The sequence below is a fragment of the Pseudoalteromonas byunsanensis genome (assembly GCF_001854475.1).
Taxonomy (GTDB): domain Bacteria; phylum Pseudomonadota; class Gammaproteobacteria; order Enterobacterales; family Alteromonadaceae; genus Pseudoalteromonas; species Pseudoalteromonas byunsanensis.
This window is the reverse complement of record NZ_MNAN01000030.1, coordinates 115,343-173,013: the sequence shown is the minus strand read 5'-3', so window position 1 is coordinate 173,013 and position 57,671 is coordinate 115,343. Positions and strand designations below refer to the sequence as shown.

Here is a 57,671-nt window from a genome sequence, read left to right as displayed (position 1 = left end):
ATGGGCTTGCGGTGACGCCCGCTTGTCCTGCGCGAGCAAATCGTTCAAAGGCAACATGTGATTGCTGATGTTGTAGGGCAAAATGGGCAAAATAAAGTTGGTTGTCCCACCATGTTGACTCAAATGGCAAAGGTAGCTGTGTTCTAAATAAAGTCCATTGCACACCAAAGGTTTCGCCTGTTTCTGCGCTTAGGTTTGCTGTGACATACCACCACTCGATGCCTTGCTTCAAGTGTGGGCCATGATCTTGTGGAAAAATCACGCCTCGATTTTTGTCTACCGGCTCACCACTGGCGGTTTGCAGAGCTTGGCTATGCTGAGCTTGTGGCGCTGGTTCGCAGCCCAATAGCAATAAAATTGAAAGCAGTAAAAAGGCATACTTTGTCATTGGTTAACTTCCTTTTGCGTGCAAGTCGGTGGTGAGTTTTTTTACAGGCAGATAGGCGCAAAGCACCGCTGCAAGCAGTAACAACAAACATGTGTTCAACAGGGCTGGCAAGTCTAAGTAAAAGTGAATTGTCCAACCAAATGCGATAGGCATGACAAACTTTAATAAAGCAAATCCCAAGGCGAAGCCCAGTGGAATCGCAAACAAACAGGTAAATCCAACCAACAAGGTAGTTTGCACAAGCTTTAGTTTTTGTAACTGAGAGGCATCCACTCCGAGGCTATTTAAAACGGCTAATTGTTTTGCGTGTTGGGCGCTCAAGCTTAGCAGACTGATACAAAGGCTAACTAATGCGATGGCGAGAATAAATCCATTTAAAACCTTTGTAACCTTAAAAGTATCGTTAAACAGCCCATTAGCAATGGCTTTGAATCGTTTGTTCTCGGTGATATAGGCACTATCAATCTGGTATTGGTTTAACAGATGCTCGATGAGTTGCTCCGTTGTTATATGCTCATTCATGATGAGTGACAAGCCATATACCTGCCAATGTAACGGGCTTGCTTTGATGCTTTGCTCTTGGGTGATAAGAGCCAAAGAGGTATTGCCATAATCGTAGGTAAACGCAGCAATTCGACATTCAAAGGTATGTTGATTTTGTTTAAATACAACCGTATCACCTAGTTGGAAATGATATTTTATGGTGGCTTGTTCGTTAGCAATACAACCATTGTTGGCAAAGTGGGAGGCATTGACAGCCTCACCTGAGGTTAGGTTGATGTGGGCAAATGCTTGGTGTCCTTGCCCATAACTGGCAAGCTTTGCAGGCACTTTATTGATGTAGCCATTGCTTGCCATATAAATGCCAACACGTTTTATATGGGAGTCTGCGCTCAGACGTGCTCGAAGCTGTGGTTCATACTTGTCGACATGAACATACACATCCGCACTTAGTTGTTTTTCTAGATGTGCATTGAGCGTGTTGCTAAAGCTTTTAACCATGATCTGCATGCCAATCGCGCTGCCAAGTGCCACTAAAATTGCTACGATAGCAATCGTTAACTCCTTTAGCTGGAATTTGCTATCAGCATATAGCCACTGCCATAAAGGGGCGGAGAATGGGTTTTTCACACGAAGCAAACTTTGTAAGCATCTAGGGGTGATAAGCACAAACAGCAATAGAATAAAAAAGCACAGAAGTAGGGCATCAAATTCTGATTGGGCGTTAAAGTACAAGTAACCAAGTGCAGCAATAACAACCCCTAAGGCAGAATAAAACAGGGTGTTCCCTTTGTTTTGTACAGCGCTTTTTTGTGTTAGTAGCATCAGAGTAAGGGTGGCGATATTAACCACAAATCCCAGCACTAAGGTTTGCCATTGCCATTCTATTGTCAGTGCTTGTTCTAGTTTATAAAGCCCCATGAGGGTGCGGTTTACATCAAGCACTAGGGCATTGGCGATAATAAACCCCGTGATGCTGCCTAGTAGAGCGGTCAAAAAGCTCATTAAGGTAAACTCTATCACGATGGCTGAGCGAATGGCCTTTGGTGAGCACCCCAAAATATTAAACTGACTCAGTAGTTTTCTTCGCCCAGCAATAGAGAGCTTGATGGCATTAAAACTTAAAAAAGCGGCGACAATGTAACCAAGCAAGGCAAGTGCTGCGAGGTTAAAAAAGAACGCCTCAGAGAGGGCGTCAAAGTCTTGCTCTTGTGCGGCAACAAGCCTTGCCTCATTCGACAAAATGGCCTCGACTTGTGGGATTTGCTCAGCGGTTAAACCGACAAATTCAATAAAGCTGAGTTGGCCCTTGGCTTCAAGCAACATATCTGCATAAGCGAGGTCGGTGATAGACCACATGCCAATGCCATCAATCACGCTAAAACGGGGTGTATACGGACTATTTGCAAGCTGGAGTGTGTTGCGATCGGAAGCAAGTTTGAGTTTTGCTGCGTTTTTACTGTCTATCAAAATGGAATCAAACGTAAATCTTGTACTGTCATGGCTGCCTGGTTGTTGTGCGCTGGTGGGCGCGGGCTTTGTCATCCAAATAAGGCTATCTACGCCTTGTAGATAAAGTGTTTTACCCGAAGCCAACTTTAGCTTTGCGCGTAAAACCGGTTGTGCGTTGGTAAAGCCATGTTTGCGTAACTTTAACCATAATTTCCCATCAACGTAGTTTTGGCCAATGGGCGGCTTTACAATATGACTGACGGCAGTATCAATGAGTGCTGAAGATTTCTGATGGCGGTCTTTCGCTTCTTGGTTGAGTCCTGCAATGGCGCTAAGTAAGGCGCTTCCCAAACTTAGGCCAACAATAAATAACAGTAGTAACCATGGGTGGTGTTTTAAATATGCAATGTGCGTATTTAAAATGAGCTTAATTTCAGTCATTGAACTGCCCATTAGCAAGCACTTTAACGCTATCAAAATATTGGGTTAACTGCTGAGAGTGCGTCACCATCACCAAATTGATTTGTCTGGCCTTACATAAGGTTGTCAGCATTTCGACAACTTGATGAGAGCGAGCCTGATCGAGGTTGCCGGTTGGTTCATCGGCTAAGATCAACTTAGGTTGGTTAAGTAACGCCCTTGCAATACCAACACGTTGTTGTTCACCACCAGAGAGCTGGCTAGGGAGTTTATTGAGCTTGTCGCTCAACCCTAATTGCTCAACTAAAGAGTCTAGCGCATCGGGGGACTGATTTGGAAAGTTGAGCTTGTGTTGAAATAAGATATTTTGCTTAACAGTAAGGCAGTCAAGTAGCTGATAGTGTTGAAAAATAAGGCCTATTTTACGTCGAAAATGCGCAAGTTGTTGAGCGTCATAGGAAGAAATAAGTGCGTCATCTATTTTAATTTGACCACTATCAGGGCTGAGTAATCCAGCCAACAAGTGTAGTAGCGTGGTTTTTCCTGAGCCACTGTCGCCAAGCAAAGCAACTTGCTCTTGTGCTGCTATGTTAAAACTAAAGCCATCAAATAGGGTTTGAACTTGGTCGCCATCTTGACGGCTAAAGCATAAGTCGGTCACGCTAATCACTGTAATTCCTTGTTGCCCAGTGGTTTTAGCTAGATTACAGAAATAGCGCTGTGAAAAAAAGACAAACATGTAACAAGGAATGTTCAGTAACTGTGCTCATTAATCCCAAAAATTGGCACGCAACACCTCTATGCGAATATGGGTTTAATAAGTGAGTTGGGCAGATGCAAGCGAGCTTGTACTTAAGAAATAATAAATAAGAACTCTGATTCATGAACTTACATTTTTTTAAGTGATAGCTTACGACGAGTCACTTTTTTGATCCTGCTCACTGATTTCACATTTATGAAAATAATCTGACTTTTTACCCTTGAGGTTTTCGCAAATGGCCTCAATACTGTAATTGAGGTAAACAAGAAAAGGATAAATGTATGAAGATAAATCTATCGGGCCACCATGTGGATGTTACAGATGCAGTAAGAGCTCACGTTCAAGAAAAGTTTGCCAAAACAGCTAATCATTTTCCGTCGTTATTATCGTTAGATATCATTATAAGTAATGAGAACAAAAAGTTTTACACGGAAATATCGACTACGTATTCTGGCGTGCGTATTGCCGTTAAGGGGGAAGGGGACGTAATGTATCCAGCAATTGCGAACGCCGCTAAAAAATTAGATGCCTCACTAAAACATAGAAAAGGGCAACTTAAAGCGAATTTGCACAATAAACCGGTGAGTACAACGCCGGAAATCGCACACGAAATTATTCAAGAAATGGATTTACGTTAAGGTAATAGTGCCTAACGTGATATCAGCAAAGGGGGCCTTAACAGGCCCTTTTTTTATGTTAGACTGAGCAACAATCTTGCCCCTTATAAAGTAGTTTAAATGACCGATTATCAAGCTGTTTTAGATACCACGCTTTCGCATATTCAACCCTTGTTACTCTCAGGTAAAGTGGCAGATTACATACCGGCTTTGGCAGAGCAAAAGCTCGGTCAATTCGCGATGGCATTACATACGATTGACGGAAAAACCTATACGGTGGGGGATTGTCAGGCGCGCTTTACGGTGCAATCGGTATCGAAAGTCATGACTCTAACCATGGCGCTGCAGCGTTATGAGGATGAACTTTGGCAACGAGTCGGCAAAGAACCTTCGGGTACAGCCTTTAACTCTTTAACACAGCTTGAATTTGAAAATGGCATTCCTCGTAACCCATTTATAAATGCAGGGGCGATTGTAACCTGTGATGCGCTGTTCTCTCGTTTAGGCGCCCCTATTTACACCATGCTCGAACAGTACCGCCGTCAGTCTGGTAACGACAAGGTGGTGATCAACAAAAAGGTGGCACAGTCTGAGTTTGAACATCGTTTTCGAAATGCAGCTATGGCGTATTTAATGAAATCATTTGGTAACTTTACCAATGAGGTTGAAGAGGTACTGTGGTGTTACTTCAATTACTGTGCAATAGAAATAAACTGTGCTGAGCTGGCGCGCACTTTTTCATATCTATCCAATCAAGGGTATTGCGCGCAAAGCCAACAACAATTACTCAGTGCAAAACAAACCAAGCAGTTAAATTCATTATTGTTCACTAGTGGGCTCTACGATGCCGCAGGAGATTTTGCTTATCGCGTCGGAATGCCTGGCAAGTCAGGGGTATCAGGTACGATTATCGCCGTCGTGCCAGGAAAGTTTACGGTGGCAGTTTGGTCACCTGGGCTGGATAAGTTTGGTAACTCCGTTGCGGGTATCGCGGCGTTGGAATGCCTATCAGAACAACTCAATACTGCAATTTTTTAAACAAAAAGCTAAGCTGAAAATAGTAAACTCACTTTAAAGACTTAGTTTTTTAATCATACCCGTGCCTTACCAGACTTCTCACTAATCTGGGCATCTTTGCGTCTTATTATGAAGCATTACATCTTAGCATGACATTTCAAAGACCATGTTATTCCTGTGCGTGTAAGCTGCTGTAATTCCCCATTATTCATATTGTTGGCACAATGGCGTTTAGTTTGCTTTTAAAGTTTGAATTAAACAGCTATCAGAATCAAAAAGTTAATATCCGTACATTAAAGTATTTATCGTGAATTTTGACTAGAAGAACTTTGTTTATGGATTATTTGCTACGGGCTGTAAGAGTGAGAATAAGTAATTAAAGCAACCTGCTATTGAGGTCAAAAAATTTAGTACTTCTTCAACGATTGACTAGACTGAATTATTAAGTAGCAATGAATATCGACTGAATCTTGCAGTGGAACGTTTTAGTCAAGGACCCTTGGAGCTAGGTAGCATTAATGGAAAAACCACAATTTGGAAAGGCGTCAGCGCTTGGATACGCAGAACCTCACATTGATGAGTTGCTAAAGCATTCAATTCGCACCCAACTTGAATCCTTATTAAAGTCAAAAGTTACTACAGAACAACGAGTTAAACTCTTACAAAAAAGTTTTGTAGAGGCGATGACTTTGGCATTGAGTGACACAAAAGTAGCACATCAACAGTTAGTCAAAGCATTTGAAAGCATGTACGACCAAGCCGTGCAGTCGATGGCGTTGGCAGACTTGAGTCAGGAAGTCCTTACCCGTCAATATATATCAGCAACTGGCTTGGTTATGTCTGTGCACAATTGTAAGCACACCATCAAAGATGTATATCGCATTAAGGGATATGCGCGCGGTATTGACCAAGCCATTCGTGGCAAATTAAAAAATAACTCGACAATCACCATTTTATACCCTGCTTGTGGCCCTTTTGCGCCGCTGCTGTTACCACTGTTGAGTTACTACAAAAATTCGCAAACCTTTGACTCAGAGCAGATCAAGGTGATTTTAGTTGATGTACAACCGGGCGCAGTGATGACCCTAAAACAGTTGATAACAGACTTACAGCTGGATGATTACATATTACAAATAGCAGAAGCGGACGCGACCCAGTTCACACCTGATGTTGCAATAGACCTACTCGTACTCGAAGCGATGCAGCATGGCTTTACCAAAGAAGGGCAACTGAGTATTGCTAAGCACTTAGTTCAATTTCTCAATATTGATGGCTGGATGATCCCACAGAGCGTGTCTATCAGAGGCATGATGGTGATTGGTGAAACAGAGTTTAATCAGCAATGGAAGCAGGCTGAATATAGTCACTCATTGAATGTCAGCGGTGAGGCGCAGCAAGATCGTGTAGAACTTGGCGAAATTCTCACTATTAACAAGTCAACCTTATTAGAAATGCAGGAGCTGGAGCTACAAGATGGCATTAAAGTGATACCAGCCAGTCAAATTACGCTTCCCAATGATGTTGATGATATGAACGAGCGGATCTTAGCGATTTACGCGCATATTGATACGTTTGCACAAGAGGGCGTTGGCCAGTATGACTCTGGCATCACACACCCCAAGCCAGATACAAGCTTTTATGTTGACGGTAAACCAAGGGATATTGAGCACAATCACTTTGTGGCAAACAGTGGCGATACCGTACAGTTTTACTACCAATTAACAGGTTTGCCGGGTTTTGTACCGGTCAAGGTGTAAGGAGACGCTTGTGCAAAAATATGCAGTATTTACGGGAAGTTGTCAGAGTTTACCTGCCATTCAATATTTGCTGCAGAGCAACAAGCTTGGTTGTGTTGTATTGGTAGATGCTGAGCCAAACCCAGATCTTGCGCAGTTACAATATTGGCTACAGCAAAATAACATTCAAGTTGTTGCTTATAACCAAGCGGATGACTCAAGAGTACTGGCTCGACTTGACGAGTTAGCGATAAACCGCGCTCTAGTTTATATGTTCCGGCACAAACTACGGGATAAGCTCATTCAGTATTTTGGGGGTTATCTGGTAAATCTCCACCCCAGCCCTTTACCTGAATATCGAGGCCCATTCCCTTTGTATTGGCAGCTTCGTAACGGCGAGGAAGTCACCAAGTTAACCATACATCGGGTGACAGAATCTATTGATGACGGTGATATTGCTGTTGATGTCGATATTGAGATCCACCCGTTCGATACCATGAACTCTTTACAGCAAAAAGTCGCTCAGGTCGTGCCTTATCTTATCGATACCTTTTGCCAACTTGATGAACAACAAAAACTGTCTTGGCACAAGCAAGCAGAGCACGCACATAACAGTGCGCCCGCGCTCACTGAGCAACAACTCATGGTTAATTGGTATCAACAAACCGCAAAGCAAGTCGTGAACATGGCTCGTGCGGGCAATGTTGATTCAGGCTGTGCCATTTTTGCGGTAGGTCGGGATATGTTTCAGTTATTACAAGCCAGCATAGTCGAGTGTCATCTAGCAGGTTTGCAACCGGGTACTGTTATTGAGGTAGATAGGCACCAAGGGTTGCTGATCAAAACCAAAGACGCAGCGGTACGTTTTGATGTGATAGGCACTCAGCATGGGCTATTTGATGGCTATCGATTTGCGGTTTTATTTGGCTTAGAAGCAGGTATGTCATTGTCGGATATTTAGCGTGACGACAAGTGACGATAGTTGTCAATTTTATTTGGGAAAGCAATGTTGGAGAAAAGCGATAAGTAGATGTATGTGGGTGTTATCGTTTTTTGTTATGACAATGCTTTGAATCGTACTTCAAAAGCGAGTTAACGAATGAAGATAAACATAGAGATAACCAATCAATACGGATATGACATTGCTGTCTATCCCTATAACAACGGGGCACTTCCAAGCAATAGTAATGCTGAGGTGATCACCAAGTTAGAGGGCAAAGGCGCTTTTAGCGTAGAGCGTGCGGAGTCTGCAATTGTTGACATTCCTGGTATGGGTAGCTTGTTAGTGCAGTTTATGGGTGAACAAAAACTGTCTGAGTATCACGATAAGTTTTGTGAACACCCTGATGAGTTTGATCAATGCGAGCAGATGGTGCTGATCCGTTATAAAACGTCAGAGCTGTATTGGCGTTTTCCTAGCGCATCTAACGATCCTCAGGTGACCTTGAGTGTTAATGACGTAGGCACTGTATGCATGGGTAAAACATCGGCTGGTAGCGTTCGTCAAGTTGCCCTACCAGAGTTGTTTATTCCACCGGTGTTTTCTGCTCACCCGATGGGGTATGAGCCAGAAGAGGCGGAGCAATCAGAATAGGTAGTTAAGTATTAACGCTTAAATTTTATTTGGTTATTAGTAAGTAACATAGTTGGTGTGGCACTCGAGAGCAGTAGTGAAGTCCGCTTGTCACCATCGAGTAATTTGTAAAAATAAGGACTAATTATGTCAACAGATTCTTATATCGGCACCATGAGACCGTTTGGTGGTAATTTTGCAATTCGTAGCTGGGCAAGTTGTCAGGGCCAGTTGATGGCAATATCTGAGAACACCGCGTTGTACTCTTTGATTGGCGATTTATATGGTGGAGACGGCAGAACCTCGTTTGGTTTACCTGATATGCGCGGCCGCAGTCCGCTTGGTATAGGCAAAATGCCTGGAGGTGCTCAGTACTCGCTTGCCCAGCGAGGAGGTACAGAGTACAGAACCTTGGATTTGTCACATATGCCACAGCATAACCATAGTGCAACATTTACGTCCAGTGGTGGGGCTGTATCAGGTCAGCTTGAGGTTGCAACAGACGGACCCAACCAAACAGAGCCAGATGAACAGTCTTACTTAGCAGCCAACACCAACACAGATAGTCGAATGTACTACAAGCAGCAGGGGTTCTCTCCAGCACCTACTTTAACTCAGATTGCTGGGTTAACGATAGATGGTGGCGGCGCATCTGGGAGTGTAGCTATAGGAATGACAGGCAGCTCGGACGCGTTTAGCATTATCGGTCCATTTCAGGTAGTTAACTGGCAAATGGTGTTGGAAGGTGTATATCCGTCTCGTTCTTAAATGAAGCACAGCGGGTTTTGTAAAGAGTAGCTAACAGGACCCGTTGGTACTTACAAGTATTCGTTTCTTTGCAGTTTTGGAAAGCTGTGAGTCAAGCTCTACTTGGATAGGGCTTCAAATGTATTAGCGTTTTTCCATCAGTAATGAACTTTAAATACGTATATCAAGAGCCAGCTGGAGTTTTAGGATTATGCAATTAAGTAAAATATTCAATTCATTGGGCTTACTAGCGCTTTCAATAGCTCCTATAACTCTATGGGCGGCCACGATTGATTACACCAGTGTAAGTACAGGTGGTGCTGTAAATGACTATACATCGACCGTTGGATTATCAACGAGTACAGATTTTACGATAGACTGGGGAACGGGCTTACAAGGCAGTAATGTATATACAGACCAACGAGTAACTGCTGGAACTGGAGCAATGCTGCCAGTTGATACTTCGGGAAGCGTTTTCAGTAATTCTACTGGTGGCTTTCAGTTATCCGCCACCAATAACTTCTCTATAAACTCTATGCAGCTGGGCAGAAGAGCCGATGGCAACACTGGCAGTAACGTCTTTACAATCACGGGATATAGAAGCGGAAGTGCAGTTGTTACTGATGAACTGACATGGAGTGTTTTTACTTCAAGTGGGGTTGAAACATTTACCAGAGGTTCAGGTACATGGGCGGATGACGCAGACTGGCAAGATATAGACACCTTGGTGGTAACCTGGGCAACAACCCCCAATGGTTCTGGCGTCGATGGCACGACTGACTTTCAGGAGATTGCGGTTTTAAACGCTGTGGTGACTAACCCTGTAGCATCCGACTCGACCGCGCCCACAATCAGTGAAGTAACGGCGGTGACTACGCCAACTAACGACAATACGCCTAGTTATACTTTTACGACCAATGAGGCAGGCGATTTATCGATGGGAGGCAGTTGCGGCACATCAAGCTCAACCACTATCAGTTCTACTGGAAACCAAACTATTACTCTAACCCAACCCGATAACACGTCAGGTTTGATAGATGACACATACGACGACTGTACCATTACAGTGACCGACTCCGCGGGGAACGCCAGTAGTGCACGGACAATATCTAGCTTTACGGTAGATACTGCGGCACCAACAGTAGCTGAAGTAACCGCCGTTACAACACCAACTAATGATTCAACCCCGAACTATACCTTTAGCACCACAGAAACAGGGGCTTTGTCTGTTGGTGGAAGCTGTGGTACATCTAGCTCAACGACAATTAGCAGCACGGGCAATCAAACCATTACTCTGACGGATACAGACAACTCCTCTGTGCTGGCAAGCGGCACATACAGTGATTGTACAATCACCGTTACCGACTCTGCAGGCAATGCTAATTCGGCTTTGAGTATTTCTAGTTTTACGGTAGATACTACCGCGCCAACGGTTGCAGAAGTGACTGAGGTAACTACGCCAACAAATGATAGTACGCCCAATTATGCGTTTAGTACCACAGAAACAGGGACACTGTCTGTTGGTGGAAGCTGTGGCACATCCTCCTCAACGACAATTAGCAGCACGGGCAATCATGTTATTACTCTCACTCAAACGGATAACACCTCTGCGCTGGCAAATGGTACATACAGTAATTGCACCATTACCATTACCGACTCGGCAGGCAATGCCAGCAGTACACTGAGTATTACGAGTTTTACGGTAGATACTACCGCACCAACCGTTGCAGAAGTGACAGCAGTAAGCACACCAACTAATGATTCAACCCCAAACTATACCTTTAGCACCACAGAAACAGGTACTTTGTCTGTTGGTGGCAGTTGTGGTACATCCAGCTCAACGACAATTAGTAGCACCGGTAATCAAACCATCACGTTCACGGATACTGACAACACATCTGTGTTAGCAAGTGGTACATATAGTGACTGTACGATCACCGTTACTGACTCGGCAGGTAATGCTAATACGGCTTTGAGCGTCACGAATTTTACAGTAGATACTACAGCACCGACAGTTGCAGAAGTAACGGCGGTGAGCACCCCCACGAATGATACAACACCCAGTTATACGTTTAGTACCACAGAAACAGGGACTTTGTCTGTGGGTGGCAGTTGTGGCACATCGACCTCAACGACAATTAGTAGCACGGGTAATCAAACCATCACACTGACGGATACAGATAATTCCTCAGCGCTGGCAAATGGCACATACAGTGATTGTACAATCACCGTTACCGACTCTGTAGGTAATGCCAATACGGCTTTGAGCATCACGAGTTTTACAGTAGATACTACCGCGCCAACGGTTGCAGAAGTGACTGAGGTGACCACGCCAACAAATGATAGTACGCCCAATTATACATTTAGCACCACAGAAACAGGGACATTGTCTGTCGGTGGAAGCTGTGGCACATCGACCTCAACGACAATTAGCAGCACGGGTAATCAAACCATCACACTGACGGATACAGATAATACCTCTGTGCTGGCAAGCGGCACATACAGTGATTGTACGATCACCGTTACCGACTCAGCAGGTAATGCCAATACGGCTTTAAGTATTACGAGTTTTACTGTAGATACCACAGCCCCCACGGTTGCAGAAGTGACAGCGGTGAGCACCCCCACTAATGATACAACACCCAGTTATACGTTTAGCACCACAGAAACAGGGACTCTGTCTGTCGGTGGAAGCTGCGGTACATCGACCTCAACGACAATTAGTAGCACGGGTAATCAAACCATCACACTAACGGATACGGACAACACCTCCGCGCTGGCAAATGGCACATACAGTGACTGTACGATCACCGTTACCGACTCGGCAGGTAATGCAAATACTGCACTGACAATCACTGCTTTCACTATTGATTCGACAGTGCCTACGTTTGACAGTACAAACTCGACACCAAATGATAACGCAACGAATATAACTGCTAGTAACGATATTGTTATCGATTTTAGTGAGAATATTGCCTTGGGCTCGGGCAGCATAACCATTCGCAATGTAAGCGATAGCAGCGACTTTGAAGTTTTTGATGTTGCCACTGAAAGTGATGGAACAACTACCACACCAAGTGCTGGTCGTATTGGTATCACCAATGACAAGATTTATATCAACCCTAGCAGTGACTTAAGCGGAAATCGAAATTACGCGATTCGAGTTGATGCCACAGCGGTGGATGATACCGCTGGCAACAGTTTTGCGGGTATTAGTGACGATACCACTTTCAACTTCTCCACAGCGAATACCGCGCCTGTTGTGGATCTTGACTCCAGCTCTGGCAGTGATGACAGCAGCGCTTCTTTTTCTGAAGCGGGTGGTGCGGTGAATATCGCAGCGAATGCGGCTGTAACAGAAGCAGATAGTGATACGATTACAACCATAACCGTCACGCTTACCAACGACCAAAATGGTGCTTCTGAGGGGCTTAATGTAACAGCCTCAGCACAAGATGCGTTAACGGGTATCTCAGGTTCCTCTGATATTACTTTACAAGACACCATTACCATCTCAGGAGCAACGGCAACAGCCTCAGAAGTTCAAACATTCTTACAGGCAGTTACTTATAACAATACCTCAAGTTCGCCTAACGAAACGGCTAGAACCGTGACTGTGGTGATCAATGATGGTACTGACAACAGTACTTCTCGCACAGCAACTGTATCGGTAAGCAATGTGACAGCGGCAAGCAGTACCGCAGCCAGTTTTAACACCACCAATGGAACAAACTTATCTCCAGCCATTACCTTTACCAGTGATGATGAAACGCTGACGATTGACGATACCACGCATATCTCAGGCTCGACCGCAGACGGTGGTACGGGCACCGATACACTGGTTGTTCCGACTGGTTCGAATTTGGCAAACTTTACCTCACTGACTAACTTTGAAACCTTAACACCAAGCAATGATGCGTCGTTAACACTGACAGAAACACAACATGACGCGTTTACAACCATTAATGGTTCAGGCACCAATCAGTTCACGATTTCAAGTGCTGATGGCGATCAGACACTGACAGGTGATAGCGACATTGAAACCTATGTGTTAGGTGGTGCTATGACCTTTACCATGGCAACGGCAGCACAAAATGTGACGGGCAGTAGTAGTGCTGATACCGTTAATGTGGTTGGTTTTACAGCCACAGGCGTGCTTTCAGGTGGCACAGGCACAGATATATTACAGGCAGATACTGGCGCGAATATCAGTGGCGCAACGCTAAGCAGTTTTGAGTCACTTACCTTGAGTGACAATGCCTCAGTGACAATGACCGAAGCTCAACATGATGGTTTTAGTACAGTTACCGCAGCGGGTGCTGAAACCATTACTATCAGTGATGCGAGCGATGGTTTAACCGGCGACAGTGCCATTGAGACTTATGTGCTGTCAGCGGCTAATACCTTCACCCTTGGTAGTGCTGCGCAAAACCTAACAGGCAGCAGTGGCGATGACACAGTTAATGTCGGCACATTAACGGCAACGGGGACCTTGGCAGGTGGTAGTGGTACAGATACTCTGTCAGTGTCTGATGGCGGTAGTATTGCAGGAGCAACGGTCAGTAGCTTTGAAAACCTATCGGTGAGCAGTAATGGCACGGCTACCGTTACTGTGTCTCAGTTATCTTCATTTACAGGCACGGTTACGGGCAGTGGCTCTGAGTCACTATCGGTATCGGGAGATGGCGATGTAACCACGGTTTCAGCTATAGAGAGCTATACCTTGGCGGATGACTCAACCAATAGCCGTACGGTCACGGTCAGTAGTGCGGGCCATTCGGTGACGGGGACATCAACAAGCGATGCCATTACCTTTGACCTTGGCTCTTTGACTTACACAGGCACAATCACAGGTGAAAACACCGTTGCCGATACGCTATCGTTAAGCACAGGCGCAGATATTACCGGCGCAACTATCTCGGCGGTGAGCAACCTTACATTAGCCTCTGGTGCATCTGTTGCCATGACGACAAGTCAACATGAAAGCTTCACGGGTACGATAACCGCAGAAGGGTCTGAAACCATTACCATCAGCGGCGATGGTGACTTTAGCACGCTGACTGGCATTGAAACTTACAGCGTTGGCGATGATAGCACCAACACCAGAACGGTTACGGTTTCAAGTGGTACAACTAGTGTTAGCGCAACGTCAACGACCGATGCCATCACCTTTGCTATTGGCGGTAGCGCATATACTGGTACGCTCACGGGAGATGCTACGGTTGCTGATCAGGTTCAGGTAACAGATGGGGCTGATGTGAGCGGCGGGGTGTTTACCAACATTGGTACGCTTGCTGTGGCCAGTGGCGCAACTGTCTCACTAGATGCTGCTAATCTGGGCGATTTTGCCACAGCAATCTCAGGCAGTGGCGGTAGTGAAACGTTAAAGCTAATGGATGGTGGTACATTTGATTTCTCAACCACCACAGTATCGGCAATTGAAGGTATTGCCATCGGCACCAACAACACCGCATCCATCACTTTGAGTGATAACTTTAGTGCGGATGGGCAAACGGTGTCAGTCAGCAATACCAGTGGTAGTGCCATTACCGCAGATTTAACCATTAATGCATCTGCATTTGTGAACGATGTACTTCAGATCTCTGCCACTGATTTAGACGGTGCTGACACCATTACAGGGGGCATTGGTGCTGATACCATTCGACCCGGAGCTGGTACTGACTCGATGACGGGTAATGATGGTAATGATAACTTTGTTGGTGAAGCCAGTGACCTCAATGGTGATACCATTGCCGATCTTGCTGCGGGCGATACCATCACAATTACAAATATCACAGGACTGACAACGAACAATGTCCGTTTCAATGGTACCGGTACGTTTGAAGTGGATACCGATGCAACCACGTTTGCAAGTCCTGAGGTTTTCATCACACTGACTAATGCACCGGGCAATGACTTGGTGTACACCGTGGCTGATTCAGGCAGTGATACACTGATAACATTTGTAGCCGCAAATGAAGCGCCTGTGTTTAGTAGCCTGAATGGCGGCAGCACCTTTACTGAAAACGGCTCCGTAGTGGCAATAGACTCCGATGTGACCGTTGCAGATACCGAGCTTGATGCGCTAAATAGCAACAATGGTAACTATGATGGTGCCACCTTGACGATTACGCGCACTGGTGGTGCAAATTCACAAGACGTATTTAGCAATACTGGATTGCTCGGTACTTTAGTGCAAGGCAATACCTTTACTTACAACAGCACAACGATTGGTACGGTTACCACTAACTCATCAGGCACCTTGGTCTTGAGTTTCAACAGCAGTGCAACGTCTGAGCTGGTGGATAGTACATTACAGTCAATCGGCTATAGCAATAGTTCAGAAGACCCAAGTTCACCGGTAACGTTGAGCTATACCTTTAGTGATGGCGCCGCAAGCAGTTCAGGAGTGAACCAAGCTTCTGTAACGATCAGTGCAGTGAATGATGCTCCAACAGATATTGCACTAACAGCAACCAGTATTAATCAGTCTAATACGGGGGCTTCAGCTAGTGTGGCGACGGCTAGCACCACGGATGTGGAAAGCGCTGATAGCCATACCTACAGCTTGGTTAGTTCAGGTGTCAGTGATGGCGGAACTTGTAGTGCAAGTACCGGCAATGGCAGTTTTCAATTTACGGGTAGCGCGCTTCAAACCCAAGCGTCTACTTCACCGGGTGATTATGTTATCTGTGTGCAAACCAGTGATGGTTCAGCCAGCTTCCAAGAGTCATTCACAATTACGGTTGTTGATGATGTTGTGCCTAATGCACCATCAACACCAGATTTGGATGCAGGTTCAGATACGGGTGCCTCAAGTACGGACAATATTACCAGCGACACCACACCAACCTTTAGCGGAACGGCAGAAAGCGGTTCAACGGTTACCTTATACAGCGATCAAGTGGGTGGCGGCGCGACCTCAATCGGCAGTGGCACGGCAACGGGCGGTAACTGGCAAATTACCACCAGTACACTGGCTTCAGGTGTTGCTCACTCAATTACCGCTAAAGCAACAGATTCGGCTAACAATGTGAGCAGTAGCTCGAGTTCGTTGAGTGTTACGATAGATTCAACAGCTCCTTCTAGCCCGAGTACACCAGACTTGGCGGATGCCAGTGACAGTGGTACATCAAACACGGATAATTTAACCAATGATACTACGGCAACGTTTACAGGTACTGGCACAACAGGCGATACCATTACATTGATTTCTGATGTTGATGGCTCGGTCGGCAGTGTGGTAGTTAGTGGTGGTAGCTGGAGCATTACCAGCTCAGCGCTATCTTCTGGTGCGCATGCTATTTCAGCGCGTGCGACCGATACCGCAGGTAACAATACTGAAAGCGCAAGCTTGAGTGTGACCATAGACACCACAGCACCAACGGGAGTCACAGCGAGCATAGACCAAAGTAAAATTGATGCCGATAACGAAGCGGCAATGAGCTTTACATTATCTGGCCTAGAGGGCTCAGGTAGCTTCACTTATCAGGTTTCCGATGGTATTAACACGGTGAATAGCGCAACGGCCAATACTATCACCAGTGCATCTGAGCAAGTTACTTCAATTGATGTAACCAACCTTGATGAAGGCACTCTTACACTTTCGGTGACAGTGACTGATACAGCAGGTAATGAAAGCTCAGCGTTTACCGATACCGTAACCAAACAGTACAACGATGTGCCAGTGCTGTCTGGCACGCCTGCAACCAGTGTGAATGAAGACAGTGCTTACAACTTTACCCCCATATTAACGGACTCAGATTCTGGTGATACGCATACCTTTAGTATTACCAATCAACCTTCGTGGGCAAGTTTTGATACTAGCACTGGTGCGTTGACTGGTACGCCAGATGACAGCCATGTGGGCACGACATCTAATATCCAAATATCAGTCAGTGACGGCTCAGATTCGGCAAGTCTTAGCGCCTTTAGTATTGAAGTCGTTAACACCAATGATGCGCCAACAGCGCAAGATACCAGCTATACCATTGATGAGGGGGGGACAGCATCCGCCGATAGCACTAATGGTTTATTGAGTTTGGCAGATGACGATGACTTGGACTCTAGTGACAGTTTAACCATAGTGAAAGACAGCGACCCTCAATATGGCACGCTCACGCTCAGCGGTGATGGCAGCTTTAGTTATGTACATGACGGTAGTGAGAATCATACGGATAGTTTCACTTACCATGTTGAAGACAGCAGCAATACTAGTTCGCCTGTTTATACTGTGACCATCAATATGAATGCTGTGGAAGATGCGCCAACAGCGGTTAATGATACTCTGACGACGCTTGAAGACACTGCTAATTCACTCAATGTGCTGTCAAACGACAGCGACCCTGAAGGTAATATGGTTGCATCATCCGTGGTTGTGAAAACAGCACCGAGTCAGGGGCAAGTATCTGTGAGTAATGGCACGATTACCTATACTCCGGATGCCAATAGCAATGGTTCAGATTCATTTACTTACACAGTGAAAGACAATGAGCAGACAGAGTCGAATGAGGCAACAGTATCTATTACCATCACGGCCGTAAATGACTTGCCAGTGGCTGCGGACTTTACGCCTAACATTGACGAGGATACTGCCACATCTGCGCTTGCAATCAGAGCTAGTGCCAGCGATGTAGAAGATACCAACCCAACTGGTAATATCACGCTAGAAACACAACCAAGTAAAGGTAGTGCAAGTATTGACCAAACCGCAGGGACACTCACATACACTCCAAATGCCAATGAAACGGGTGGCGATAGCTTCACTTATTCAATACTCGACAGTGAAGGTGGGCAATCAAATATTGCGACCATTTCTGTCAACATTGGTGCTGTGAACGACCGCCCAGTTGCGGGAGATGACTCCACAACCACCAATGAAGATACGGCAACCACGTTGGCTATTTTGAGCAATGATTCGGATGTGGAAGATAGTGGTTTTGTCGGCGCAGATATCGAGCTGCAAGATCAAGGTAACGGCGCTGGAGTATACACGCTTGCTAGTGTATCGGTCGGTGCTGATGGTGTATTAACGATTTCACCAAATCAGGATCTAAATGGTGTGCTTGCCTTTACCTATACGGTTGAAGACAGTGATGGCCTGCGTTCAGACCCAGCGACAGTTACGGTAAACATTACCGCAGTCAACGATGCGCCGGTAGCGGTCGATAACACCGCGCAATTAGTTGAAGACGGCAGTATCGAAATTAACGTATTGGGTAATGATACCGATGTTGATAGTCAGCTTGACGCATCAAGTGTGACGGTTGTGACTCAAGCGCAAGGGGGGAGTGCGCAAGTACAGGCTTCGGGTAGTATTCTTTATACGCCAAATGCAAACTTCTTCGGAAGTGACAGCTTTACGTACACCGTCCAAGACACCGAGGGATTAGCTTCCAATCAAGCCACGGTGACTATCACGGTAGACTCTGTGAATGATGTACCTGTTATCTCGGGTACACCAAGCACCACAGTTAATGAAGATGAAGCATATCGCTTTATTCCAACCGCCAGTGATGCAGACGCTGATACCTTAACCTTTAGCGTGGCTAACTTACCTGTTTGGGCAAACTTTAACGACACTACGGGTGAAATCTCAGGCACACCAGTGGAGGGCCAACAAGGTACTTACTCAGATATTTTGGTGTCGGTCAGTGATGGTCAAAGCTCGGTTTCGTTGGCAGTATTTAGTATTGTCGTGAGTGCGGTAAATGATGCTCCAGAGATCTCAGGAACACCCAGCACATTGGTCAATCAGGATGAACAATATAGTTTCACACCTCAAGCGACAGATGTTGACTCTGAGACCTTAACTTTCAGTATTGAAAATGCGCCAAGTTGGGCAAGTTTTGACACTGCAACGGGGGTATTGACAGGCACACCGGATATTGACGATGTAGGTACCTACTCAGGTATTATCATCGCGGTCAGTGATGGTGAGTTCCAAGCCAGTCTCGACTCATTTGATATCACGGTCGTAGCCGTAAACGCGGCACCTATTGCCAACAACATGCAGCGCAATGTCAATGAAGATGGCACAACTAGTTTTGTGGCAGATGTAAGTGATGCTGACGGTGATACACTAACCATTGAGTTGCAAGATTTACCACAAAATGGTGTCGCATTAGTACAAGGAACCGTCTTAACTTATACACCACTGCCAAACTTCAATGGTGCCGATAGCTTTAGTTACATTGCTTCAGACGGCGAGTTGCAATCTGATGTTGCTACCGTAAGCATTAACGTTGTGCCAGTAAACGACGCACCGATAGCCCTTGATGATGCGTTTACTTTCACGGCTGTGCCAAGCAATCAATATAGCCTAACAGTGTTAGACAATGACTCTGACCCAGATGGTGGACCGCTTAGTATCATTGGGGCAAAAGCGTCGTTAGGAAGTGTCAGCATTAGCGGCAATACTCTGACTTATCAGGCCGTGCCTAACGCGCAAGGTCCGATAGTGGTTGATTACGTCATTGAAGATGAGGGCAAAGCCAGAGCATCTGCGAAAGCCATGGTGAGTATTACCAACGCAGGTGGTGGACAAGCACCGACCATCATCGCGCCAAATGATGTCACAGTGAATGCTACTGGTTTATATACCAAAGTCGACTTAGGCACAGCGGTGGCGACCGACTCTCAAGGTAATTCACTTCCAGTATCCTTGTTAAATGGATTCCCACTGTTTTCACCGGGTCCAAACATTGCTTACTGGCAAGCGACTGACGGGCAGGGTCTACAAGCAACGGTAAGCCAAAATGTTAATGTGATCCCTCTGGTATCACTACAGAAAAACAATCGAATTGCTGAGGGTAACAAACACCGTGTTGCGGTCTATCTAAACGGTCGTTCACCCAGCTATCCGGTAACAATCCCGTATACAGTATCCGGCACCGCAGACAGTGCAGATCATGACCTACAGGATGGTGAAGTAGTGATTAACTCTGGTTTCCTAACTCACATTGAGTTTGAAGTATTTGCTGATGGTGACGCTGAAGGCAATGAAACCATAGTGATCACCTTAGATAGCAGCTTGAACCTAGGTACGCGCGTTTCATCGACAGTAACAATTTCGGAAGCGAATATTGCGCCATCGCTTAAGACAAAAGTGACACAGTCAGGTGAAGAGCGAGAGCTCGTTACTGCAACTGATAACCAAGTGACTATTTCAGCTATTGCCGCAGACACCAACCCTAGCGATCAGGTTAGTATCTCTTGGCAAACAAGTGCACCTGTGGTGAACGTTTCACCTAGCCCAGAACAGTTCATATTCAATCCAATAAATGTGGTACCGGGTATCTATAAAGTAGAAGTTATCGCAAAAGATAACGGTACACCGAGCTTATCAACACGAAAAGATGTGTACATTGAAGTGATTGAGTCACTTGGGCAGCTTGGTGCTACAGACTCAGATGGAGATTTAATTCCTGATTCACAAGAAGGGTATACCGACTCAGATGGTGATGGTATTCCTGATTATCAGGATGCTATCTCTGAGTGTAATGTGATGCAAGAGCGTGCGCTTGAAGCCACACAGTTCTTAGTTGAAGGTGACCCAGGAGTGTGTCTACGCAAAGGGGCAACGGTATCTCAGAATCAGACCGGTGGTGTGGAGTTGTTCGATAGTGAGCTACCAGAGGATCCGAATGCGATAAATATTGGCGGCGTGTTTGATTATATTGCTACGGGGCTACCGCAAGATGGTGATACCTATAGCATAGTGTTACCACAACGAGTGCCTGTGCCACAGGGTTCAGTGTATAGAAAACTAAAAGACGGCCAATGGCATGACTTTGTTATTGATGACAAAAATCAGGTGCTAACAGCGCAGGGTGAGCCGGGCTTCTGCCCACCTCCAGGTGATGGCCAATGGACTGCGGGCTTAACTGTAGGTAGTTGGTGTGTGCAGCTAAATATTGTTGATGGTGGACCAAACGATGATGATGGCTTAGCTAATGGTGTGATTGTTGACCCAGGTGGTATCGCGGTACCAGTCACGACCAATACCTTCCCTGTGGCCAATGCTGATTCGGTAACAATTGTTTCAGGACAAGCCATTGTTATTGATGTGCTCAATAACGATAGCGATGCAGATGGAGATACACTATCTGTAACGGGCGCTACAGTTGATTTTGGAATCGTGATAGTGCAAGACAATCAACTGCACTATACACCGCCTGCGACGTTTATTGGTGAAGCGATGATCCAATATAGTGTTACAGATGGTCAAGGAGGCACATCTTACAGTACAGCAACGGTTTCCATTAAGACGAATCAGGCTCCTGTGGCGGTAGACGACACTGCGGTATCTAACGGCTCGGCATTGGTGATTGATGTACTTGCTAATGACAGTGACCCAGAAGGTACTGCTCTGTACTTAGTATCAGCAACAGCTGAGCATGGCAGCGTTACAGTTAATGTAGATAATACATTGGCTTATACGCCACAAGCAGGGTTTAATGGGACAGACACCATCACTTATGTGGTTCGCGATGAATATGGTGCGACATCACAAGGTACGGTGAGTGTGACCGTGACCGTCAATTCGCAACAAAATACAACCATTACTAACAGTTCATCAGGCTCATTTGGAGGGCTACTTGTGTTACTAACATCAGCCATGTTTATCCGTCGTAGAAAGTCGTTGTTACCAGTATTTGCATTGGTGAGCATCGCTTGTTTATTCAATACACCAGTTCAAGCTTCTGATTGGAAGGTAACTGGTTCATTAGGTCAAGCAACTGCTGATGCTCAATTTACGCAACCTGAAATAGCAATGGTAAAGATTGATGACAAGGGAACCAGCTGGTCCTTTGGGGCATTTTACAATGTTGCGCCAAATTGGTATGCCGGCATTAGATATATCAACCTAGGTGAGGCCAGTGTCAGTTTTTCAGGCAGTGTGAGTGACCCAAGTCAGACGCATAGCATGTTGGCGGATGTTGCGCCAGTGTTACCTGAGGGAGTGTCTGTCCAAGTAGACTACTCGAAGAGCTTGGCAAATCAGTTTGAAGGTAAAATCTTTTTTGGAGCACTTAATTGGCAGTATGAAATTGAAAGTGTGCGTGATGGCAGTACTTCGCAAAAGTATGAAGACAGTGGTACGAGTGCGTATTTAGGTGCAGGTGTTCACTATGCAATTTCAACCAAAATCACCTTGGGGCTAGATTATAGCTATTACTTTGTTTCAAAGAATGACATAGACGAAATAGCCTTGAGCGTACAATACCGTTTCTAGCTAGTCGTTAGTCAAAAAAGCCCCTAAAAATAGGGGCTTTTTACTTTAGTATTTAACTAGATGTCGTTAAAACAATGTGGTCACTTATCCCAATAAGATTGTTCTAGTGAATCCTCACGCTCTGGTAATCCACGAGAGAGGCGAGGTGAATGTTGAACCAACACTTCATAGCTTGCGCGATTGGCATATTTGCTGATTTGCGCCAAAGAAGAATAGGTTATTGCCTGTTGTTCATGCTTTGCTGAGTTTGGCACATTTAATTTGTGATACTCGTTTGCAGATAAGTCATGTAATACCGCGGCCAACGCACAGTCACCCGCGCCATTAGTGTTCTTAATAGTGTCGGGACCACCCATATATGGCGCAGTATGGCTGTATGCCCTGATTGGGTTTTTACAGTCAGCCTTGCGCATTCCACGAGAAAACTCGTAGCGATTAAATTCAGCAATAGCACCTGGCAGCAGCGGGTACTCAGTTTCGCGCTTGAACCTATCATCTACATAGCCGGCCATAAATAATCCTCTAGGGCCCGCTGTACAAATCACCAGATCTACCCAATCAAGCGCTTTGTCAGCGGCAAGTAATGGGTCGTTAAAGCCTGTAATTGCCTCGCCTTCTTCTTCATTCATAGCGAGAATATCGACGTGCTTCTCAACGAACTCGGCCCACCACTGAGGGTCTTGCTCAATTAGAAATTTGGTGCCCAAAGTCAACACCACTGGTACACCTGCCTGGTTAGCATAATGTACCGCTTGTAACGTGGCTTGTGTCATGGTTTCGTTAGCGGTGGTACGCATCAAGTAGGCGCTGATCACAAGTGCCGATGCATTCTCAATTAAAGATTGAGAAATTGACTCAGGACGTAAATGGTTCATCAGTCCAGCACTTATCGCGAAGGTGCGCTCCCCACTGTCATCTATTAGCGTAAAGCAGCGACCGATTGGGCCATCCACAGGTTGCAGGTGATTCAAATCAACTCGGCTTGAGGTATTACACAAAAACTTGTAAGCATAGCTGCCCACTTTTATGTTTTCACTCATAACGCCCAGCAGTACCGAACGGTCATCCGCTAAGACTGAGTAATTGTGCATTGTGTTGCCGATGGTACCGCCAGCAAATTCGTAATCAATCATGTTATCGCGCTTTAGGCGCTCGTAAAGCGCATTGGTAATATCGCTTTCGATTACTTGCGACATACCGCGTTGCAGACCAAATTCATCTAAGAAGGCTTGATCAACTTTTGCTTCGATATCAACAACGATTTGGTCTATACCGCAAATATAACTATGCTTTAAACCGCTATCACTACCTAACTGGTTGATTAGTGGGTCTTTATCTTCCACTGGAAAATAATGTTTATGCCTACGGCGTCCCGGAAATTTCATGTTTTACCCGTGTGTGTTGAGCTCAGGAAATAAAAAAAGCGGCGAATTATAGCTTAAGTGTAGCCTCAAGGGCCATGTGATTTTGCGATTTTCTAGGATGATTGCACTAATATGACGAAAAATAATCAGTTTATAAGTGAATTTACCTAAAATAGTTATTAACTAGAGCAGGGTAGTCGTTGGCTCCATTGAACAAGGTGCGCAGGTTTATCGTATAGCCAGTTCACGATATACTAAAAAGCGATTCTTTTATTAAAATTAACCTTCATGAACGAGCAAGAACAAGATCAATACTGGATGTCTCAGGCGCTAATATACGCTGATAAAGCAGAGCAGCAGGATGAAATTCCTGTGGGTGCGGTGGTGGTAAAAGACAACCAGTTGATTTCGGCGGGTTGGAATCAATCTATTTGTCAGCATGACCCCTCAGCTCACGCTGAAATGCAAGCTATCCGAGAGGCGGGTAAGGTGCTGGAAAATTATCGCTTGGTTGATTGTACTTTGTACGTGACACTGGAACCTTGCCCAATGTGTGCAGGGTTGTTAGTGCATAGCCGCTTAAAGCGAGTAGTGTTTGGTGCAAGAGATGCCAAAACTGGAGCGGCAGGGTCGATAATGAATCTTGTCAAAGAGCCTAGGCTAAACCATCAATTAGAGGTGACTGAAGGGGTACTCGCTGAACAGTGTAGCGATAAGTTGTCGGCTTTTTTTAAACGTCGCCGGCAAGAGATCAAGGCCGCAAAAAAGTTAAAAAAAGCGACTCAAGGTTGAGCCGCCATTTCTTCCATCTGCAATAGTGCAAATAATTTTCTTCGCAGTAGCACTTTTTTGTGTGCGTTTTTTAACATGACACGACGTCTGTTTGGAGAAGTATGTCGTGTATTACGTTTAAATTGATGAGTTCGACGTCTTTTTAGCATCAGAACCTCCTTATATGTGTGAGAGAAAAGCACGCGGGCAGCATTACAACTCTACATTGCAGTTTAATGACACTTCATGATTAGGAAGCAAGCTATTTGCCAGAAGTTACATCGAGCGCATTATTTTCGTCTAGCCAGACCAATGCATCGTAGTAGCGTCGGATGTTGTCAACATACTGTACCGCAACATCTCCGCGCGCATATCCATATTTGGTCTTTCGATAGTAGCGCTTTTTTATCAGCAACGGTAGTCGTTTTTTTACATCTGCCCAACTGTCAGGATCAGCCCCTTGTTGCTGGGTAATGATCCTAGCATCATTAACATGCCCCCATCCAACGTTATACGATGCTAATGCAAACCAAGTTCTGTCTGGGTAGGCAATTCTTTTCGGAATACGCTTCAATAATTTCGCTAAATAATCGGCACCACCGCGAATATTTTGCTCTGGTTCGAGGCGATTTGTGACCCCAACCTGTTTTGCCGTAGGTTGAGTCAGCATCATGATCCCACGTACACCAGTCGGTGACTTAGCTCTTGGGTCCCACATGGACTCTTGATAGCTCAGTGCAGCAAGTAAACGCCAATCTATATTTTTTGCATATTTTTTAAACCATGCCTGATAGGTTGGCAAAACCTCGTGAGCTGCCTCAACGAACGCCAGTGCATTAACATAGTTAAATGAAGATATATGGCCGTAGTATTTTTCTTCAAGGGTGTAAAGTACATCGGTTTTATTCAATTGAGCAAAAAATGGTAACAGTAGTGCATAGAGCGAATCATCATTGTCGTTGCGCATAACCCATGAGATGGGCTCGCCCCTAGTGATAGAAAAGCCAATGCTAACGGTAGGGTGATAACGGCGAAACAGCGCAAGAGTGTGGGAGTCTGCAATGGTGTAATCTATCTGTTCATCAATGATTGCAAGCAGCAGCTCTTCTTCATCCATGTCGCTAATAGCAAGCCAATCTAAAGACGGATGCTGTTGTTTGAGTGCTTGCAAGGTGAGTACATGACTAGAGCCAGCCAACACGGTAATGGGTTTGTCTATATCTTCGATGCTTCGTGGTCTTGTTCGACCTTGTTTGAACACAAGCTTTTGGCTAATTGAGCGGTAGCTCGGACCAAAACGATATAGCTGTGTTCTATTTGGATGATAGCTCAGACCTGAAGCGATTAAATCCAGATCTCCTGAATTTAAGCGGGCAAACATCTCAGGCAAGCTGAAAAATGGCACCATTTGTAAGTTGACGCCCAAGTAGTCTGCAAATTCGGCGCTGAGTTCATATTCGTAGCCTTGTTCGCCATTTCGAGCCTGAAAGTAATTCCCTGGGCCCGCTAATGTACCTACACGGATCACTTGTTTTTGTTTTATAACTTCGAGCTGGTTTTTTGGCGTCTTTTCGCATCCACTCAGGATAACGAACAAAACAATGGCCAGTAGCCACTTAAGTGCCTGCATACGTTCTCCTGATTAGGGTAAGCCTTGTATTTCACGTTAGCTAACTTTGCTTGCGAACGCAAAATTTATCTGTCGCGGGACTTTTAATAATCTATAACTATCTGGATTTACATTAAAAAGAGGTATTTTTGCGAGTTTTGGCATTATTAGTGTTAAACCCAGCCAACATTTCTACTATAATAGCGACCCTAAATATCGTTCAATCCCTAACCCCGGATGAAAATACCTATGTTGATCCTACGTGGTGCGCCTGCACTGTCTGATTTTAGAGTTCAAAAAGTCCTTAAAAACTGCGCGGATGCAAACTTACCTGTATCAGGTGTGTATGCCGAATTTATGCATTTTGTTGATTTAACCGCTGAGCTTAGCGAGAGTGAACTGGTTAAGTTAAACAAGTTATTGAAATATGGTCCTACTATTGCGGAACACGAGCCGCAAGGGCAGTTGATTTTAGTCACTCCTCGTCCAGGCACGATTTCTCCTTGGGCATCAAAAGCGACCGATATCGCAAACAACTGTGGTTTGAGTCAGGTTCACCGTGTTGAGCGTGGTATTGCTTATTACGTTGAGGGTGAGCTGAGCGCTGAGCAATTGGCACAAGTTGCTGCGTTATTACATGACCGCATGACAGAAGCCACGCATAGTCAGTTAGAAGATGCTGCTTTACTATTTAAAGTAGACGAGCCTCGCCCAATGTCTTCGGTTGATATTCTAGGTGGTGGTCGCGAAGCACTTGTGAGTGCCAACATTGAACAGGGCTTTGCATTAGCTGAAGACGAAATCGACTATCTAGTAGAGAACTTCCAAAAGTTAGGGCGTAATCCGAACGACATCGAATTATTTATGTTTGCACAAGCAAACTCAGAACATTGTCGTCACAAAATCTTTAACGCAGATTGGACCATTGATGGACAGCAGCAACCTAAGTCGTTGTTCAAAATGATCAAAAATACCTACGAAACGCACCCTGAAAATGTACTGTCTGCCTATAAAGATAACGCAGCGGTAATGAAAGGCTCGAAGGCGGGTCGTTTCTTCCCAAATCAAGACGGTGAATATGCGTATCATCAGGAAAATATTGAAATTCTGATGAAGGTTGAAACACACAACCACCCAACTGCAATTGCACCATTCTCAGGCGCATCAACGGGCTCAGGTGGTGAAATTCGCGATGAAGGCGCAACAGGTCGCGGCTCTAAACCAAAAGCAGGCTTAGTTGGCTTTACCGTATCAAACTTGCGCATTCCAGGTTTCGAACAACCGTGGGAAAGCGACTTTGGTAAGCCGGGTCGTATCGTAAATGCATTGAATATTATGACCGAAGGCCCACTAGGTGGCGCGGCGTTTAACAACGAATTTGGTCGTCCAAACTTGCTTGGTTACTTCCGTACATACGAAGAAAAAGTAAATAGCCACAACGGTGAAGAAGTGCGTGGCTATCACAAGCCAATTATGTTGGCAGGTGGTCTTGGTAACATCCGTAGTGAACATGTTCAAAAAGGTGAGATCCCAGTCGGTGCAAAATTAGTTGCGCTAGGTGGTCCTGCGATGAACATCGGTCTTGGCGGTGGTGCAGCCTCTTCAATGACATCAGGTCAATCTAATGAAGATTTAGACTTTGCATCCGTTCAGCGTGAAAACCCTGAAATGGAGCGTCGCTGTCAGGAAGTGATCGACAAATGTTGGCAACTTGGTGATGCAAACCCAATCGCTTTCATTCACGATGTAGGAGCGGGTGGGTTATCTAACGCGTTCCCTGAGTTAGTTGATGACGGCGGTCGTGGTGGTAAGTTCCAGTTACGTAACATTCCAAATGATGAGCCGGGCATGGCACCACACGAGATCTGGTGTAACGAATCTCAAGAGCGTTATGTGCTAGCCGTTGCTGCTGAAGATTTTGAGCGTTTTGAAGCGATTTGTAAGCGTGAGCGTGCACAATATGCGGTAATTGGCGAAGCGACGCAAGAGCGTCATTTAACGGTTGCTGATAGCCACTTTGATAACAACCCTGTGGACTTACCACTGGATGTACTGCTAGGTAAAGCACCAAAAATGCACCGTGATGTGACATCACAAAAAGTACAAGGTAGCGCTTTAGATACACAAGGTATAGATGTATCAGAAGCGGCAAAGCGTTTATTACGCTTACCAGCTATCGCAGAAAAGACTTTCCTGATCACTATAGGTGACAGAACAGTAACCGGTTTAGTCGCGCGTGACCAAATGGTTGGCCCTTGGCAGGTGCCGGTTGCAAACTGTGCGGTTACCGCAGCAGCGTTTGACACCTACCATGGTGAAGCTATGTCAATGGGTGAGCGTACGCCTGCTGCATTACTTAACTATGGTGCTTCAGCGCGTCTAGCAGTGGCTGAGTCATTGACTAACATTGCTGGTACCAATATTGGTGGCTTAGAGAATATCAAGCTGTCAGCTAACTGGATGGCGGCCGCAGGCCACCCTGGTGAAGATGCAGGTCTTTATGAAGCGGTTAAAGCGGTAGGTGAAGAGCTGTGTCCTGCGCTTGGTTTGACAATTCCAGTGGGCAAAGACTCAATGTCGATGAAAACCACTTGGCAAGAAAACGGCGAAGAGAAATCGGTAACGGCACCTCTATCGTTGATCATCACAGCGTTTGGTCGTGTAGAAGATATTCGCAAAACGGTAACACCACAGCTTCGCACTGATAAAGGCGATACATCGCTTATCTTGGTTGACTTAGGTGCCGGCCAAAACCGTATGGGTGCTTCAAGCCTTGCTCAGGTTTATAAGCAACTAGGTGATAAAACCCCTGATGTAGATAGCCCAGAATTACTTAAAGGTTTCTACAATGCGATGCAAAGCCTTGTAGCTGATGAAAAGCTATTGGCTTATCACGACCGCTCAGACGGTGGTTTATTCACAACCGTTGCTGAAATGGCGTTTGCTGGGCGCACCGGTGTGACGGTAGACCTTGATGCGCTATCAGGTAGTGACATTGAAGTGTTGTATAACGAAGAACTGGGTGCGGTTATTCAGGTTCGCAATGAAGACCTAAGCGCTGTAAACGCAGTATTAGAGCAACATGGTTTAGCTGCTATCAGCCACCAGATTGGTACGTTAAACAACGATGACAGTATCGTATTTAACCGTGCGGGTAACGCGGTATTAAACAATACGCGCACTGAATTGCGCACCATCTGGGCAGAAACCACTTACCAGATGCAGGCACTACGTGATAACCCTGAGTGTGCAAAACAAGAATTTGATGCCAAGTTTGATGCCAAAGACCCAGGTTTAAATGTAAAACTGAGCTTTGATATCAACGAAGATATTGCTGCGCCTTACATCGCAACGGGCGCTAAGCCTAAAATGGCTATTTTGCGTGAGCAGGGCGTTAACTCTCACCTTGAAATGGCGGCGGCATTTAACCGTGCAGGATTTGCAGCGGTTGATGTACACATGAGCGACATCCTAGAAGGGCGTTTAACGCTTGAGCAGTTTAAAGGCTTAGTGGCTTGTGGTGGTTTCTCATACGGTGACGTATTGGGTGCCGGTGAAGGTTGGGCTAAGTCTATCTTATTCAACGACATGGCTCGTGAGCAGTTCAAGAACTTCTTCGAGCGCCAAGACACTTTCAGCTTAGGTGTGTGTAATGGCTGTCAGATGATGTCGACACTTAAAGAACTTATTCCAGGCACTGAACATTGGCCACGTTTTGTAACCAATAAATCTGAACGCTTTGAAGCGCGCTTCAGCTTGGTTGAAGTACAAAACAGCCCATCGGTATTCTTCGATGGTATGGCGGGCTCTCGTATGCCAATCGCTGTATCTCACGGTGAAGGCCATGCTGAGTTTGCCAATACAGGTGCGCTACAAACTGCGCTTGACTCGGGCACAGTTGCGGTACAGTTTGTGGATAACTATGGTAATCCAACCACACAGTATCCAAATAACCCAAATGGTTCACCACAGGGGATTGCGGGTATTACTTCAACGGATGGTCGTGCAACGGTGATGATGCCACACCCAGAGCGTGTATTCCGCGCGGTGGCTAACTCTTGGCATCCAGATGAGTGGAAAGAAGATAGCCCATGGATGCGTATGTTCCGTAACGCACGTAAAAACGTGGGTTAATCGCTAATCAGTACAAAGTAATAAAGCGGCCGCTGAGTATGATACTCAGCGGCTTTTTTGTTTAATACGCTAATGAATAATAAGAGCTAAAAAGATGAAAATAATCCGCGCAAAAGAATTTAAAGCGCAGCGCGCCTGGGGCGCATTGGATATTGCCAATATGAATGGCATTACCACCCGTTTACATTGGACGGATGAGCCCTACAAATGGCACATTAATGATGGTGAAGAAGTGTTTGTGGTGTTAGATGGCTGTGTTGAGATGCGCTACAAAGAGCAAGGCCTAGAAAAATCCACGCTACTCAATGTGGGGGATATTTTCTATGCAAGCGTAGGGACTGAGCATGTGGCCCACCCGCAAGGTGAAGCGCGTATTCTAGTGATTGAAGTAGAGGGCAGTGTTTAGTTAAACGTTACCTTAAATTTGCAAAGCGGGTTAACAGCGGTTAATCCGTTTGCGAGTCTTAACAGTGTCGATGTTGAAATAAAGCTAATCAAAGGCAGGGCACCCATTGCGTAAATCTGTTACACGTCGGATGGCGCTTCGCTTGCCGACCTACCGCGCTAATCCTACCAGATTGTTGAATGGCCCCTTTGGACTCTCCAACCTATGTTTACATCGAAGTAGGTCGGATAAGTGGCGAAGCCACGCCATCCGACATAAGGTCGCACACCACCTTGGTCACTAAAACCAACGCATAGTAAAAATGCCATGCGTTGCGAATCCCTCTTAAACAGTTTGTTAGAAGGCAATCACGTAAAACTTAGTATCTACTGACATCACAGGAAATGATTCTGGAAGACTATTTTTATAAACCTCTGAAAAGCCATTTTTCTCATAAAATCTGTGTGCCGCTAAAAACTCTGTCGTTGTACCCAAGTAAATAGATTCTGTGAGGTTTAAGCTAGCCCAATCAAGAGCAGTTCCTAATGGTAACGACGAAACACCATGCTCCTTACTTCTAAAATCTGGGTGGACAAATATCTTTCGTAGTGCAGACATATTACCGCCATTCAACGTAAAGATTACAGGGGCGGGTGGCGCTTTGATTATCCATTTTTATACATGCAAAAAAAGGGCAAGTCCTTGCGGACTTGCCCTTTTTTGACCGAGAAAGAGCTTAGATAGCTACAATATTCTCAGCTTGCGGACCTTTTTGGCCCTTAGTTAGGGTGAACTCAACTTTTTGGCCTTCCGCTAAGGTTTTGAAACCCGAGCTTGCAATAGCGCTAAAGTGGGCAAAGACATCTGCGCCAGATTCTTGCTCAATAAAACCAAAGCCTTTTGCTTCGTTGAACCACTTTACTGTTCCATTAACTGTGTTAGACATAATAATAACCTGAAATTTAAATATAAGATTGCCTTCAAGAGGCTTGAATAGCGTGAAAATTGACTGGAATCTAGAAACTTCAGGACGAGGAATTACGAATAAAACAACGAGATGGAGAGTATAAATAAAAGACTTTCTTTCGAGCTGCGAGGATAATATATATTTTATGTGGAAATGTAAAGGTATTTATCGGGTGCACGCTTAAAGACATAACAATTTAATAGTGCGCAACTGCGCATTTTCTTGAATATGGAGGAAAGCTTATAGTTCAGAAGTTAAAAAATAAGGGTTTACAGAACACCAACGCCCGTTCCTCGCTCTCACCTGCCTCTCACACAAACTCAATCACCACCTTTTAACATCAGCAATAGACAATACAACTTAAGCTCTTATTAAAGTGAGTAGTCAAGGGCGGTTATATTAAACGCGCCCATTAGCTGTTTAGTAAGCTCCTTCGCTATAAATTAGCTCGTAACTGTGGCTGTAAATCTCCAAAATATTACCGAATGGGTCTTCCATATAAATCATGCGATATGGCTTTTTGCCCGGATAGTAATAGCGAGGTTGCGCCATACGCTTTTTGCCACCTGCTGCTACGATGCGCTCTGCCAGTGCTTCTACATTTGGGTCTTGCACGCAAAAGTGAAAGATACCGGTTTGCCAATATTCAAAGTTGTTCTCTGGGTTGCGTTGATTGTTAAACTGAAATAGCTCAACCCCTATTCTGTCTCCGGTTGATAAGTGAGCGATGCGAAAGCTTTGCCAACCTGCACCGAATACATCGGTACACATTTGCCCAATTGCACTGTTATCTTCGCTGATCTCAGTGGGCTTCATGATGAGATACCAGCCCAAAACTTGGGTATAAAACTCAACGGCTTTGTCTAGGTCCGGCACCGAGATACCAATATGAGAAAAATTACGTGGATAAGTGTTGTTCATAAATTACGCTCCTAAATAATGTATGAACGCAGGTTACAAATGATATATGATTAAGTAAAATTATTATAAATTATTAAATTGAGTATGTTTTGTAATGATAAATGTAACTTGGTTAAACACCTTTTGCACCTTGGTCGAAGTTGGGCACTTTACCCAAACCGCACAGCAACTGTTTATGACACAGTCGGGAGTCAGCCAGCATATTCGCAAGTTAGAAGTACAGCTTGAGGTAACGCTGCTGATTAGAGAGGGTAAGCAGTTTTCTTTGTCAGACGCGGGCCAGCGGCTATATGAGCAGGGTAAGATCTTGTTGCTTTCGATGGCAAATATTGAGCATGACATCACACAGGATGACCCGTATGAAGGTGTGGTAAAGGTAATGTCACCCGGAAGTGTAGGCTTAAAGTTATATCCCAAACTGTTGGCCTTACAAGCTCGTTATCCACGACTGAGCATTGATTTTCGGTTTGCCCCCAATAACGATATTCAGCAGGCGCTAAGTGAGTCAAAAATAGACATTGGCGTTATGAGCTTTAAGCCTACAGTGCCCGAAGTACGCGGTGAATTGGTCGCCAGCGAGCCGCTTTTGCTGGTAACCCCCGCCGACATGAAGTCGGTTTCGTGGCAAGCACTCTCGGAGTTGGGGTTTATCGACCATCCAGATGGGGCACATCATGCCGATTTATTGCTCAGTGCTAATTTTCAGCAATTCCAGCATAGCGATTTACTTTTAAAGCGGGGATTTTCTAATCAAATTGGGCTTATATTAGAGCCGGTAAGTAGAGGCTTGGGTTTTACAGTTCTGCCCGCCTATGCTGTGGAGGCATTTCGAGAGCAAAATGCCATTAAAGCGCATCACTTAAGCGTTGCGGTGAGTGAGCCCATTTATGTCTGCACACACAGTAAAAAAAGGCTGCCGAGCCGCGCACAAACCGCACTCAATGAAGCGCTCAAGTGGCTTAATGCTTGACGTAGTGATTATTCAAGCCCTTTTGTATCGTAATATAGCGGCTTGAGAGAGCCACAGTTGACGAATTTCAGTGTTAGCTCATTGTGTGGAGGTACTCGCTTAGAGGTACGAAACTTCTTCATACAAGCGCTGGTGAGATCCACATAGATCAGGTGATTGAAACTCGGGGATTGCTGAATTTTATGGATATAAATACTGCCATCTTCAGATATGGGGATAGCATCGTATTCTTGCCACTGCGACGAGGGGGTTAAATCCGAGAGCACCCGTGAATAAAGCTTTTTATTGAACACGATGGGGAAGTTTTTATGCATTTGCATACCCCCTTCGGCAAAATGGCCGCTATATACATCGGCTTTTACTTCTAGCTCTTCACCGCGCATCAGGCGTTCTATATTGAATTTCTGAGGTTTAATGGTGATCAAGTCTGAGTCTCTTACCAAACTTAGAAACGCCACTCCCGGGTTTTCAATTCTATAAACCACCTGCACGTTATTGGGAAATTGATAGCGAGGTAGGTTTACCGCATAGATGCCAGAACCTTCATTGAGTAACACCATAGGGTGTTCCCCGTAGAAGGCAGGGTTTAATGGTGGTGGCTCTTGTTTTTCTTTACCAGCATGTGCACAAAAAGTCACTAAAGAAAGTAAGGTGGTTAATATTGTTTTATTCATTGTCATAGCAAGGATTTATTTTAGCCCCACAGGCTGCTTTATATTAGAAAATGCACCTTCCGGCGCTTAAGTATTACGCTAGTATAAAGCATTATTTCGTCGCCTGCTTGAGTATGTAATATAGTATTCCTGATGTTTTCTGGGCTACAACTTATTACAATTAGTTTGTCACAGTGGCGGCATTTTCCTTTATTATTAGCACATGATATTAATGATGTATGGATTGCAAGTGTATGATTATTAGGCGCTTAAAGTGGCTGTTAGTGGTGATGTGTGGTCTGCTTTTAAGCCTTTACATAGCAAGGCAGCCGTTGAGCACAAAGCTTGCTAATCATTATTTGCATTCACACAACTTGCAGGTGAGCTGTTTAGACTGGTCATTCAACAGCTGGCGTTCAATCCATATTGAATCATTGTGTTTAACCGCAGAGACTTTTTCCGTGACGTTGCAAGATGCTTATGTAGATAAGTCAGCAATTTACATTACGCAACTCAACACTCGTTTGCATGATACAAAAGGCTCAGATCCGCAACCTGTGGTGTTCCAGCCACTATCTCTGGCACTGCCAAACAGGCCGTTACTTCACATCGAAAAGATCAATGTTGAGCAATCCTCACTGCTACCTCAATTCAGTGCATCATTAACTGAAAATAAGCTATATGACTTTTCACTCTCAGGTGATGTGATAGCAGATGTGAATGTTAACTCCAGTGAAGTTCAAGTAAGAGTTGATTTAGAAAGCCCGTTACTGCAAGAGTTATTGCCTAGCTTAGTCACATCTTTAACGGGTAGTGCCGGCATTGTTTTTACGGGCGAGCGCGCAGCGATAAAGGCACAGCAGCAACTGGCAGCGAATATACCTTATCAATCCTGTCAGCTGCCTTTGCAAAGTGCAGGAGAAATACAGCTTGATATTGCGTTAAATACTCAAAAAGTTGTGGCCGATGCGTCTGACTTAACCACTACTTTGACGCCTGTAGGGTGCGAAACACTGTTACCACAGAGTGACAAAGTGCAGCTCAACCCTTTGATTATGCAGCCATGGGGGTTAACTTTCCCAACGGTTATTAATTTTCATAACGGGCTAATCGAAGCACTAGAGATGTCTGTACACAGTCACGATCAACTCAGCGTGTTGACGCTACGAGAGGTTCAGGCGCAAGTACAGCACACGACGCAGCTCAAAAGTGAGTTGAGCTTCGCACACAAGAGTGCACAGTTAGGAGATATCACACTTGAAGGCACATTGGGCTACAACAATAGCGAGCTATATTGGGATACTAGCCTGGCATACCAAAGTGAGCGCATACCTTTAGTTGAGTTTGAGCATCGACATGGTCAGCTCAATGGCGACATCAAACTCGTTATGGGCCCAGTTATAAAAACCTTATCGTTCGTGGCTAACGGTAATGTACACAGCGTGTCGCTTCCTCATGTAGAGATAAAAGAGGGGCAGTTAGACATTGAAGGTGTAGTTGATTTTTCTGATGTACTAAGTGGCGATGCAAAAGCTAAGGTAACGGTGCCTGAGCTTAAATTTGCCGATGGTCACAGTATACATAATCAACTAGACGTTAACGCTAAATTGGGGGTCAATCAGCAATTGACACTCGACTCTAGATTATTTGTAGAGAAGTTTAATCACAGTAATGCGCAACTTAACGGGATAACGTCGCAGTTCACAGTCAGTACCGATTTAGAGCGTGGTGAAATTTTTTCTGAGCTTTCTGGGCAGACAACTTTGGCACAGCTACAGTTACCTGATCTTGTAATAAATGACGTCAGCATTGACAGTAAGGTTCTGCAAAGTCGTGGTGGCGCGTTTGAACATTATATCCATGCTGCGGGTATTGAGGGCGTTTTAAAGCATCAGTATTCTCCACAAGAGCACCCATATCAGTTAGTGCTCAGTGCCAAGCCTGTGACTAAGTTGCAACCAGTGTTAGCGCAATTAATGCCCAAACTACAGCTGGCTGAGGGGGATGTAAGTGTGACAGCCCGTGGCGATTTAAATCTACAAACCGCTGATTTTAGTGTGCAACTTGAAGATGTATCTGTTTTATATGACACGCATTATATTGATGATATTGATACGCAAATTAACGGGCAATTCAGTTCAGGTAAGATTAATATAGCCGGTTCTAAGGTGGCTGTAGGGCAAGTACGCTCAGGTGTGGTGCTCTCTAATCTGTCCGCACAGTTGCAGGTTATAGATAATGAGGCGCAGTTACAGGATTTAAATGCGCAAGTGTTTGATGGTCAAATCCACTTACCTTTGCTCAAGTTATCAGCGGCTCCTCAGCAATTGCAACTCAACGCTCAATCACTTGATTTGGCATTAATCGCACAAGCTGGACGAGATGCAGGTATTGAGCTTAACGGTCGGGTATCAGGAATATTTCCGGTAACTATCGACAATGCAAAAGTGAGCATTGAACAAGGTAAATTGTTCAATGCGGGGATTGGAAAACTCAAGGTTGCACAAAATGCGTCAATTGAAGCGCTCAAAGCGCAGCAGCCGAGCCTAAAGTCGGTAATTGGGGTTTTGGATGACTTAACAATAGACACGCTTAGCAGCGATGTGGCATTGACCTCGGATGGCTGGTTGACATTGGCGGTACAGATTAATGGGGAGAACAAAGCACAGGCACAGCCTGTGAACTTTAATTACACACACCAAGAGAACATATTTACGCTTTTTAGGGCGTTGCGACTGAGCGACGAGATCACCCAAAAAGTAGAAGACGCTTTAACTAAACAGGAGCAAAGCCCATGAAATGGACCCTAATACTGATGAGCTTTTTGTGTCTTAGCGCTTGTACGCATAAAGTACAGGTTGAGACCAAAGAGCCAATCACAATCAATTTGAACGTCAAAGTGGATCATGAGATCCGAGTTAAAGTTGACAAAGAATTGGACAATTTATTCAGCGATGACAGTGAGTTATTCTAAGGGAGAGAAACATGAAAGCGAACAAAATATTAGTGACAATTGCCGCGCTTGGTATGGCATTTTCGGCTTGGGCACTGACGCTAGACAGCGCTAAGGATCAAGGTCTGGTCGGTGAAACTGCAAGTGGATATTTAGCAGCTGTAAGTAACGGCGCTCAGGTGCAAGAGCTTATCGATGATATAAACGCTAAACGTAAAACCAAGTATCAGCAACTGGCAAAGAAAAACGGTATTAGTTTGTCTCAGGTAGAGGCACTTGCGGGTAAAAAAGCCATAGAAAAGACAGCCAAAGGACACTATGTTAAAGTCAACGGTCGTTGGCTGAAAAAGTAACGACTCACTAACGGGGCGTTCATCATTGCCCCGTTATCAAGCATCAATTTATCGAACTGATAACGCCACGGGTTATTTCTTATAGCAGTTTTTCAGTAGCTGCTGCCAAAAGGCCTCACCTTTTCGTCTGGCCAGACGGATATTGTGTTCGGGAATACTCTCAGGCTCATCGTAACTTTCTAATGCCTCGGCCATGCTTTGTTCACGAATTAAATGCAGTGTCGGATAGGGCGCTCTATTTGTGTAGTTCGCTGCATCATCTTCATCACTGTCGGCAAATACATACTCTGGGTGAAAGTTTGCAATTTGATATGTGCCTTCATAGCCTTGCACGGCGAGCATCGCGTTGGCCAAATCGACTAAATCTAAAAAGTCGGCAAATTCCCCAAAGCCTTCCGTAAAGATGAGTAGGGAGGTTTCTTTGTCAGTGTTGTTGTCCAAAGTTGCACATTCATCCAGCATTTCCATCACCGCATCGTCATGAGTGATAGAGGTTGAAACGCGGTAATGGATGGCGTTTTGTTCCACTTCTTGGCGTGCAAACGGGCAAAAGTTATATTTCACAATCACTGAGCTGACCCAATTTTGCATGATTTTCTGTGGGCTTAAAGAAGGTGTTGTCATGGTGTATTTCGCTCTAGTTAAGTTGTGAGTTCAACAAGTTTAAGGTTTTGTCCACAGCGCCTTGGTTTTGCTTGAGACACTGTAGCGCCTGCTGACCTTGCTTTTGACGTTGCGGCTCATCAGTTAACAGCGTACAAACTGTCAGCGCTAATTGTGTGTGATCAGCGACAGTGGTTGCCCCTTGCAACGTTAATAACTCTGGGTAAATATGCGCAAAGTTATAAGTATGAGGGCCATTTAACACGGGAACGGCGAATGCAGCGGCTTCAAGTGGATTATGTCCCCCTCGCTCTATTAAACTTCCACCGATATAGGCAATATCAGCGCAACCGAATAACATCTTAAGTTCGCCCAGTGTATCAGCAAGCAGTACCTGACTTTGGCTGTCAAATGCTTGGCTGCGGCGACAGTAACGTAGTCCTGATTTAGCGAGTAGGATATCAACCTTATCAAACTGTTCAGGATGACGAGGAGCAATGATGAGCAAGGCGTTGGGATGAGTTTGTAGCACACTTTGATGTGCCGCTAACACTTGCTCATGTTCACCAGGATGAGTTGAACCGGCTACCCAAATAAGGCGGTCATTAAACTCGGTTTTAAGCTGTTGGGCTGCGGTAATATCGGATTCATTGAGCTGAATATCAAATTTGATAGACCCAGTTACTGTGACCTTCTCTTGCGAGAGTCCAAGTGAGATAAATCGCTGCGCGTCTTGTTCATTGTGACTTGCGAGCGCATCGATATGCTCCATGATCCAACGACTTATGTTTGAAAATCTCTGGTAGCCCCGAAAAGACTTCTCTGAAAGTCGAGCATTGACGATGCACACCTTACAGTTTGCTTGTTTGGCATGTGTGAATAAGTTTGGCCACAGCTCTGTTTCCAATACAACCAGTAGTTTGGGTTGTACATGCTTGATAAACCGTTTACTGGCAAAGTAGAAATCTATCGGTAAGTAGCATGTTGCGACATCAGAGCCAAAACTTTGCCAAATTTGTGCGCGTCCCGTTGGGGTGTTGCATGTTACTAATACCGATTCGTTTGGGTGAGTTTGTATAAATCTTTTTATCAGTGGCGTAGCCGCTAGGACTTCGCCAACAGAGGCACAATGAAACACCACTGATTGCTTTACTTGTTGAGTACAGTAAAAGCCTAAACGTTCTGCAAAGTGCAGTTTGTAGGCAGCATTTTTCTTACCACGAACAACATATAAATACAGTAAAATAATAGGACTCAATAACGTCAGTGAGAGGGAGTAAAGTAATCGGGTCATAGCACCTTGGCAGCGATTGAAAACGCTATTTTAGCCTGTTCGTCGAATATAGTGAAATACTATAACAAAATTACACATTTGAGGTCGTGCGGCCGGCACAGTAATTTGCTAATATGCTTTCACTTTTATCTACTAAACAGCAGTCATCGTATGTCGTTCAAACTCTCGTCCTGTATCGCAGTATTCTCGCTGGTATTTTCGTGTTTTAGTTTTAGTGCGCCAACCGCTTATTTACCAATCGGTAAAGATACAATATTGGAGTATCAAATAGACCGTATGTTTGCGCTGACGGAGGGGGTGCCAATGGCAAAGCCTTACCGGATCAGTGAGATTAACATCGCGCTGCAAAAATTACGCGCTATTGACAGGTCGTTGTATAGCCATATTCGCGAACGTTTAAAAAAGTACTTTTCAAAAGACGAGATAGTCAGGCAAGGCGTTAAGCTTAGATATGATTCTGGAACAGAAGTAAAACTGGCTAACGATAGAAACAACGTCTCTAGTGAGTATGCAGAGTTATCATTAGATGGGGTATGGCGTGGCGGCGACAATTCCCTTTTGCAAATGGGGATGGATTATCGAGTGCGCCAGGGAGATTTAGTGCTTTACAACACATTTTATGCGTTGGCAGGAGATACGTTCCAATTAAATTTAGGTTACAAAGAACATTGGTTTTCACCTTTTAAAAGCTTTGCGCAAGTATACTCCAATAATGCGAAGCCTTCGGCGTCGGTATCGCTGAGTTTGATTGCACCACTTCAAAACTTATGGAATTTCGACTTTGAATTATTTTACTCAGAGTTGGAGCGCGTAGAAAAGGGAGTAGTTTATCAAGGTCAATTGCATGATGGCTCGCCCAAACTGGCAGGTACTCACTTCAGTATTGAGCCAATCGAGGGATGGAAGATAGGTTTGAACCGTATGATGCAATTTGGTGGAGGTCCGCGAGAAGTAAGCGGTAGCGATGTACTTAAAGCCTATTTTGACCCGACAGGGAATGACAACAAAGGCAGTGGTTTGAGCCAAGATTCAGAACTTGGGGATCAATGGGCAACGCTCACCAGCACATTACAAACTAATTTCTATACCCCAATTGAGTGGTATTTTGAATATGGTGGAGAAGACACCAAAAACCATAGTAATTTTCAATTTGGTAATACCGTAGCGAATTTTGGTATGTATCTACCTCAGCTTAGCAAGACGACAACGCTGCGCTACGAGTACACGAATATGCATAGCTTATGGTATGTGAATGAGATATACCCCACAGCAGGTAATACACACAAAGGGTTTGTTGTTGGTCACTTCGCTGCGGATCAACGTGTATTTGGTGATGCTGCGCCCAGCAAAGTGCATACACTAGAGACAACATACAGCAGTGATCACAGTACGATGTGGCGTTTAAAATATACGCAAATAGATAACGAAAGTGGTTACGTGAATGAGTTTAACCAAGTTGGAGCAGACTACGAACAAGCGCGTGCACTAGAGCTAAGTAACAGCCGCGTTATTGAAGGTCGTCATGTTGAAACCACATTAAGTGTTGGCAAAGATGTATTTGGAGAAAGTTATACTTGGCTTTCGCTCAATGTATACTGGTAATAATACGATTAAATTTAAGAAGTTATACCCAAAAGCGGTAATATAGGAACGAATATGTCGCAAAATGAACACATTCAACAGAGTTATTTAGCGAGTCTTGAGCGCCATCAGGCATTATTTGAAACCATGGCAAACTATCATGAAGAATGTTTAAGACTGTTAGAAGCTTGTCACAGTACTTTGGCTAAAGGCGGCAAGGTGATCTGGTTTGGTAATGGTGGCAGTGCAGCAGATGCCCAGCATTTGGCAGCCGAATTTGTGGTGCGATATAAATTAGAGCGTGGGCCGTTAGCATCCATTGCATTGACAACGGATACCTCTATTTTAACAGCGCATAGCAACGACTATCACTTTGATACGGTATTTGAGCGACAAGTACAGGCATTGTGCAAACCAGAAGATTTAGTGATTGGCCTCACGACCTCAGGGACCAGCGCCAATATTAACCTTGCTTTGGCCGCAGCCAATGAAATTGGCGCCAATACCGTCGCATTGACAGGACGTGATGGCGGCAAGGTTAAAAATATTGCCAAATTACCTATCATCATTAAAAACGATGAAACGGCGCGTATTCAAGAAGCACATATGTTTATCGGTCACTGGCTTTGTGAAGCGGTAGATATGCTGGTGGCGGAGCAGCAATAATGGAGTTTTCTCGTTTACAAAAGCTTAATCAGGCGCGCGTCTTAGTTGTTGGTGATGTGATGCTTGACCGCTATTGGCACGGTGACACGGGGCGAATTTCACCTGAAGCGCCGGTACCTGTGGTTAAGGTGAGTAGTCTTGAAGACAAAGCAGGTGGCGCAGCAAACGTTGCGAAGAACATCGCTCATTTGGATGGTCAGGTAGGCTTGTTAGGCCTGATAGGTGAAGATGACAATGGTGTTTCGCTGACTCGAATTCTTGAAAGTGAAAAGATTGCGTCCCAGTTAGTGACAGTCGAGGAGTTACCTACCATCGCTAAAATGCGAGTGATCAGCCGTCATCAGCAGGTTGTGCGTTTAGATTTGGAAGAAACATTCAGCGAGCAGCACAGCCGTTTACTACTTGCGCGTTTAGAGCAGGTGCTTGATGACTACGATTTTGTACTGTTTTCGGATTATAACAAAGGCGCTTTGAGTGCGATTAAAGAAATGATCGCACTGGCGAAGTCTGCGGGTAAAACGGTTTTAATCGACCCTAAGTCTAGTGATTTATCACTTTACCGAGGGGCTGATTATATAACTCCTAACTTGAATGAATTTAAATTAGCTGGTGGTCAGGTTGGCAGCGAGCAAGAGCTGACCGACAGTGCGCGTCAACTAATTGCTGATAACGGCATAGGCGCAATGCTTTTAACCCGCTCTGAGCAAGGCATGTCGCTTATTTGTGCGACAGAAAAACACGACTTTCCAGCACAGGTATTAGAAGTGAGTGATGTAACCGGTGCCGGAGATACGGTTATCGCCACACTGACCACTATGTTGGGGGCAGGGATGGCGCCTAAAGATGCTGTTGAAGTAGCGAATATCGCTGCGGGTATTGCGGTGAGTAAGCTCGGCGCAGCTACCGTGTCACCAGAAGAGCTCAGCCGTAAAATGGGCCAATACCTGCGCCAAACTGGCGAACATTATCAAACCCCTTTCGATGATGTGCTCAAACATATTGCGTTTGCCAAGCAAAACGGTGAGAAAATCGTGTTCACCAATGGTTGCTTTGATATTTTACATGCGGGCCATGTGCGCTATTTAGCACAAGCGAAAAGCATGGGTGACCGACTGGTTGTTGGCCTAAATAATGATGAATCAATCACCCGTTTAAAGGGCCCACAAAGACCTATTAATGCGCTAAAAGAACGAGCCATGGTATTGAGTGCATTGGCATCAGTGGATTGGGTGATCCCATTCGGTAGTGAAGCCGAAAACGACACACCAGCAAAGCTGATCGAGCAGATAAGCCCAGATATCCTAGTCAAAGGCGGTGATTACAAGGTGTCAGAAATCGCCGGGGCAGATCATGTACTCAGTCAGGGTGGACATGTAGAAGTATTGGCCTTTTTAGATGGTTGCTCAACCTCAGGTATTATAGAAAAAGCTAAGCTAGGTAAAACCGCCAAGTCTTAGTTTTGCAGCGCCTGCCAATAAGATTGCTGTAATAACTGCCAATCTTCTTGTGTGAAATAAAAGGTCGGCCATTTGCCGGCCTCTTTATTAAACGAACGTTGTAAGCGACTGAGGTTGGCCTGCTGCCAAGCAGTGCTCGGTGTTTTTAACTGACCGCGGTCAAAGTCAATCAGATAAACCTCACCTTGTTCATCAAATAAAATATTATTGATATTCAAATCTGCGTGATAGACACCTGCTTTATGAAAGCGTGCGAGTGTTGTTGCAACATTTTTAAGCTCTAAATGGGTTGCTGACCTAGTTTGTAGGCGCTCGCACAGGCTTTGCGCTGCGCTAACAGCTTCAGTAATGAGGTCTCCACGATAGATTAATCCTGCACGTGATACCTTGGCTGCAATCGGTTTTGAAATGGGCAGGCCAAGCTTCTCAAGCTGACAAAGCAGCGCAAACTCTTGATAAACACGGGTGTTTTCTAAGCCCGTATAAAGGTATTGGTCAGACAAAACTTTACCTACTAACCCACCACGCCAGTAGTGCTTTAATACATTAACTTTCTGATCTTGTTTAAAAAACCACGCCGTGGAGCGGCCTTCTTTGGTCGCGACTATGGCGTTTTGTGCTTGCCAAAATTGGGCATCAAACCAATTTAGGTCGACAGCGTAAGTGTTCGTATCTGAAGTTAATAGGTAATGGTTGTTGGCCGTGGTGATCTTCATCAAAAGGTTTATTCAGGTAAAAGTTGTGCCAAGTGTAACGTGTTTTTTGTTGACCATAAACTTGCAAAGCAAATTGATTAATTTAAGATCTGGCGAAAATATTTTTGATAAATAGGAAATTTGTGTCTCAGCCTCCTAGTTCTATTTGTATTCTTAGACTTTCTGCAATAGGTGATGTATGCCATGCCGTTGCGGCGGTGCAGGCCATTCAAGCTCGCTATCCAAACGCTGCGATTACTTGGGTGATAGGTAAAGTAGAAGCAATGTTATTGGCAGACTTACCTGGGGTTGAGTTTGTTGTTTTTGATAAAAAACAGGGAAAAGCTGCTTATCAAGCACTTAAGCGTACTTTTAAGGGGCGCAAGTTTGATGTGCTGTTACACATGCAAGTTGCTCTGCGTGCCAATCTCGCTGCTCGTTGTATTCCTGCCAAGGTGAAAATTGGCTTTGATAGAGGGCGCAGCAAAGAGTTGCATTCACTATTTATCAATAAGCGTATTGCACCACAAAATGAGCCACATGTACTGGAAGGGTTTCAACAATTTGCCCGTACGATTGGTGTTGAATGTAAAACACCAACTTGGCACATGCCAATATCAGCAGAGCATGAACAGCAAGCCACAGACTTGTTGGCATCATGTAATGACAGAGTGTTTGTTATATCTCCAGCAGCTAGCAAAGCGGCGCGAAACTGGTTAGCTGAGCGTTACGCTGCTGTTGCTGAGCATGCTGCGGCGCAGGGGTTTTCAGTGGTGATCACCGGTGGACCCACGCCGCTAGAGCAAGAGTTAGCTGCCGCGATTTGTAAGCACGCTCAATGTGATATCACCAACTTGGTGGGTAAAACCCAGCTAAAGGTATTACTGTGTGTTTTAAAGCAGGCTAGTTTGGTGTTGGCGCCCGATACAGGGCCTGCACATATGGCCGTAACAGTTGGTACCCCTGTAATTGGCTTGTATGCCCATTCAAATCCAAAACGCACCGGGCCTTATTTGTATCAGGATTATGTGGTAGAGGTGTATCATAAAAACTTGCTCAAACAAAAAGGTAAAACTGCCCAGCAATTACCATGGGGAGTGCGCGTAAAGGGGGATGATTTGATGCAACAAATTCAGACACAAGAAGTCATTGAGATGTTTGATCACGTGGTAAAGGCGCAGAAACTATGAGCAAAAAGCAAAATAAAGCGGTTTTTTTAGACCGAGATGGGGTTATTAATATCGATCATGCCTATGTTCATAAAATTGAAGACTTTGAGTTTATCGATGGTGTCTTTGCAGCCTGCCAACAGTTTATCGCGAAGGGCTACATAATAGTTGTGGTAACGAACCAATCAGGTATCGGCCGAGGGTATTATGATGAGCAGCAGTTTGCGAGATTGAGTGAGTGGATGTGTAGTGAGTTTGCTAAGCATCAAGTAACCATCAGTAAGGTCTATTACTGCCCACATCATCCACATAAAGCACTTCCGGAATTTCAAAAAGAGTGTGATTGTCGAAAGCCTAACCCAGGTATGCTCAATGAGGCGATTGCCGAGTTTGATATAGATGTCAGTCACAGTGTGATGGTTGGTGATAAGCTGTCAGATATTGAAGCTGCCAGAGCAGCAGGTGTCAATTTAGCTATTTTGGTTGAGTCAGGTCAGTCTTTTAGTGACGAAGCAAAGCGTAAAGCTGACCATGTGTGCCAATCTTTAGGCCAAGTCCCAGCCTTACTACCGCTTGTCTCATAAATATTTACTTTATGGTAGAGCCCACGATAATCACAACCCGTGCATTTACGGGTTGAACCTTTTACAATAGCAACCCAGTTTGATTTACCCTGTATGCGCTTTGACACTCTCACAGTGAAGGTAAAGTAGCGTGTACATTGGGACCCGTGCAAATAATGGAGACTCCAAATGAGAGCATCGGCCTTTTATAGCCAGCTACAGCAACAGCTTGAAGAAGTAAAAGCTGAAGGTTTGTATAAAAATGAACGCGTGATCACTTCTTCTCAACAGGCGCAAATCGCTGTTGAAAGCGGTGAATCTGTAATTAACTTCTGCGCAAACAACTATTTAGGATTGGCAAATCATCCAAGCCTAATTGCTGCTGCCAAGCAAGGCTTAGATGCACACGGTTTTGGTGTTGCATCGGTTCGTTTTATTTGCGGTACGCAAGACATTCACAAAACACTTGAAGCAAAAATCAGCGAGTTTCTACAAACAGAAGACACCATTTTGTATTCGTCATGTTTTGATGCCAATGCAGGTTTGTTTGAAACTATTTTAGGCCCTGATGATGCGATTATCTCTGATGCGTTAAACCATGCGTCTATCATTGATGGGGTTCGCCTATGTAAAGCGAAACGTTTCCGCTATGCTAATAACGATATGGCTGATTTGGAGCAACAGTTAATTGCAGCAACCGAAGCCGGTGCCAAAACCAAACTGATTGCCACAGACGGCGTATTTTCGATGGATGGTGTGATCTGTAATTTAAAAGCGGTATGTGATTTGGCCGACAAGTATAATGCGCTAGTCATGGTTGATGATTCTCACGCGGTTGGGTTTGTTGGCGAAAATGGACGCGGTACACCTGAATATTGCGGTGTGATGGAGCGTGTAGACATAATCACGGGGACCTTGGGTAAAGCGCTTGGTGGAGCATCAGGTGGCTATACTTCAGGTAAGAAAGAAGTGGTAGAATGGTTGCGTCAGCGCTCACGCCCATACTTGTTCTCAAATTCATTGGCACCATCTATTGTGACAGCCTCGATTGCTGTATTAGATATGCTAAAAGAAGGTAAAGAGTTGCGTGATACCTTGTGGCGTAATGCGGCTTATTTCCGTGAACATATGGAAGCGGCTGGTTTCACCTGTGCAGGCAAAGATCACGCTATTATTCCGGTGATGTTGGGTGATGCAAAGATTGCTGCGCAAATGGCAGACAAGTTATTGGCTGAGGGAATTTATGTGACTGGCTTCTCATTTCCTGTAGTACCAAAAGGGCAAGCGAGAATTCGTACTCAAATCTCGGCTGCACATACTCAAGAGCAGCTTGATAAAGCGATTTCTGCCTTCACTCGCATCGGTAAAGAGTTAGGTATTATTTAATTTAAAAGCGGAGCAATAGCTTCCTTGTTTTGAGTAACGATTATGAAAGCTTTATCTAAGTTAAAAGCCGAACCAGGGATTTGGATGACGGATGCGCCTAAACCGGAAGTAGGGCACAACGATCTGTTAATTAAGATCCGTAAAACCGCAATTTGTGGCACCGATGTACACATCTACAAGTGGGATGAATGGGCACAAAAAACCATTCCTACACCTATGGTAGTTGGTCATGAATATGTAGGTGAAGTGGTCGATATGGGCCAAGAAGTACGTGGCTTCAATATTGGTGATAGAGTCTCAGGTGAAGGGCATATTACGTGTGGACACTGTCGAAACTGTCGTGCTGGTCGCGTACACTTATGTCGTAACACCACAGGTGTAGGTGTTAACCGTGAAGGGTCATTTGCAGAGTATTTAGTGATCCCAGCATTCAATGCTTTTAAGATCCCTGATAATATCTCAGATGAGCTCGCTTCTATTTTTGACCCATTTGGTAATGCTGTACATACGGCTTTGTCATTTGACTTAGTTGGTGAAGACGTATTAATCACAGGTGCAGGCCCGATAGGTATTATGGCCGCAGCTGTTGCAAAACACGTAGGTGCGCGTCATGTAGTGATCACCGATGTTAATGAATACCGTCTTGAGTTGGCTCGCAAAATGGGCGCAACACGTGCAGTTAATGTAGGCAACGAAAAGCTTGAAGATGTTATGAAAGAGCTAGGCATGACTGAAGGGTTTGATATCGGGCTTGAAATGTCAGGCGTACCCGTTGCGTTCAATAGTATGCTTAATAACATGAATCATGGCGGTAAGATTGCCATGTTAGGTATTCCTCCTTCGGATATGGCAGTTGATTGGAATCAGGTCATTTTCAAAGGATTAGTGATCAAAGGTATTTATGGTCGAGAAATGTTTGAGACCTGGTACAAAATGGCTAGCCTAATTCAATCTGGGCTAAATCTTGAACCAATTATTACCCATCAATTCCATATCGATGATTTCCAGATTGGTTTTGACACTATGATCTCTGGTCAATCAGGTAAAGTGATCTTAAACTGGGATTAGTAGCCGTATTTTACATATCAAAGGCGACATTGGTCGCCTTTTTGCTTTTTATGAGTAGTATATATTATGTCAATGAAACATATTTCTGTCGCACAGACCAAACAATTATTAGAGCGTGATGATGTTGTAATTGCGGATATCCGTGATGAGAATAGCTTTACTCAGGGGCACATTCCGGGGGCAGAGCATTTGTCTAATGCGAATATTGCGCATTTTATGCAAGAAAAAGAGTTTGATCAGCCTATTATTGTGGTTTGTTATCACGGGATCAGCTCTCAAGGCGCGGCGAATTATTTAATCGAGCAAGGCTTTGAAGATGTTTATAGCATGGATGGTGGTTTTACACAGTGGGCTTCAGAGTTACCGGACTTTATAAATAAATGATTTTACTAGGGACCTATAATAATCCACGGGCCGTTCAAGGGGCCGCTGATTATTTTAAAACACAAGGCATACCTGTTAGTTTACGCTCCAATGATGGTATCAATGTTGAAGTGTGGGTCTCAGAAACCTATCGGACACAAGCTGATATTCTTTGGCAAGACTTCGTGAATAATCCGCATCACAGTAAATACTCAGATGCCTCTTGGCAAAGTGGACACACCAACTCAGCGTTGATCTATGGTGGCAGTGATCTCAATTTGCGACAACGTTTTTCAGCTTTGCACTGGTTTTTAAAGCTGATATTTGTACTGTGCTTGATTGTATTCGGTAGCTTTTATTTATTTGATGCTAACGCTATTTTTACCAGCTTACAGTTTAAACCAGATGCGCCTTTGAGTTGGGTCACACCTGTACTGCTACACTTTGGTGCTTTGCATTTAGTTTTTAACCTAAGTTGGTGGTTGCATCTTGGTCACCAGATTGTGCAGCGTACAGGTGCACGATATCTATTTATTCTTTTTATTGTCAGCAGTTTTGTCAGTAATTGGGCTCAATTTCTGATGGTTGATAGTCGCTTTGGTGGGTTAAGTGGTGTTGTCTATGCATTGCTAGGCTATGCTTGGATTTACAGTGTGAAGCACTCTGCTCAAGAGCCTATTGTTGGCAAACCAATAATTGGATTCATGCTACTGTGGATGATTTTTGGCTTTACCGAGCTATTTTTTATTAGCATGGCAAATTGGGCTCATTTGTTTGGCTTGCTCAGCGGTATGTTAATCGCATTTGTACAACCCAAACAAAAACATACTTAATGATATAAGTACTTTGTGAAAAGTACATCACGGATGATTTCTTCGCCCGTTTCTTCTTTTAGCAGGTTCTTTAGTCTATCTGAGCAACGTCGGCGAATTTCTTCTCTGCCTGTAAGAGACTTAATTGTCTCTTCAGGTTCTTTACTTAGGATCTGTACTATTGCATCTCTAAGTAGAGGGGTGTGGTGTTCAACTACGCTTATATTGCTGACGTCATCCAGCATCAAATCTACTGTTACACGTACATAGCCAAGTTTTTTGTTTGATTGGCCAATATAATTGGTAATGATATCAGGTTCAAAACCAAAGTAGCCTACATTGGAATTCGCTCGTGCTCCATAACTGCTCAAAGCTAGCATAAGAATTGCGACAAGTAGATAGAAAGGCTTATTCATAACAATTAGAATTCCCATTGGTTCAACGGCATAGTTTTCAAGGCTAAGTGTATACGTAAATGCAATTAATTTACATATTTGAAGTGTATATCCTATTAAAATATCAGCAAACTTTTGCCAAGGGCGGGGGAGTGCTATGATATACGCGAGTTTTTTTGATAGCAGATATTGTTTTGTTAATAACCCCATTTCCTATTGATTTTGAATGGCATTCGACACATGAATGCCCGAACCTGCCTAGTCCAGACGCTTCGATGATCTTGAATGAAGGCTCGTTAACCGCTTTATTAAAAAGCCAAAGTGACCTATTTAGAGTTGACGTGTTACGTGAACAATGGCTGGCAAGTGATTCATTACACAAAAACTTGCTTGGACAACAGTGCAGGCAGATACAGTGTCGCGAGGTGTTACTGGTTTGTGACGATGTAGCTCGGGTTTATGCGCAAAGTTGGATTAGTACACAAGCCTCTGATTTAGGAGTTCGTCAATTAGGGTCTAGGCCTTTGGGAGAGGTCTTGTTTCAAGATGAGTCATGGCAGCGTTCTGAGTTAGAAGTCGCTTGTGTTAACAATCATTCTGGATATGATGCATTGTTGAATGACTTGCAATTACCTCTGCACAATATGTATGCAAGACGTCGCGTGTTTACCAACCGAGAAGCCAAAATTATGGTGTGTGAAGTATTTTTACCTAAGGTGAATTATGCAACTCAACTTGCTAAGTAGAAAGCACTTACCCGCTTATTTACGTCTGATGAGAACGGATAGGCCCATAGGTACTTTATTACTCCTATGGCCAACGTACTGGGCATTATGGATAGCTAATTCAGGAATACCACCAATTCATTTGTTGCTGGTGTTTAGTTGTGGTGTTTTCATAATGCGTAGTGCTGGGTGTGTGATCAACGATTTTGCTGATCGAAAGGTAGATGGTGCAGTAAAGAGAACTTCAACTCGACCGTTGGCACGAGGCGAGGTGCAACCAGGTGAAGCTATAAGTTTGTTTATTGTACTTATATTGTGTGCATTTGTATTGGTACTTACACTTAACTGGCAAACTATCATGCTCTCGGCTGTGGCACTATTATTAGCGGCTTGTTATCCATTTATGAAGCGTTACACTCATTTGCCTCAAGTTGTTTTGGGCATGGCGTATAGTTTTTCAATTCCAATGGCATTTATGGCCTCTAACAATAACGTGCCTATGTATGCTTGGTGGCTGTTTCTAGCAAACGTTTTATGGACAGTTGCGTATGACACTATGTACGCAATGGTAGATAGAGATGACGACTTAAAAATAGGCGTTAAATCGACGGCTATTTTGTTCGGTCGTTATGACAGACATTGGATTGCTTTACTAAATATTGCGTTTGTGGCACTGCTAAGTTATGTGGGTGCGCAGCTAGAGTTATCATGGTACTACTTTGCTTCATTGCTTGTCGCCGCAGTGCTATTAGCGCAATTACAAGTGGCTATACATGGCCGAGATAGAGATCATTGTTTTAACTCATTTTTGCGCAACAATCGTATAGGTTTGGTGATTTTTGTTGGTATAGCGCTAAATTATATATAACAGAGTAATAAAAAAAGGATGCAGCAAGCATCCTTTTTTTATTTTATGAAAATATTTATATATTTGATGCGCAAGTTTTGGCTTTAGCTGAGTTTTCTATCAGGCCAAGTAAATGCTTGATGTGACCATCTCTGTTAACGTGATGGTTGGTTTGCACCACTAATTGCTCGTGATTAATGTCCTTGTTCGTTTTCAGGATCACTAAACTTGGGTCCTGTGCGATTGTATTAGCATGTTCAATGCTGGCTATAGCGAAGTGATTTGACTGCTTCAGGCCATCCATAACTTGGTCAATGTTACCAATTTTCATGCTACTGCTTTTGTTTAACCCATCAACAGCTTCATTGAGCATTGTTTGTACTTGCTTCGACTGTGAAAAGCAGCCAAACATAGGGTAATCGTATAGCTCTTCTTTGCGCAGTGAATCCTTACTAGCAAGAGGGTGATGCTTAGCAACGAACAGAATCAATTGATCAGGAAGATATATATCACTGACAACATTACTAGCACTTTGCAGATATACGCTGATATCAATTTCTCCAAGCTGCAACTTACGAGTCAGCTCATGCTCGTCTTGTAACTGCATCTCGATTTTAATGTTCGGGTAATCAGCAAGGAACTGACCACATGACATTGGTACAATAGAGCTGGCGTCGCTGGTATAACCGATAACCAATTTTTGCTGATCTCTACCAAACAGGCTTTGTTTGATAGTTTTCTTTGTCATCTCTAATTCTGACAGCGTTGTTTTACAGTAACTTAAAAACATTTCACCCTGTTCTGTTAGTCTCACAGAGCGTGTTGAGCGCTTGACAAGTTCGCATCCAATTTCATCTTCAAGCGTTTGAATGCTTCTAGTCAAAGCTGATGTACTAATCTTTGTTTGTTCAGCAGCTTGTCTGAAGTGGCGTAAGTTACCTAAGGCGACAAACTGTTCTAGTTGTTCAAATCTCATTCGAAATTCCTTTTAATTTCTACAAGTGACACAACGGTATTGTGTATTTTCCTAATACTAATACAAGTAATGGAAGATTGAAAGTGAAAATTTTACATTCTGCTTACAAAACTCAATCGGGGTAGCTATCTCTAATTGCAATAAACTGATCTAAATTGTCTATAAACAGATCAACAAGCTTTGGATCAAATTGCTTCCCTTTCTCAGATTGTATCAGCGCCAGTACTTTTTCTAAAGGCCATGAAGGTTTATAACATCGATCGCTACCTAAAGCGTCAAACACATCAGCCAGGGCGGTAATACGACCTACAATATCAATTTGTTCACCTTTGAGACCTCTGGGGTAACCGGAACCATCCCACTTTTCATGATGCTGATGAGCTATTGTAGCGCCACATTGTAAAATTTCGTTAGAAGAATGTTGTAAAATTTCGTAACCAGTTTGCGCGTGCGTCTTCATAATTTCCCATTCAGCATCGTTCAGCTTGTCTGGCTTATTTAAAATATTATCAGGAATGCTGATCTTGCCAATATCATGAAGTGGTGAAGCCAGTTTGATTATCTCGGCGCGATAATCGGATAAGTCGCAAAGTTTAGCCAGTAACATGCTGTAATGGGCAACTCTTTTGACATGAGACCCTGTTTCTTTTGAGCGACGTTCAACAGCTTCGCCAAGAATGTAGGACAGTTCTTTTTGAGAATCTTTAACTGTTTCTCTTAATTTAATATTGTCATAAGCCAACGCAATATTATTGGCAAAAAACTCCAGTAGCTGTCTGTCAGTACTTTTCATTTGCGAGTCTTTGCCTACATAAAGCATTGTTTCTCCCCCTCCAGCGGAAGGAAAATAGCCGACGTATTCAGTATCAGTGGAGCGGGATGCCTTGAGGTTATGAGATTCTATAAATAACTCTTTAACATGATTGGGTATCACAGATGAACTAGGCTCAACGCCTTCACCAGATGCGGCTAATAGCCTGAAGTGTGCACCTGATTCTTTACGGTTGTTAATGGCCGCAGCGCAGTAGATATCATTGTCGTTGAGCCCCATTACATTAGATACATGTGTCAAAATGGTGGATGCAAATTCTCTGACACTATTGCATTTTAAAAAAGAGGACGAAGCATTAATTATTTGTTCTAACCCGCGCTTGTGCTTTTCAATAATCTGAATGTCTCGGTGAGCTCGTAATGCCGAGTAGAGTAACGTTTTGAGTTTCACTGCAGTCAATTCGGTTTTATTCTTATAGTCGTTAATATCGTAGTCGCGAATTACAGACTCTTCAGGAGCTTCTCCTGGTTGGCCTGTACGTAGAATAAGCCTCACATCATGATTGGCTAAGTCGTTACGAATATATTTGATAAGATCAAGCCCAGCATGGTTGGTCTCCATCACAACATCCACTAAACCCACCGAAATCAGATGCTCTTTTTCGAGTATTTCTTTGGCTTCTTGCGCAGAATAGGCATGGTGAAATCGGAGTGATTTCTTTTCAAACTCAAAGCCTGACAAGACCAGTTTTGTGACCTGATGAATGTCTTCCTCATCATCGACAATTAGGATATCCCAGTATTCAGACTTTAAATTTGGGGCTTTTGGTTCTTCAATAGACTCATCAGAGAAAAGAAAACTGCTCACTCGCTGACCCTTTAATGACTGTTTACTAAGTCAGTATAGTCACTAAAGTCAGCATCTGCTTAATCAAGAAGTTGGCTTTTTCTCGATATTTTGTAATTCTATTTCTATGGCATCACACGAAATATGTATCTCATACAAAGAGATAATAAGTGATGCAATGAGGCAGCATAAACTGGCACCAAATAATATAATTCCAGTTAGTGCGATGTCGATAAATAATGCGAACATTGATAACGTACACAATAAAAATGCGATCACGCCCCACACCTGCATGAAACGAATTAACTTGATACGCTTTCTTAGGTTATCAATTTGTGCTCGCACTAAAGGCCGGATACTGTCTCCTTCTCGGGCATTAAGTTCTCTAATGAGTTGTGCTAAGACTAAAAATCGATTTGTGTATGCCAATAAAAGTAATGAGATAGCAGGAAATAAAAGTCCAGGAGTGGTTAGCGTCATTTGAGCCTCTTCAATAATCAAGATTGAGTAATAATTATGACAGATAATAGCTTTAAATGGCGATGTGTATTTACAACAGATAATCTGCTTGAAGCACACATAGTAAAAGGCTTACTTAGCCAAGCTAGAATTGTTTCTCGACTGGATGGTGAACCTTTACTGGGTGGCATCGGTGAAATACCCGCAGATCAGGCTAAATTGAGTTTAATGGTTTATGAGATAAAAGTACGCGCAGCACAAAAAATATTGGTAGACTACGCGCAAAAGCAACTTACCTCAGACTGGCGTTGCAACCATTGTACAGAATTGAACGGACCAGCATTTCAGTATTGCTGGCAATGTGGAAAACAAAATGACCAAAGCGAATAATTTCCAGCGCATCAGAGAGCTTAACTATTTACAACAGGCTGTGTTAGCAGCCGCCATCATCGAAAGGATGTTGCCCAATTACGGACTATTTAGTGAAGCAACAGGGTTTGGTGATGAGTCAGCTTTAAGAAGTGCGTTGAACGTGTGTTGGGAAAAGCTATTGTTACCCAAAAGTAAGATCAGCCTTGAAAAGCAGATCGAAAAAGTCGAGCCTAATGTGCCTGAGCTTGCTCAGTTCGACATGTTTGGTACTTATCCAGCTATTGATGCGGCAACGGCACTATTAGGTTTAATGCACGGCCTAATGGCTAAAGATGAGCAAGAATTTATTAGTATCGCAAAGATATCTCAAGCAACAGTTGCTCGTTATGTTGAATTTTTGTTACTAAACGATGATATAGAGCCGGATAACACGTTGGTTCGCGATCACCCTGTGATGCAGTATGAGATAGAAATTTTATCTGAGTTGATAGACTTTGTAGAGAATATGGGACGTATTAGCTCTGATAACGTAAAAGAGCTGAAACAACACGCTGTCGCTGATGGCCAAACCAATATAGGTTTGACCATTTAAGCGCAAATTCAGGGGATTTACTTGCTCAATGAAAGTGCCTGCAGGTAAAATACCCGCCTTTTAAATTCAAGTCTTGGGAGAGTCTGTGTGCGAATTTTAGGCATAGAATCATCGTGTGATGAAACCGGTATTGCGATTTATGATGATGAGCAAGGCCTACTTGCACACCAACTATATAGTCAGGTAAAAGTCCATGCAGACTATGGTGGCGTGGTGCCGGAGCTGGCATCTCGTGACCATGTGCGTAAAACCATTCCCTTGATAGAGGCAGCGTTTGAGCAAGCTGGATGTGGTCCTGAATCTCTTGACGGTGTAGCTTATACAGCAGGACCAGGTTTGGTTGGGGCTTTATTAGTAGGCACTTCAATTGGCCGTTCTTTGGCCTTCGGCTGGAATATTCCAGCGGTTGCGGTACATCATATGGAAGGTCATTTGTTAGCACCAATGCTAGAGGATGAACGCCCTGAATTTCCTTTTATTGCACTATTAGTATCTGGCGGCCACACCATGATGGTGAAGGTTGAAGGTATTGGCGAATATGAAGTGTTAGGTGAGTCAGTAGATGATGCTGCAGGTGAAGCATTTGACAAAACAGCTAAATTGCTTGGTCTAGATTATCCCGGCGGCCCTTTATTGGCTAAAATGGCACAACAAGGCGTTGCGAAACGTTTTGTATTTCCAAGACCTATGACCGACAGACCTGGACTTGATTTTAGTTTCAGTGGCCTCAAAACTGCGGCCGCTAACACTATTCGCTCCGCAGGTGATGATGAGCAAACAAAGGCGGATATTGCCCATGCATTTCAAACAGCGGTTATAGACACTCTGGCTATAAAATGTAAAAGGGCATTAAAAGAAACGAATATTAAACGTCTTGTCATAGCTGGCGGAGTGAGTGCGAACACGGAACTGAGAAATAAACTAGAACGTGTGATGCAAGGTATGCAGGGTAAAGTATATTATCCACGTACTGAGTTTTGTACCGACAATGGTGCGATGATCGCCTTTGCTGGCATGCAACGTTTGAAGGCTAAGCAATATGCACCGCTTGATATGAAAACTCAACCACGTTGGCCATTAGATAGCCTAAAGCCGCTTTAGTCCTTTTTTTGTCCTACCTTTGGCTCCTTACCTTGAAGGAGCCTTTTGATATTTTCCCTATGCCTAAAGATAATAACGACTGTTAGAAAGCTAACAGGTAATGTGTAGACAGGCTTTATCCACCATGTATACAGTGGGGCAAGCGTCACAGCCGTGATGGCTGCCAATGATGAGTAGCGAGTGAGCCACAAAACCAGTAGCCAAGTACCGATAAGTAACCCGCCAAGCGACAAACCTATTGGTAGTAACGCACCAAATGCCGTAGCTACAGCCTTACCACCATTGAAGTGAAAAAATACCGGATAAATGTGACCTAAACATGCAGCGACTGCAACGGCACCGAGCCAAATTGGTTCAATCTGTAAGAAATATGCTCCCCACACAGGGATAGTACCTTTGAGGATATCGAATACCAACACCAATGCCGCAGGTAGTTTTCCCCCTAAACGCAAAACATTCGTCGCACCTGGATTGTGTGAACCCGCAAAGCGCGGATCGGGCAAGCCGAACACTCGACAAACTAATACCGCTGATGAGATAGAGCCAATTAAATAGGCACAGAGACAGATTAAACTAACTAACACGTTTTTCCTTATTTTGTCTTGTGACGTTTTCGGCTATGATCGGCGTTTCTATGCCGACTGTGGATAACTTAATAAGTAGTCACAGAACCCAGTTATGCAATCAGTGGAGTATCAATGGATAAGGTCTATATCTCACAACTACACGTCGAAACTATAATAGGAGTTTACGACTTTGAGAAGGAAAGTAAACAAAGCTTGTACTTTGACATTGAGATGTTGACCGACATTTCGGCTGCTGCCCAAAGTGATGATATTAACTTCGCTGTGGATTATGCCAAAGTAAGTGAGCGAGTTATTGCTCACACGACGGCCCAACCAGTTGAACTGCTAGAAACACTGTTAGAGCAATTGGCTAAAATTATCTTGGCCGAATTCAATGTTCAACAAGTTACTATAAAAGTAAGCAAGCCTGCGGCGGTGCCCGCTGCAAAAACGGTTGGTGTTGAAATCACCAGAGTGAAAAGTTAGTTATGGCGCAGATTTATATTAGTCTAGGTTCAAACGTAAATCGTGAGCACAACTTAAAGGCAGGATTGACTGCATTGATAAAACACTTTCCAAACTATAAACATTCAAGTGTTTACGAAAGCGTGGCGGTTGGCTTCAATGGTAGCAACTTTTATAACTCTGTGCTGAGTGCATCGACGGATCTGTCTTTGGAGCAGGTTTGTGTGCTGCTTAAACAGATTGAGTTGGATAATGGTCGTACTCGTCAGGATAAAAAGTTTAGCCCGCGAACGTTAGACCTAGATTTATTATTTTATGACGATGTGATTTGTGAGCAGCCGGCTCAACTACCCAGAGACGAGATAACCAA

The 57,671-nt window shown here is 44.2% G+C and carries 47 protein-coding genes (2 of these 47 running past the window's edge); 30 read left to right on the top strand and 17 right to left on the bottom strand.

The annotated features are described in order from the left end of the window. The 3 genes in view from BIW53_RS10290 to BIW53_RS10280 are tightly spaced (at most 3 nt apart) and all read right to left on the bottom strand, a layout consistent with a single transcriptional unit that may run on beyond the window. A protein-coding gene (locus tag BIW53_RS10290) for a lipocalin-like domain-containing protein (protein ID WP_070991790.1) crosses the window boundary here: on the bottom strand, window positions 1-388 show its 5' portion. The gene continues 662 nt to the left of window position 1, outside the view; only the first 388 of its 1,050 coding nucleotides appear in the window; the start codon lies at window positions 386-388; its stop codon lies off the left edge, out of view. Between the two features lie 3 nt (window positions 389-391). Beyond that, window positions 392-2,782, bottom strand: coding sequence for an FtsX-like permease family protein (locus BIW53_RS10285; RefSeq protein ID WP_070991826.1), 2,391 nt, complete (start codon window positions 2,780-2,782; stop codon window positions 392-394). After that, entirely contained in the window at window positions 2,775-3,431 is a 657-nt protein-coding gene (locus BIW53_RS10280; RefSeq protein WP_070991825.1) for an ABC transporter ATP-binding protein, read from the bottom strand. The genes BIW53_RS10285 and BIW53_RS10280 overlap by 8 nt, the downstream gene beginning before the upstream one ends. Window positions 3,432-3,802: 371 nt before the next feature. Between BIW53_RS10280 and hpf the strand changes: the two genes are divergently transcribed. The 7 genes from hpf (at window position 3,803) to BIW53_RS10245 (ending at window position 22,448) form a co-directional block, all read left to right on the top strand. Next, window positions 3,803-4,159, top strand: coding sequence for a ribosome hibernation-promoting factor, HPF/YfiA family (hpf, locus tag BIW53_RS10275; protein ID WP_070991789.1), 357 nt, complete (start codon window positions 3,803-3,805; stop codon window positions 4,157-4,159). A gap of 99 nt (window positions 4,160-4,258) precedes the next feature. Then, window positions 4,259-5,176 (top strand): glutaminase B, encoded by a 918-nt coding sequence (gene glsB, locus BIW53_RS10270; protein WP_070991788.1) that lies wholly within the window; start codon window positions 4,259-4,261, stop codon window positions 5,174-5,176. Between the two features lie 497 nt (window positions 5,177-5,673). After that, window positions 5,674-6,912 (top strand): SAM-dependent methyltransferase, encoded by a 1,239-nt coding sequence (locus BIW53_RS10265; RefSeq protein ID WP_070991787.1) that lies wholly within the window; start codon window positions 5,674-5,676, stop codon window positions 6,910-6,912. A gap of 10 nt (window positions 6,913-6,922) precedes the next feature. Beyond that, window positions 6,923-7,852, top strand: a complete 930-nt coding sequence (locus tag BIW53_RS10260; RefSeq protein ID WP_175442117.1) for a methionyl-tRNA formyltransferase — start codon at window positions 6,923-6,925, stop codon at window positions 7,850-7,852. Between the two features lie 138 nt (window positions 7,853-7,990). After that, on the top strand, window positions 7,991-8,485 hold the full coding sequence (locus BIW53_RS10255; protein ID WP_070991785.1) for a hypothetical protein: 495 nt from the start codon (window positions 7,991-7,993) through the stop codon (window positions 8,483-8,485). A gap of 126 nt (window positions 8,486-8,611) precedes the next feature. Beyond that, window positions 8,612-9,232 (top strand): phage tail protein, encoded by a 621-nt coding sequence (locus BIW53_RS10250; protein WP_070991784.1) that lies wholly within the window; start codon window positions 8,612-8,614, stop codon window positions 9,230-9,232. A gap of 190 nt (window positions 9,233-9,422) precedes the next feature. After that, window positions 9,423-22,448, top strand: a complete 13,026-nt coding sequence (locus tag BIW53_RS10245; protein WP_070991783.1) for an Ig-like domain-containing protein — start codon at window positions 9,423-9,425, stop codon at window positions 22,446-22,448. An 80-nt stretch (window positions 22,449-22,528) separates the two neighbouring features. On the opposite strand, the gene BIW53_RS10240 is transcribed toward BIW53_RS10245, so the two are convergent. Next, window positions 22,529-23,833 (bottom strand): inosine/guanosine kinase, encoded by a 1,305-nt coding sequence (locus BIW53_RS10240; RefSeq protein ID WP_070991782.1) that lies wholly within the window; start codon window positions 23,831-23,833, stop codon window positions 22,529-22,531. A 267-nt stretch (window positions 23,834-24,100) separates the two neighbouring features. Here BIW53_RS10240 and tadA point away from each other — a divergent pair, with 267 nt between their 5' ends. Beyond that, a complete protein-coding gene (tadA, locus tag BIW53_RS10235) occupies window positions 24,101-24,604 on the top strand; it encodes a tRNA adenosine(34) deaminase TadA (RefSeq protein WP_070991781.1) in 504 nt (167 codons plus the stop codon). A gap of 241 nt (window positions 24,605-24,845) precedes the next feature. Here tadA and mltF read toward each other — a convergent pair whose 3' ends face one another. Beyond that, on the bottom strand, window positions 24,846-26,213 hold the full coding sequence (mltF, locus tag BIW53_RS10230) for a membrane-bound lytic murein transglycosylase MltF (RefSeq protein WP_070991780.1): 1,368 nt from the start codon (window positions 26,211-26,213) through the stop codon (window positions 24,846-24,848). A 228-nt stretch (window positions 26,214-26,441) separates the two neighbouring features. Between mltF and purL the strand changes: the two genes are divergently transcribed. Together purL and BIW53_RS10220 are read left to right on the top strand one after the other, a co-directional pair. Then, window positions 26,442-30,326, top strand: a complete 3,885-nt coding sequence (gene purL, locus BIW53_RS10225; RefSeq protein WP_070991779.1) for a phosphoribosylformylglycinamidine synthase — start codon at window positions 26,442-26,444, stop codon at window positions 30,324-30,326. A 94-nt stretch (window positions 30,327-30,420) separates the two neighbouring features. Next, entirely contained in the window at window positions 30,421-30,732 is a 312-nt protein-coding gene (locus tag BIW53_RS10220; protein ID WP_070991778.1) for a cupin domain-containing protein, read from the top strand. A gap of 336 nt (window positions 30,733-31,068) precedes the next feature. Here BIW53_RS10220 and BIW53_RS10215 read toward each other — a convergent pair whose 3' ends face one another. The 3 genes from BIW53_RS10215 to BIW53_RS10205 all read right to left on the bottom strand — a co-directional run bounded on the left by BIW53_RS10215 (window position 31,069) and on the right by BIW53_RS10205 (window position 32,599). Then, window positions 31,069-31,329 (bottom strand): GNAT family N-acetyltransferase, encoded by a 261-nt coding sequence (locus BIW53_RS10215; protein WP_070991777.1) that lies wholly within the window; start codon window positions 31,327-31,329, stop codon window positions 31,069-31,071. Window positions 31,330-31,447: 118 nt separating this feature from the next. Further along, window positions 31,448-31,657 (bottom strand): cold-shock protein, encoded by a 210-nt coding sequence (locus BIW53_RS10210; RefSeq protein ID WP_070991776.1) that lies wholly within the window; start codon window positions 31,655-31,657, stop codon window positions 31,448-31,450. Between the two features lie 441 nt (window positions 31,658-32,098). Further along, complete coding sequence (locus BIW53_RS10205) at window positions 32,099-32,599, bottom strand: lactoylglutathione lyase family protein (protein WP_070991775.1); 501 nt, start codon at window positions 32,597-32,599, stop codon at window positions 32,099-32,101. Between the two features lie 94 nt (window positions 32,600-32,693). Here BIW53_RS10205 and BIW53_RS10200 point away from each other — a divergent pair, with 94 nt between their 5' ends. Then, entirely contained in the window at window positions 32,694-33,569 is an 876-nt protein-coding gene (locus BIW53_RS10200) for a LysR family transcriptional regulator (protein WP_070991774.1), read from the top strand. A gap of 8 nt (window positions 33,570-33,577) precedes the next feature. Here BIW53_RS10200 and BIW53_RS10195 read toward each other — a convergent pair whose 3' ends face one another. Continuing rightward, window positions 33,578-34,243 carry a hypothetical protein gene (locus BIW53_RS10195; RefSeq protein ID WP_070991773.1) on the bottom strand — a complete coding sequence of 222 codons (666 nt, stop codon included), beginning with the start codon at window positions 34,241-34,243 and terminating at the stop codon, window positions 33,578-33,580. Window positions 34,244-34,476: 233 nt separating this feature from the next. Here BIW53_RS10195 and BIW53_RS10190 point away from each other — a divergent pair, with 233 nt between their 5' ends. From BIW53_RS10190 to BIW53_RS10180, 3 genes are read left to right on the top strand one after another with little or no spacing between them, the layout of a single operon-like run. After that, window positions 34,477-37,020 carry an intermembrane phospholipid transport YdbH family protein gene (locus BIW53_RS10190; RefSeq protein WP_070991772.1) on the top strand — a complete coding sequence of 848 codons (2,544 nt, stop codon included), beginning with the start codon at window positions 34,477-34,479 and terminating at the stop codon, window positions 37,018-37,020. Then, on the top strand, window positions 37,017-37,196 hold the full coding sequence (locus BIW53_RS10185; protein ID WP_070991771.1) for a YnbE family lipoprotein: 180 nt from the start codon (window positions 37,017-37,019) through the stop codon (window positions 37,194-37,196). The genes BIW53_RS10190 and BIW53_RS10185 overlap by 4 nt, the downstream gene beginning before the upstream one ends. A gap of 11 nt (window positions 37,197-37,207) precedes the next feature. Then, window positions 37,208-37,528, top strand: a complete 321-nt coding sequence (locus BIW53_RS10180; protein ID WP_070991770.1) for a YdbL family probable chaperone protein — start codon at window positions 37,208-37,210, stop codon at window positions 37,526-37,528. 72 nt (window positions 37,529-37,600) lie between these two features. Here BIW53_RS10180 and BIW53_RS10175 read toward each other — a convergent pair whose 3' ends face one another. Beyond that, complete coding sequence (locus tag BIW53_RS10175; protein WP_070991769.1) at window positions 37,601-38,152, bottom strand: DUF1415 domain-containing protein; 552 nt, start codon at window positions 38,150-38,152, stop codon at window positions 37,601-37,603. 13 nt (window positions 38,153-38,165) lie between these two features. After that, window positions 38,166-39,425, bottom strand: a complete 1,260-nt coding sequence (gene waaA, locus BIW53_RS10170; RefSeq protein WP_070991768.1) for a lipid IV(A) 3-deoxy-D-manno-octulosonic acid transferase — start codon at window positions 39,423-39,425, stop codon at window positions 38,166-38,168. Between the two features lie 150 nt (window positions 39,426-39,575). On the opposite strand from waaA, the gene BIW53_RS10165 reads away from it, so the two are divergent. The 3 genes from BIW53_RS10165 to hldE are packed head-to-tail and all read left to right on the top strand — an operon-like array spanning window position 39,576 to window position 43,129. Next, entirely contained in the window at window positions 39,576-41,027 is a 1,452-nt protein-coding gene (locus BIW53_RS10165; protein ID WP_070991767.1) for a capsule assembly Wzi family protein, read from the top strand. Between the two features lie 54 nt (window positions 41,028-41,081). After that, window positions 41,082-41,672, top strand: coding sequence for a D-sedoheptulose-7-phosphate isomerase (locus BIW53_RS10160; protein WP_070991766.1), 591 nt, complete (start codon window positions 41,082-41,084; stop codon window positions 41,670-41,672). Next, window positions 41,672-43,129 carry a bifunctional D-glycero-beta-D-manno-heptose-7-phosphate kinase/D-glycero-beta-D-manno-heptose 1-phosphate adenylyltransferase HldE gene (gene hldE, locus BIW53_RS10155; protein WP_070991765.1) on the top strand — a complete coding sequence of 486 codons (1,458 nt, stop codon included), beginning with the start codon at window positions 41,672-41,674 and terminating at the stop codon, window positions 43,127-43,129. Before BIW53_RS10160 ends, hldE begins: the two co-directional genes overlap by 1 nt. On the opposite strand, the gene BIW53_RS10150 is transcribed toward hldE, so the two are convergent. Beyond that, on the bottom strand, window positions 43,126-43,848 hold the full coding sequence (locus tag BIW53_RS10150) for a 3-deoxy-D-manno-octulosonic acid kinase (RefSeq protein ID WP_415839064.1): 723 nt from the start codon (window positions 43,846-43,848) through the stop codon (window positions 43,126-43,128). The genes hldE and BIW53_RS10150 overlap by 4 nt on opposite strands. Before the next feature lie 119 nt (window positions 43,849-43,967). Between BIW53_RS10150 and BIW53_RS10145 the strand changes: the two genes are divergently transcribed. The 6 genes from BIW53_RS10145 (at window position 43,968) to glpG (ending at window position 49,206) form a co-directional block, all read left to right on the top strand. Then, complete coding sequence (locus BIW53_RS10145) at window positions 43,968-45,014, top strand: glycosyltransferase family 9 protein (RefSeq protein ID WP_070991763.1); 1,047 nt, start codon at window positions 43,968-43,970, stop codon at window positions 45,012-45,014. Beyond that, the gene (gene gmhB, locus BIW53_RS10140) at window positions 45,011-45,577 is read left to right on the top strand and encodes a D-glycero-beta-D-manno-heptose 1,7-bisphosphate 7-phosphatase (protein WP_070991762.1); all 567 of its coding nucleotides are present in this window, start codon (window positions 45,011-45,013) and stop codon (window positions 45,575-45,577) included. Before BIW53_RS10145 ends, gmhB begins: the two co-directional genes overlap by 4 nt. Window positions 45,578-45,745: 168 nt before the next feature. Continuing rightward, complete coding sequence (locus BIW53_RS10135; RefSeq protein ID WP_070991761.1) at window positions 45,746-46,942, top strand: glycine C-acetyltransferase; 1,197 nt, start codon at window positions 45,746-45,748, stop codon at window positions 46,940-46,942. A gap of 42 nt (window positions 46,943-46,984) precedes the next feature. After that, window positions 46,985-48,010 (top strand): L-threonine 3-dehydrogenase, encoded by a 1,026-nt coding sequence (gene tdh / locus BIW53_RS10130; protein WP_070991760.1) that lies wholly within the window; start codon window positions 46,985-46,987, stop codon window positions 48,008-48,010. A 66-nt stretch (window positions 48,011-48,076) separates the two neighbouring features. Next, the gene (glpE, locus tag BIW53_RS10125) at window positions 48,077-48,394 is read left to right on the top strand and encodes a thiosulfate sulfurtransferase GlpE (RefSeq protein WP_070991759.1); all 318 of its coding nucleotides are present in this window, start codon (window positions 48,077-48,079) and stop codon (window positions 48,392-48,394) included. Continuing rightward, window positions 48,391-49,206: a rhomboid family intramembrane serine protease GlpG gene (gene glpG / locus BIW53_RS10120; protein ID WP_070991758.1), complete on the top strand. Its 816-nt coding sequence runs from the start codon at window positions 48,391-48,393 to the stop codon at window positions 49,204-49,206. The genes glpE and glpG overlap by 4 nt, the downstream gene beginning before the upstream one ends. Here glpG and BIW53_RS10115 read toward each other — a convergent pair. Continuing rightward, on the bottom strand, window positions 49,203-49,601 hold the full coding sequence (locus BIW53_RS10115) for a flagellar basal body-associated protein FliL (RefSeq protein WP_070991824.1): 399 nt from the start codon (window positions 49,599-49,601) through the stop codon (window positions 49,203-49,205). The genes glpG and BIW53_RS10115 overlap by 4 nt on opposite strands. A 173-nt stretch (window positions 49,602-49,774) precedes the next feature. Between BIW53_RS10115 and BIW53_RS10110 the strand changes: the two genes are divergently transcribed. Both BIW53_RS10110 and ubiA read left to right on the top strand, forming a co-directional pair. Further along, the gene (locus BIW53_RS10110; protein ID WP_139158825.1) at window positions 49,775-50,326 is read left to right on the top strand and encodes a chorismate--pyruvate lyase family protein; all 552 of its coding nucleotides are present in this window, start codon (window positions 49,775-49,777) and stop codon (window positions 50,324-50,326) included. Continuing rightward, window positions 50,304-51,173, top strand: a complete 870-nt coding sequence (gene ubiA, locus BIW53_RS10105; RefSeq protein ID WP_070991756.1) for a 4-hydroxybenzoate octaprenyltransferase — start codon at window positions 50,304-50,306, stop codon at window positions 51,171-51,173. The genes BIW53_RS10110 and ubiA overlap by 23 nt, the downstream gene beginning before the upstream one ends. Before the next feature lie 55 nt (window positions 51,174-51,228). On the opposite strand, the gene BIW53_RS10100 is transcribed toward ubiA, so the two are convergent. The 3 genes from BIW53_RS10100 to BIW53_RS10090 form a co-directional block, all read right to left on the bottom strand. Beyond that, window positions 51,229-52,128, bottom strand: a complete 900-nt coding sequence (locus BIW53_RS10100) for a LysR family transcriptional regulator (protein WP_070991755.1) — start codon at window positions 52,126-52,128, stop codon at window positions 51,229-51,231. A gap of 112 nt (window positions 52,129-52,240) precedes the next feature. Beyond that, complete coding sequence (locus BIW53_RS10095) at window positions 52,241-53,767, bottom strand: DUF3369 domain-containing protein (RefSeq protein WP_070991754.1); 1,527 nt, start codon at window positions 53,765-53,767, stop codon at window positions 52,241-52,243. A gap of 63 nt (window positions 53,768-53,830) precedes the next feature. Then, window positions 53,831-54,226: a DUF2721 domain-containing protein gene (locus BIW53_RS10090; RefSeq protein ID WP_070991753.1), complete on the bottom strand. Its 396-nt coding sequence runs from the start codon at window positions 54,224-54,226 to the stop codon at window positions 53,831-53,833. Between the two features lie 36 nt (window positions 54,227-54,262). Here BIW53_RS10090 and BIW53_RS10085 point away from each other — a divergent pair, with 36 nt between their 5' ends. From BIW53_RS10085 to tsaD, 3 genes are all read left to right on the top strand, one after another. After that, window positions 54,263-54,595: a putative signal transducing protein gene (locus BIW53_RS10085; protein ID WP_070991752.1), complete on the top strand. Its 333-nt coding sequence runs from the start codon at window positions 54,263-54,265 to the stop codon at window positions 54,593-54,595. Beyond that, window positions 54,579-55,169, top strand: a complete 591-nt coding sequence (locus BIW53_RS10080) for a YjaG family protein (RefSeq protein WP_070991751.1) — start codon at window positions 54,579-54,581, stop codon at window positions 55,167-55,169. Before BIW53_RS10085 ends, BIW53_RS10080 begins: the two co-directional genes overlap by 17 nt. Window positions 55,170-55,256: 87 nt before the next feature. Beyond that, on the top strand, window positions 55,257-56,270 hold the full coding sequence (tsaD, locus tag BIW53_RS10075) for a tRNA (adenosine(37)-N6)-threonylcarbamoyltransferase complex transferase subunit TsaD (RefSeq protein WP_070991750.1): 1,014 nt from the start codon (window positions 55,257-55,259) through the stop codon (window positions 56,268-56,270). Here tsaD and plsY read toward each other — a convergent pair. Beyond that, complete coding sequence (plsY, locus tag BIW53_RS10070; protein ID WP_139158824.1) at window positions 56,267-56,854, bottom strand: glycerol-3-phosphate 1-O-acyltransferase PlsY; 588 nt, start codon at window positions 56,852-56,854, stop codon at window positions 56,267-56,269. The genes tsaD and plsY overlap by 4 nt on opposite strands. Before the next feature lie 114 nt (window positions 56,855-56,968). On the opposite strand from plsY, the gene folB reads away from it, so the two are divergent. Then, window positions 56,969-57,322 (top strand): dihydroneopterin aldolase, encoded by a 354-nt coding sequence (folB, locus tag BIW53_RS10065; RefSeq protein WP_070991749.1) that lies wholly within the window; start codon window positions 56,969-56,971, stop codon window positions 57,320-57,322. A 2-nt stretch (window positions 57,323-57,324) separates the two neighbouring features. Continuing rightward, window positions 57,325-57,671: the 5' portion of a 2-amino-4-hydroxy-6-hydroxymethyldihydropteridine diphosphokinase gene (gene folK / locus BIW53_RS10060; RefSeq protein ID WP_070991748.1), read on the top strand. Its footprint extends 142 nt past the window's final position; only the first 347 of its 489 coding nucleotides appear in the window; it begins with the start codon at window positions 57,325-57,327; the stop codon falls past the right edge of the window.

Bases quoted from the DNA above. Each gene is read 5' to 3' on its own strand.
- BIW53_RS10205 (WP_070991775.1), bottom strand. From the start codon at position 32,599: ATGAACAACACTTATCCACGTAATTTTTCTCATATTGGTATCTCGGTG.
- BIW53_RS10160 (WP_070991766.1), top strand. From the start codon at position 41,082: ATGTCGCAAAATGAACACATTCAACAGAGTTATTTAGCGAGTCTTGAG.
- ubiA (WP_070991756.1), top strand. From the start codon at position 50,304: ATGCAACTCAACTTGCTAAGTAGAAAGCACTTACCCGCTTATTTACGT.
- BIW53_RS10285 (WP_070991826.1), bottom strand. From the start codon at position 2,782: ATGACTGAAATTAAGCTCATTTTAAATACGCACATTGCATATTTAAAA.
- BIW53_RS10090 (WP_070991753.1), bottom strand. From the start codon at position 54,226: ATGACGCTAACCACTCCTGGACTTTTATTTCCTGCTATCTCATTACTT.
- BIW53_RS10085 (WP_070991752.1), top strand. From the start codon at position 54,263: ATGACAGATAATAGCTTTAAATGGCGATGTGTATTTACAACAGATAAT.
- BIW53_RS10100 (WP_070991755.1), bottom strand. From the start codon at position 52,128: ATGAGATTTGAACAACTAGAACAGTTTGTCGCCTTAGGTAACTTACGC.
- hldE (WP_070991765.1), top strand. From the start codon at position 41,672: ATGGAGTTTTCTCGTTTACAAAAGCTTAATCAGGCGCGCGTCTTAGTT.
- gmhB (WP_070991762.1), top strand. From the start codon at position 45,011: ATGAGCAAAAAGCAAAATAAAGCGGTTTTTTTAGACCGAGATGGGGTT.
- BIW53_RS10215 (WP_070991777.1), bottom strand. From the start codon at position 31,329: ATGTCTGCACTACGAAAGATATTTGTCCACCCAGATTTTAGAAGTAAG.
- BIW53_RS10190 (WP_070991772.1), top strand. From the start codon at position 34,477: ATGATTATTAGGCGCTTAAAGTGGCTGTTAGTGGTGATGTGTGGTCTG.
- BIW53_RS10200 (WP_070991774.1), top strand. From the start codon at position 32,694: ATGATAAATGTAACTTGGTTAAACACCTTTTGCACCTTGGTCGAAGTT.
- BIW53_RS10180 (WP_070991770.1), top strand. From the start codon at position 37,208: ATGAAAGCGAACAAAATATTAGTGACAATTGCCGCGCTTGGTATGGCA.
- BIW53_RS10250 (WP_070991784.1), top strand. From the start codon at position 8,612: ATGTCAACAGATTCTTATATCGGCACCATGAGACCGTTTGGTGGTAAT.
- waaA (WP_070991768.1), bottom strand. From the start codon at position 39,425: ATGACCCGATTACTTTACTCCCTCTCACTGACGTTATTGAGTCCTATT.
- BIW53_RS10165 (WP_070991767.1), top strand. From the start codon at position 39,576: ATGTCGTTCAAACTCTCGTCCTGTATCGCAGTATTCTCGCTGGTATTT.
- purL (WP_070991779.1), top strand. From the start codon at position 26,442: ATGTTGATCCTACGTGGTGCGCCTGCACTGTCTGATTTTAGAGTTCAA.
- tdh (WP_070991760.1), top strand. From the start codon at position 46,985: ATGAAAGCTTTATCTAAGTTAAAAGCCGAACCAGGGATTTGGATGACG.
- glpG (WP_070991758.1), top strand. From the start codon at position 48,391: ATGATTTTACTAGGGACCTATAATAATCCACGGGCCGTTCAAGGGGCC.
- BIW53_RS10115 (WP_070991824.1), bottom strand. From the start codon at position 49,601: ATGAATAAGCCTTTCTATCTACTTGTCGCAATTCTTATGCTAGCTTTG.
- BIW53_RS10210 (WP_070991776.1), bottom strand. From the start codon at position 31,657: ATGTCTAACACAGTTAATGGAACAGTAAAGTGGTTCAACGAAGCAAAA.
- glpE (WP_070991759.1), top strand. From the start codon at position 48,077: ATGTCAATGAAACATATTTCTGTCGCACAGACCAAACAATTATTAGAG.
- BIW53_RS10255 (WP_070991785.1), top strand. From the start codon at position 7,991: ATGAAGATAAACATAGAGATAACCAATCAATACGGATATGACATTGCT.
- BIW53_RS10240 (WP_070991782.1), bottom strand. From the start codon at position 23,833: ATGAAATTTCCGGGACGCCGTAGGCATAAACATTATTTTCCAGTGGAA.
- hpf (WP_070991789.1), top strand. From the start codon at position 3,803: ATGAAGATAAATCTATCGGGCCACCATGTGGATGTTACAGATGCAGTA.
- BIW53_RS10185 (WP_070991771.1), top strand. From the start codon at position 37,017: ATGAAATGGACCCTAATACTGATGAGCTTTTTGTGTCTTAGCGCTTGT.
- tadA (WP_070991781.1), top strand. From the start codon at position 24,101: ATGAACGAGCAAGAACAAGATCAATACTGGATGTCTCAGGCGCTAATA.
- BIW53_RS10195 (WP_070991773.1), bottom strand. From the start codon at position 34,243: ATGAATAAAACAATATTAACCACCTTACTTTCTTTAGTGACTTTTTGT.
- BIW53_RS10080 (WP_070991751.1), top strand. From the start codon at position 54,579: ATGACCAAAGCGAATAATTTCCAGCGCATCAGAGAGCTTAACTATTTA.
- BIW53_RS10175 (WP_070991769.1), bottom strand. From the start codon at position 38,152: ATGACAACACCTTCTTTAAGCCCACAGAAAATCATGCAAAATTGGGTC.
- BIW53_RS10135 (WP_070991761.1), top strand. From the start codon at position 45,746: ATGAGAGCATCGGCCTTTTATAGCCAGCTACAGCAACAGCTTGAAGAA.
- folB (WP_070991749.1), top strand. From the start codon at position 56,969: ATGGATAAGGTCTATATCTCACAACTACACGTCGAAACTATAATAGGA.
- BIW53_RS10220 (WP_070991778.1), top strand. From the start codon at position 30,421: ATGAAAATAATCCGCGCAAAAGAATTTAAAGCGCAGCGCGCCTGGGGC.
- mltF (WP_070991780.1), bottom strand. From the start codon at position 26,213: ATGCAGGCACTTAAGTGGCTACTGGCCATTGTTTTGTTCGTTATCCTG.
- BIW53_RS10245 (WP_070991783.1), top strand. From the start codon at position 9,423: ATGCAATTAAGTAAAATATTCAATTCATTGGGCTTACTAGCGCTTTCA.
- glsB (WP_070991788.1), top strand. From the start codon at position 4,259: ATGACCGATTATCAAGCTGTTTTAGATACCACGCTTTCGCATATTCAA.
- BIW53_RS10265 (WP_070991787.1), top strand. From the start codon at position 5,674: ATGGAAAAACCACAATTTGGAAAGGCGTCAGCGCTTGGATACGCAGAA.